The organism is Buttiauxella sp. BIGb0471, assembly GCF_024807715.1.
GTDB classification, from domain to species: domain Bacteria; phylum Pseudomonadota; class Gammaproteobacteria; order Enterobacterales; family Enterobacteriaceae; genus Buttiauxella; species Buttiauxella agrestis.
In genome coordinates, this window is the sequence record NZ_JANUEU010000001.1 from 979,937 (window position 1) to 1,037,607 (window position 57,671).

The following is a 57,671-nucleotide window of genomic DNA, read 5'->3' on the forward strand; positions in this document are numbered from 1 at the left end:
AAAGCCCATAAAGGCCAGAGACATCAAACCGGCGGTGATAAGCGCGATGGCATTGCCACGAAATGGCGCGGGCACGTCGGCAACCGCTAAACGTTCGCGAATAGCCGCAAACAACACCATCACCAGCGAGAAACCCACGGCGGCAGAAAAACCATAAAGGGCTGATTGCAGGAAGTTATGGCCGAGATTGATGTTCAACAACGCGACGCCTAGCACCGCACAGTTAGTGGTGATCAGCGGTAAAAAGATACCCAGCAGGCGATAGAGCGCCGGGCTGGTTTTGCGCACCACCATTTCGGTAAATTGCACAACGACGGCAATAACCAGAATAAACGCCAGCGTGCGCAAATAGACGAGGTCAAGAGGAATAAGGATCAACTCGTTGACCAGCCACGCACAAATAGACGCCAGGGTAAGTACAAAAGTGGTCGCCAGCCCCATGCCGATGGCCGTTTCCAATTTTTTGGAAACTCCCATAAACGGACACAGGCCAAGAAACTTCACTAATACGAAGTTATTAACCAGTACCGTACCAACAAAGAGCAGCAAATAATCTGTCATGAATGAGACCTGAAACAAAAAAAAGCCGCCTATTATCGTCTAACCGACCGATGACGACAACTGGGCGTTTATAAGGTTATTACGGCGAAACTACGGGTTGATAAATGTCTGCTTCACGCGTTGCGAACGCTTGAGGTACGGGACCAACAAAGCCGCAGCTAACAGCGGGAACATCAGCTGACGTAATGCCAGATCGTCACTCACTGGGGAAAACGCGAAGGCTTTAACCGCTAACAACACCGACAGCAATAACCAAAGAATATAATGACGGACCACATTCTTACGACGTTTAAAGAAGGCGATAGTCAACCACACGGTATAACCCCACATGGCAATTGCGCAGGCAATCGAGGTGTACCAAAACATCACCATTTTGGGGCCTTGCGCGCTCATAAGTCGATGGCTTTCTGGGGAGATGAGCATCATAAGATAAATGGCGAGGGCAATACTGCTGCTGAGTAAGGTCATCAGAAGCCAGGCGAGAGGGGCAAGAAGCCAGCCTGCAATGCGGGGTGCTCGCCCAGGAACTTGCGTTGTCGTCATGTTACCTCCCGAAAAAGAATAAGACTTTCCTTATGAGATTCATAAGGCGGGAGGATTATAAGGTTTTTTTAACGCTTTGCTACCGCAAGCTGCGCTACAGCACATATCGCCATACGGCTTTAGGCACACAACCTAAATCAAACAGGCGTCCACCAGAAACCAATTCAGCCCGACGATGATCGGCAGCACGATACATATTCATCAATTCATTATTATCGGTCAGGGTATAATTAAGATGGTCGAAGAGTTTTTCGAGGCTTTCGGACGAGCTGATTTTGCGAAATTTCATTAAATAATCTAGAGCGGTCATGAGAGGCAGTTATCCATGCAAAAGAGAAAACAGGAGCACGCGGCGTGTTTGATTTGCATGAATAATAAACGGAAATGCACGTTTTTATTGCAAGAAATAGCGTGATATTGACTTTTTAGGAGTTTTCATCGTCACATACACCATCACCTGGCCCTCCTGACACCCGCGAATTGTCTGGTGTTTGGTAAGTGTGCAACTAGCTCGCAACAATATAATTACCTGTTGTTACAATTACAGGGATGGTGTCAAATAGGGCGTCCAAAATTATGAGGAAAGCAAATGAGTGATAGCATTCGTGTCGGACTAATCGGTTACGGTTACGCCAGTAAGACTTTTCATGCGCCATTAATTGTCGGTACACCAGGCATGGTTCTGGCCGGTGTTTCCAGCAGCGATGCCACGAAAGTTCATGCTGACTGGCCAAACATGCCGGTAGTCTCTGATCCTCATCATCTGTTTAATGACCCAAATATCGATTTAATCGTCATTCCCACCCCAAACGACACCCACTTCCCGCTGGCAAAAGCGGCACTTGAAGCCGGTAAACATGTCGTTGTCGATAAACCTTTTACCGTGACGTTGTCACAAGCGCGTGAACTGGATGCACTGGCGAAAAGCTGCGGCTTATTGCTTTCTGTCTTCCACAACCGCCGTTGGGACAGCGATTTCTTAACCGTGAAAGCGCTGCTGGCTGACGGTACGCTGGGTGAAGTGGCCTATTTTGAATCTCATTTTGACCGCTATCGTCCACAGGTGCGAAACCGCTGGCGCGAGCAGGCGGGTGTTGGGAGCGGGATTTGGTATGACTTAGGCCCACATCTTATTGACCAGGCGCTGAATCTTTTTGGACTGCCTGTCAGCCTGACGGTGGATTTAGGCCAACTGCGCCCAGGCGCTCAGGCAACGGACTACTTCCATGCGGTGCTGGCTTACCCACAGCGTCGCGTTGTACTGCACGGCACTTTGCTGGCGGCAGCAGAAACAGCACGCTACACCGTGCATGGCGCGCGTGGCAGTTACATCAAATATGGCCTCGACCCACAGGAAGATCGCCTGAAAGCGGGCGAGCGTTTACCGCAGGAAGACTGGGGTTACGATATGCGTGACGGCGTCTTAACGCTGGCGCAGGGTGAGGTGATGGCGGAGCAAACGTTGCTGACTGTGCCGGGTAATTATCCGGCTTACTACGCGGGGATTCGAGATGCACTCACGGGCCACGGTGAGAACCCGGTTCCGGCCGCGCAGGCCATTCAGGTAATGGAAATGATTGAGCTGGGGATGGAATCCGCGAAACATCGCGCCACACTGAACCTGGCGTAACCGCCGCCAGACCCTGGCACCACGCTCACTTTCAGGGGGCCAGGGTTTCGGTTACTGCGCAGTCGGTTTTAAAATACTGCCCGCAGTTTTGTGCCCCGCCAGATACTGATGCTGGAAAATGCACATCCGAATTGTGTTGCGATACTCGCCATTGATAAAGAACTCGTGGATTAACTCACCTTCCACCATAAAGCCGAGCTTCTTATAGATGTGCACGGCTTTTTCATTCTCTTTATCAACAATCAAATACAGCTTGTACAGATTGAGCACCATAAATCCGTAATCCATCGCAAGCTTTGCGGCACGCGATGCCAGGCCTTTGCCCTGATAATCAGGCGAGATGATTATCTGGAATTCGGCACGGCGATGAACATGGTTGATTTCGACCAGTTCCACCAGGCCTGCTTTTTCGCCATTACATTCGATGACAAAACGACGCTCGCTCTGATCGTGAATATGTTTGTCATAAAGATCCGACAGCTCGACAAATGCCTCGTAAGGCTCTTCAAACCAATAGCGCATCACGCTGGCGTTGTTATCAAGCTGGTGAACGAAACGCAGATCTTCGCGCTCAAGCGGGCGAAGCTTAATGGGGAGTTCCTGGCTCATTTGAATTCCTTTCAAAGACATAAGGCTTCCCTTAAGAAGCCTTATTGATTAACGTCGTGCAGTTACGGAGTGACAACGCGACCGGTGCGGCGGTCAAGGCAACGCAGGGTGTTGGGTTCCCAATAAGCGTTGACGTTGGCGCTTTTCTGGCAATTGTCCTGGGCATCAAAGGCGACGTCGGTTTTGTCCCATTCTTTTTCGGCGCGTTTGTTAACTTTCTGGCGCAGAGAGCGTGTGTCATTCCATTGCTCTTTGTCCATCGCCGCATCCTGGCGAGTTTGCGCATTGTCACCCGACTCGATAATCAGTTTATTGGTCTGAGCATTCGCGGGTTGAACAAACGCAAACGCACTCAGCAATAATGCCAGCGGCATAGCCACAGACAGATATTTGCGAAGGATTGTGTTCATTGCGGTTTCCTTTAGAGTATTTTGCAGCTTATAAATATACCACGGTGCGCGGTGCGTACCAGATGGCGCACATTTGACCTCATTATCCCAGACAACGTTCAATATGATCAAAACAACCTTGTTATTTTTTGCAACGGCTCTGGCCGAAATCATTGGCTGCTTTTTACCCTGGCTGTGGTTAAAGCGCGAAGGCTCTGCTTTACTGCTGATCCCGGCAGCATTATCGCTGGCGATGTTCGTCTGGTTGTTGACGCTCCATCCGGCAGCCAGTGGGCGTGTGTATGCCGCTTACGGTGGCGTTTATGTCGTGACCGCGTTGTTGTGGTTACGCGTGGTTGATGGCATCAAATTAAGTGCCTACGACTGGATAGGGGCATCTGTTGCCTTCTGCGGCATGTTAATTATCGTCGCTGGCTGGAGCCGGGCCTGATTAATTCCTCTTTTTTCTCTAAAAATCATTCATTTCCCTTAACTCTTCTGATGTAACCCCTTGCAAGAGTCACAAAATAATTGTGACTCAGTCCGTCAAAATTCGATCCACATACTTGTATGGTAGTATTTTGAGGGTTAATTTCACACTCATTGAACACCTATTATCTGATGTGTAGTAAGGGAACCTGAATGAAAATTGTCAAAGCAGAAGTATTTGTTACTTGTCCTGGCCGGAACTTTGTCACGCTGAAAATTACAACTGACGATGGGATCACCGGACTGGGCGATGCCACCTTAAACGGCCGCGAATTGTCGGTTGCGTCCTATCTGAAAGACCACGTTTGCCCGCAACTGGTGGGGCGTGATGCGCACCGTATCGAAGATATCTGGCAGTTCTTCTACAAAGGCGCTTACTGGCGTCGCGGGCCGGTGACGATGTCGGCGATTTCTGCGGTCGACGTCGCGCTGTGGGACATTAAAGCGAAAGCTGCCAACATGCCGCTGTATCAATTGTTGGGCGGAGCCTCCCGCGAAGGCGTGATGGTTTACTGTCACACCACCGGTCATTCCATTGACGATGTGCTGGAAGATTACGCCCGTCATAAAGAGCAGGGCTTTAAAGCGATACGTGTGCAGTGCGGCGTGCCAGGCATGAAAACCACCTACGGGATGGCAAAAGGCAAAGGGCTGGCGTACGAACCCGCAACCAAAGGTGACTGGCCCGAAGAGCAGTTATGGTCAACGGAAAAATATCTCGATTTCACCCCCAAATTATTCGAGGCAGTTCGCAACAAGTTTGGCTTCGACGAACATTTGCTACACGACATGCACCATCGTCTGACGCCAATCGAAGCCGCCCGTTTTGGTAAAAGCATCGAGGATCACCGCCTGTTCTGGATGGAAGACCCGACGCCTGCCGAAAACCAGGAATGCTTCCGTCTGATTCGCCAGCACACCGTGACCCCGATTGCTGTCGGCGAAGTCTTTAATAGCATCTGGGATTGCAAACAGCTTATCGAAGAGCAGCTAATCGACTATATCCGCACCACGATTACTCACGCAGGTGGCATCACCGGCATGCGCCGCATTGCGGATTTTGCCTCGTTATACCAGGTGCGAACCGGCTCACACGGCCCGTCCGATCTCTCTCCAGTTTGTATGGCCGCCGCGCTGCATTTTGACCTCTGGGTGCCGAACTTTGGCGTGCAAGAATATATGGGCTATTCCGAGCAAATGCTGGAAGTCTTCCCGCATAACTGGACGTTTGATAATGGATTCATGCATCCAGGCGATAAGCCCGGTATTGGCATTGAGTTCGACGAAAAACTGGCCGCGAAATACCCCTACGAACCTGCGTATCTGCCGGTTGCCCGCCTTGAAGATGGCACGTTGTGGAATTGGTAATCCCCTCATTAAATTAAATTTGAATAGCCATAAGATGAACAATGGAGAAGCATCATGAGTTTCATCAACGATCGTTTCATGATTAATAATGAAGTAGGGTGTAAATTATATTCTGAAGTGGCGAAATCACTGCCAGTGATTGATTATCATTGTCACCTTGATGCTAAAGATATTTACGAAAATAAATCTTTTCCTGATATCACGCAACTTTGGCTATCAGGTGATCATTATAAATGGCGTGCAATGCGCGCTAATGGTATTCCTGAAGAAAAAATCACGGGTAACGCGAGTCCTGAAGAGAAATTTCGGGTATGGGCTGAAACTGTTGAATCCAGTTATGGTAATCCGCTCTATCATTGGACGCACCTCGAACTCCAATTTTATTTTGGCATTGAAGAAAATTTAGATTCTCATAATTGGCATGAGATAATGGACTCCTGCAATAAACTACTTTGTCAGGATGATTTTAGACCACGTCAATTAATTAGCCGCTCAAATGTTGAAGTTATTTGCACAACAGATTCACCACTGGACTCGTTGGAATACCATAGGCGATTACAAGAAGACGCGACCTTCACTACTAAAGTATTACCAACATTTCGCCCAGATGAGATTTTTGAGGAAGACTCACAGCTATTTATAAACTTCATTGATAAGTTAACCGAGTTAACATCAATTGATATTCGTGATTTTTCAAGTTTTAGCAAAGCCATTGGTAAAAGAGTTGAGTGGTTTCACGAAGTGGGATGCCGAATTTCTGATCATGGCCCAATAGATATTCGGTATTTATTCGCATCAGAAGCAGAAGTTGATATTATTTTTACACGTAAAATAAAAGGGGTGGAACTTAATCAGAAAGAATGCACTATTCTCAGTAGTGCTATATTTATCATGCTGGCGAAACTTTACAAAAAGCATGACTGGGCCATGCAAATTCATTTTGGGGCAATCCGAAGTAATAATACCCGAATGAAAAATGCATTAGGTATTAATACAGGATTTGATTCAATTAGCGATCAGTGTCACTTGGCTCAGGGGTTGAACGGTCTCTTAGACGCAATGGCTCAAAATGATTCGTTACCTAAAACTATCATCTACAACCTCAACGCAAGTTACAACGATGTTGTGGCAACGGCGATAGCTAACTTCCAGTCAGGTGAAGATGGTATTAAATCACCGATCCAGTTTGGTTCTGGTTGGTGGTTCAACGATACTCGCCGAGGTATGGAAAACCAATTGAATTGTCTAGCCGACCAAGGGCTGTTGATGAATTTCATTGGTATGTTGACCGATTCACGAAGTTTTATTTCCTATACTCGCCATGATTATTTCCGTCGCATACTCTGCAACCTTATTGGTAGTTGGGTAGAGAATGGAGAGATTCCTGACAATAAAAAAGTGCTATCAAAAATTATAAGAAATGTCTGTCACGATAATGCCAAAAACTATTTTGGATTTTGATGACTCCCTACGTAGTGAGGATAGAACATGTCTCGTACTAATAAAAAAATTACAATTCCTGTCAGTATTGGCTATGGCGTAACTGACATCATGGGAGGCGGCGCTTTTACCGTTATAGGCGCCTGGCTATTATTTTTCTATACTACATTTGTTGGCCTGTCTCCAGTGGAGGCAGCTTCAATTGTTGCTATCGCCAGGATTGTCGATGCAATTGTTAGTTTGTTTATGGGCAGTTTTACCGATCATTTTTACAAGAATTATTTAGGTAAGAAATTTGGTCGTAGACGTTTCTTCTTATTAATTGGTGCGCCATTGATGCTGGTTTACTCACTTCTGTGGGTAAACGGTATGAACTTTGGTTTTTATTTGGCTGTTTATCTAGCCTTTGAAATTATTGCGGCGATGGTTCTTATCCCATGGGAAACATTACCGTCAGAAATGACTAAAGATTTTAACTCTCGTACAAAACTATCTACCTGTCGAATGTTCTTTTCCGCATCAGGCACTTTCCTGGCGACATTTATTCCAGGGTTATTAATTAGCCACTATGGTGAGCATGATGCAAATGCTTATTTGATTAATGGTGTGGTGTTCGCAGTCTTGTTTATGTTATGCGTGTTCATCTCCTGGAAAGTGACCTGGGAACGTGATTTAACACCTGAAATGCTAGCCGAACTTGAACAACCAGGAAAAGTTACGCCTTTATCCGGAAGAATTATTGCTGTAGGGCGTTTATTCAAAGAATATGCCAGCACACTTAAAGTTAGAGCTTTCAGAAAACACCTGGCTATTTATTTACTCTCATTCACAGCAAAAGATGTTTATAACACAGTGTTTGTTTTCTTCTGCGTATATTGCCTGAATGTTTCATCTTCATTGGCTGGAACATTGCTGTCCATGAGTATCGTTGGTTTGCCTGTCACATTAGTTGCGGGGATGGCAATCATTAAATATGGCCCATCACGGCTATATGTATTCGCGTATAGCGTCATGATGTTGTGTCTGGTTGGCTTGTTTATGGTCTATCAATTCCCGACTGAAAACAAAATTACGCTGTTGGTCATACTGGCTGCGGTTTACCAGGTAGGGCGCTGTGTACTGGAATTCACTCCCTGGAATGTGTTCCCGTTTATTCCTGACATCGACGAAATGATCACTCGCCAACGTCGCGAAGGTTTATTTGCAGCGGTAATGACGTTTTCCCGTAAAACAACCGTTGCGATTGCAACCTTTATTGTCGGTGTGTTGTTGCAGTTTGGCGGTTTTGTGAAGGGCAGTCAGGTCCAGCCTGAACCGGCAGTAAACATGATTGCAACGCTGTTGTTTGCTGGCACAGCAGGACTGCTTATATTGGCTTTTTGGCAGGCGCTTACGTTCCGTTTGAATAAACGCACTCACAAGATTTTTGTTGATGAAGTTGAACGCCTTAAAGCAAATGGTGCGAAGAAAGATGTTGATCTTGAGACACGAAAAGTTGTTGAGGACTTAACGGGTTATAGCTACGAAAAGTTATGGCTTGAGTCAAAAGTTGACTCAACTAAAACAACGATGCCTGTGCCACTGATGCGATAACTCATCAATGTCATAAATGTGAGTTGTTATACACCTTTGGTTTCGTGTCATACCAAATGCACAAAAGTTTAATGCAAATCAATATGCAGACTACCATAGCAGGTAGTCTGTGGCTGTCCCCAAGTTACTACACAGCTACTAAACAGCGAGTTTCAAAATGGAAAACAAGCTCTTATCTGCAAAAGCTATTGTCCCTCAATACGACCGTAGCAAACTGGTATCACGCATCGTTCATCTTGGTTTTGGCGCCTTCCATCGCGCTCATCAGGCAGTTTACGCTGACATCCTGGCAAGCGATCACGGTAGCGACTGGGGTTACTGTGAAGTTAACCTGATTGGCGGCGAGCAGCAAATTGCTGATTTAAAACAGCAAGACAACCTTTATAGCGTGGCAGAAATGTCTGCCGACGCATGGCATTGCCGGGTCGTGGGTGTGGTGAAAAACGCCATTCACGCTCAGGTCGATGGCCTGGAAGCCGTGTTCACCGCGATGACCCAGCCTGAAGTGGCGATTGTCTCCCTGACAGTGACGGAAAAAGGCTATTGCCATACTCCGGCAACCGGCACCATCTTGCTGGATCACCCATTCATTGCGCACGACATCGCAAATCCGCAACAGCCGAAATCCGCACCGGGCGTGATTGTTGAAGCATTAGCTCGTCGTAAAGCCGCTGGTCTGCCTGCATTTAGCGTGATGTCCTGCGACAACATGCCGGAAAACGGCCACGTCACACGCAATGTTATTACCGCGTACGCGCAGGCGATTAACCCGGAACTGGCGGAGTGGATCAAAGCGAATGTGACATTCCCATCCACCATGGTTGACCGCATTGTGCCAGCCGTTACTGCTGAAACGCTGGAACAAGTCGCGCAGGCAACCGGCGTTGCTGATCCAGCAGCTGTGGCATGCGAACCGTTCCGTCAGTGGGTTATCGAAGACAACTTCGTGGCTGGTCGCCCAGAGTGGGAAAAAGCCGGTGCGGAATTGGTGAAAGACGTTCTGCCATACGAAGAAATGAAACTGCGTATGCTTAACGGCAGCCATTCATTCCTCGCATATCTCGGTTACCTGGCAGGTTATCAGCATATTTCTGAATGCATGCAGGATGAGAATTACCGTCGTACAGCACACGCATTGATGTTGCAGGAACAAGCGCCAACCCTGAAAGTGCAGGGCGTTGACCTGGCAAAATATGCCGATTCACTGATTGCGCGTTACACCAACCCGGCACTGCGTCACCGTACCTGGCAAATCGCGATGGACGGCAGCCAGAAATTGCCACAGCGTTGGTTGGACTCCATTCGTTGGCACCTGGCAAACGGCAGCGAGTTTAATCTGCTGGCGCTGGGCGTTGCAGGTTGGATGCGTTATGTCGGTGGTGTGGACGAGCAGGGCGCGGCAATCGAAGTGAGTGACCCATTATTGCCTGCAATTCAGCAAGCGGTTGCTGCCAGCAAAGAAGGGGAAACCCGCGTTAAGGCTCTGTTAGGGCTGAAAACTATCTTTGGCGAAGATCTGCCTGCTAACGCGAAATTCGTTAATCAGGTGATTGAATCTTACCTGGCGCTGCGTGAAAACGGCGCAAAAGCGACAGTCGCTAAGTTCTAAATTTGTGGTTTCGTAGGGTGGATTAGCGTAAGCGACATCCACCGTTTACGCTGTTGTTACAGATGAAAATGTCGGATGGCGCTGCGCTTATCTGACCTACGAATGCAGGTCTTCACGCGCAGTATTTCAAACTTACTCTTCAGTAAACCAGTCGCGCTTCTCGCTACGAATCAACAGAATTGACTGACTTATCTCATGCAGATGGCGATGCATCGCTTGATCCACCCCGTTTTCATCATGCTGCTTCAGGGCTTCAAAAATATCGTAATGCTGAGAGAGCAGCATTTCTGGGGGAGAGACGTGATCAAGGCTCATATAGCGCACCCTGTCCATCGTCGCTTTAATATTCTCGACCGTTTCCCACGCCAGGCGGCAATCGGCGACCAATGCTAACTGCTCATGGAATTCGTCATCTAACTGGAAAAAATCATCCAGTTGGTTACGGTCAATGGCCGTGCGTTGCTGATTGAGCAACTGTTCAAGCATATAGAGATGTTCATCCGTCGCCATACTCGCTGCACGTTTTGCCACCGCACGTTCAATCGCTTCACGCACAAAACAGCCGTTCTTCACCTGGCTGACCGAAATCTTATTCACATACGTGCCGCGCTGCGGGCGGATTTGCACCAGTCCCGTTTCAGCCAGTTTAATAAAGGCTTCACGCACCGGCTGGCGCGATACTTCAAAGCGAATCGACACTTCTTTTTCAGAAAGCGGAGTACCAGGCGGAATCAGGCAACGAACAATATCACGGCGCAAAATGCGGTAGATTTGTTGGTTTACAGGCTGAGTGGGGTTGAGCAAAGTTGACGGTAACATGGGTTTTTTTTCTTATCGTTAAAGAACCGTGCAAATTTAACATTTATTTGCACGGTCGCCCATACCTGAAAACCTCCAGATATGGGCAAGGCGATTAACCTTCGCGGTGAACGCTTAGCCCCGCAAACGATTGGCTCACAGGCATCATTTCAAGGGTGTTGATATTGACGTGTTTCGGTAACGTCGCGACCCACCAAACGGCTTCAGTCACATCTTCAGGCGTCAGCGCATTGGCATTCTCGTAGGTTTTCTCGACTTTGCCGTCGTCACCTTTGAAACGCACGTTTGAGAACTCAGTTCCGCCAACCAGACCCGGCTCAATATCCGTTACGCGAATAGCCGTCTTATGCAGATCTGCACGCAGATTCAGGCTGAACTGGCGCACAAACGCCTTGGTTGCGCCGTAAACGTTGCCGCCCGCATACGGCCAGCTTCCCGCAGTCGAACCGATATTGATAATGTGACCACGATTACGCTCCACCATACCTGGCAGCACGGCGCGAGTCATATACACCAGACCTTTATTGTTGGTGTCGATCATCGTTTCCCAGTCATCCGCGTCAGCTTTATGAGCAGGTTCCATACCCAACGCCAGGCCCGCATTATTCACCAGCACGTCAATATTGCGCCACTCGGCAGGCAGTTGTTCCATCGCTTGCTCGATAGCCGCGCGATTACGTACATCAAGTTGCAGCGTAATGATGCTATCACCCAGTTCGTCTTTCAGCTCTTGCAGGCGCTCCAGACGGCGACCGGTAGCAATCACTTTATGGCCCTGTTGGACGAAACGACGGGTAATGCTCTCACCAAATCCGGCGGTGGCGCCGGTTACCAGAATAATCATCTCACTGTTCCTCAACGCTTTTTATGTCGTAATACCTTAGCACGCGAACGCTATTTTCGATAATTGAAGTTAAGTCACGCAGACCTTGCGCAATGCTGGTGCAGCAAGGGTTTCACGCTGCACCAGCATCGCGCAGTTTTTTTCGCGATTTTCGCGATCACCGTACGTAAAGGGGAAAGGCAACCGATTGCGATAAATAGCAACCGTTTGCATGTGTTAAGTTGCGCAAATGTTGCGCAACAACCAAAAATGTAATCTAAGCTACTGTTATAAAACCGATTAAAGCCAAACGGCAACATGGCATCAACATTGCAATAGTTAACTCATTCTTCACAAACCCATTACAGGTACGGCGATGACAGTTAATTACACGCAAGCATTGCGCGGTCAGTTTTTCGACATCACCCAAACCGGAACCCGCCCGGATGAATTACTGGCAAACGCTCGTCATCACGAAGATGGGCTGTTATTTCTTAACGACGGCATTATCGTCGCGCTGTTGCCATGGGAAGAAGGGCGTCTCCATCTACGCGCGGAAAATGACTATGTCGATTATCGCGGCAAACTGATCCTGCCAGGATTCATCGATACGCATCTGCATTATCCGCAAACCGAGATGATTGGCGCATATGGCGAGCAGCTCCTTGAGTGGCTCCAGACCTACACCTTCCCGGTGGAAAGTCAGTACCAGGACAGCTCGCACGCCGCGAAAATGTCGGCATTTTTCCTCAACCAGCTACTGAGCAACGGTACCACCACGGCGTTGGTGTTTGGCACCGTGCATCCGCAATCGGTAGACGCTCTGTTCAGTGCGGCGGAGCACCTCTCAATGCGCATGATCGCCGGGAAAGTGATGATGGATCGCAACGCGCCGGACTATCTGACTGAAACACCGGAGCAAAGCTATCAGCAGACCCGCGAACTCATTCAGCGCTGGCATAAAAAAGGGCGTCTGAATTACGCATTAACCCCACGTTTTGCGCCTACCTCTTCACCTGAATTGCTCGCCGCCGTGCAAGCGCTGCGCGAGGAATTCCCCGACACCTGGCTCCACACCCATCTGAGTGAAAACAGCGCCGAAGTGGAATGGGTGAAAAGCCTGTGGCCCGAGTCGGAAAGCTATCTTGGGGTGTATCACCACTACAAATTGACCGGGAAACGCAGCGTTTTTGCTCACGCCATTCATCTGCAAGATTGCGAGTGGGATTGCCTGCACCGCACCGAATCTGCCATTGCCTTTTGCCCGACCTCAAACCTGTTTTTGGGCAGCGGTCTGTTTAACTTAAAGCAGTGCCACGAGCGGGGGATCCGCATGGGGATTGGCACTGACGTGGGCGCAGGCACCACCTTTAATATGCTGCAAACCCTGGCGGAGGCGTACAAAGTCGCGCAGCTGCAAGGCTACCGACTTTGTGCAAGCGAAGCGTTTTATCACGCCACGTTAGGCGGCGCTCACGCGTTAGATCTTGACGATAAGATTGGCAATTTCTTACCGGGCAAAGAGGCGGATTTGGTGGTGCTCGACTTAGCGGTATCGCCGCTACAGAAAATGCGCCACGCCAACAGCCGCGACATTTATGAAAAACTGTTCGTGCTGATGACGCTTGGCGATGACCGCAACATCTGGCACACCTGGGTCAACGGCAAATGCGTGTGGACGCGTGACACGCTGGAGGTCGCGGCATGATTCAATTTTTGCTCAATCAAACTTTAAAAACGCTCGACGATGTTGATCCGAATACCACGGTGTTGAACTGGTTGCGGGGGAGCGAACATCGCTGTGGCAGCAAAGAAGGGTGCGCGTCGGGCGATTGTGGCGCGTGTACCGTGGTGCTTGGGCAAGTCGATGGCGAGAAAATGCGGTATGACACGGCTAACGGCTGCATCACGCTCATCAGCCAACTGGATGGCAAGCAGTTACTGACGGTCGAAGATTTAGCGCAAGGCGAAAAACTGCATCCGGTCCAACAGGCGATGGCGGACTGCCACGCATCGCAATGTGGTTTTTGCACCCCGGGATTTGTGATGTCCGGTTTCGCGCTGCAAAAAGCCAATAGCCACTCGCAGCGCCATGACATAGAAAAACAGCTTGCTGGGAATCTGTGCCGCTGCACTGGGTATCGTCCGATTATCGAGGCGATGCAAAAGAGTGCGGGATCTCAGCAGGATCAGTTCAGCCGTGATGAGCCACAAACGTTGGCACGCCTGAAATCTCTGCAACAAGCGCAGATGGGCGAGCTACGCCAATCAAACCGCTGCCTGTTACCGAAAAGCGAGGCGCAACTGGCCGAGCTTTATCAGCAAAACCCACAGGCACGTCTGCTGGCGGGCGGCACCGATCTCGCGCTGACAATTACCCAGCAATACCAGACGTTACCGCTGATCATCGGCCTTAATCAGGTCGAAGAACTTAAAGCCATTACCGTCAGCGAAAATCAGATCCGACTGGGCGCGATGGTGACACTACAGAGGTGTGAGCAGGTCTTGCAGCCGCTGGTTCCGGCATTTGCACGGGTATTAGAACGTTTTGCCTCGCCGCAAATTCGCAACCACGCGACGCTTGCCGGGAACCTGGCGAATGCCTCGCCCATCGGCGATGGCGCGCCCATGTTACTGGCGTTGGGAGCCAGCCTCGAACTGCGCTGTGGCGAGGAGTGCCGCGTTCTACCGCTCGATGAGTTCTTCCTGAGCTATCGCAAAACTGCTTTGCGGCCAGGTGAATTTATCAGCGCGGTGGTGATTGAACGCGAAGCGATATCGCCGACGTTTAACGCATGGAAGATTTCTAAACGCATGGATGACGATATTTCGACGGTATTTGGCGCGTTTAATCTGCATGTCAAAGACGGAATTGTGGAATCCGCAAAACTGGCATTTGGGGGAATGGCGGCGATTCCTGCGCGGGCGAAAAGTGCCGAGCTGGCATTTATCGGACAACCCTTAAATGAGCGGACGGTCGGGCTGGCCCGCGAAGCGCTGGCCAATGATTTCCAACCGTTAACCGATTTCCGGGGTTCAGGCATTTATCGTCTGAAAGTTGCGCAGAATCTGTTAACACGTCTGGTTCTCCAACATAACGAACCGAGCGATGCGCTGGAGGTAAACGCTTATGTCAACTAACCCGGTGCGTCTGTCAGAGCAGGCATTAATAGAACAATTTTCCCGTGAAATGAACGGCGGCGCGGGCAAAAGCCTGAAACATGAAAGTGCGGATAAACACGTCAGCGGCAAAGCGGAATATATCGACGACAAACTCACCTTGCCGGGCATGTTGCATCTGTGCCCGGTTCTCAGCCAACACGCTCATGCGAAAATTTTAAACATCGACACGTCCGCGTGTTATTCGGTGCCGGGTGTTGAGCGAGTTTTCAGCTGGAAGGATGTCCCCGGAGAGCTGGATATCGGCCCACTGGCACCGGGCGATCCGCTGTTTGCCCGCGACCGGGTGGAATACCACGGCCAGATTGTATTAACCGTCGCGGCGCAAACACCGGAAGCCGCACGCGCAGCGGCGCTCAAGGCGGTGATTGAATATGAGGTGCTTGAACCCGTGCTGGATGTCGAAGAGGCATTGCGTCGCGAGCTGTATGTGCAAGAGCCGCATGTTCATCAACGTGGTGACGCAGACTCCGCGCTGGCAGCGGCTGCGCATCGACTTCAGGGGCAGTTTCATATCGGCGGCCAGGAGCATTTTTACCTCGAAGGGCAAATCGCTGTCGTACAGCCCGGTGAAGACGGCAGCGTGACGGTGTGGTCGTCCACTCAACATCCGACCGAAGTGCAAAAGCTGGTGGCCTCGGTACTGGGCGTCACTATGAATAAAGTCACGGTGGATATGCGCCGCATGGGCGGAGGATTCGGCGGCAAAGAAACGCAGGCTGCGGGCATCGCCTGCCATGCTGCTCTGGTGGCAGTGTTGACCGGAAAACCGGCAAAAATGCGCTTATCCAGGCGCGACGATATGCGGATTACCGGTAAACGGCATCCTTTTTTTGTCCGCTACGACGTTGGTTTTACGGATGAAGGGATGCTCAATGGCGTAGTCATCGATCTGGCGGCTAACTGTGGTTATTCGCTGGATCTCTCAGGATCGATCTGCGATCGGGCGATGTTTCACGCCGATAATGCCTATTACCTTGGTGATGCACGTGTCACAGGCTATCGCTGCCGCACAAATCTGGCGTCGAATACGGCGTATCGTGGTTTTGGCGGGCCGCAGGGTATGGTCGCCATCGAACAGATTATGGATCACATTGCCCGCGAATTGGGCTTGGACCCGCTGGAGGTGCGCAAACGCAATTACTACGGCGACACCGAACGCAACGTGACGCACTACCACCAAACTGTTGAACACAACATTATGCCGGAAATCACCCGTCAGCTTGAGGTGAGCGCGGATTACCAGAGCCGTCGTGCGCAAATCGGTGAATTTAATCGCCACAGCCCGGTACTCAAACGCGGGCTGGCGCTGACTCCGGTGAAGTTCGGCATTTCGTTTACCTCCAGTTTCCTGAATCAGGCGGGGGCGTTACTGCTGATTTACACCGATGGCACCGTGCAGCTTAACCATGGCGGCACGGAGATGGGACAAGGCCTGAACACCAAAGTGGCGCAAGTTGTCGCGCAGGTGCTGCAAATTCCTGTCGAGCAAATTCAGGTCACGGCAACCAATACGGGCAAAGTCCCTAATACTTCGCCGACTGCGGCGTCATCCGGTGCCGATCTTAACGGTAAAGCGGCGGAAATTGCGGCACTCACCATTAAAGAACGGCTGGTGGAGATGCTTTGCCGTTTACACCATTGCGAAGCGAACCACGTAGAATTTCGCAACGGCGTAGTGAAAGCAGCAGGGCGACATTTCACCTTTAACGAAATTGCTAACCTGGCGTGGCTTAATCAGGTGCCGCTTTCGGCGACGGGTTTCTACAAAGTACCGGGTATTCATTACGATCGCGCCGCCGGACGCGGACAACCGTTCTATTACTTCTCATACGGAGCGGCGTGCTCGGAAGTGATTATCGACACGCTGACCGGGGAATATCGCCTGCTGCGCACGGATATTCTGCATGACGTGGGGAGTTCGCTAAATCCGGCGCTGGATATCGGGCAAATCGAAGGCGGCTTTGTGCAAGGCGCGGGCTGGCTGACCTGCGAAGAGCTGGTGTGGGATGAAAAAGGGCGGCTGCTGACCGACAGCCCGATGAGCTATAAAATCCCGGCGATTAGCGATGTACCCTGCGATCTGCGGGTGAATCTCCTGGAAAATCACGCCAATCCGCGGCACACCGTTTATCGTTCCAAAGCCGTTGGCGAACCGCCATTTATGCTGGGAATATCGGTGTGGTGTGCATTGCAGGATGCTGTCGCCAGTGTCACGAATTACCAGAAACACCCATTATTAGACGCGCCCGCCACACCGGAACGTGTGTTCTGGGGTTGTCAGGAGGCACCATGAACGATGAATGGATCCGCATTCTGATGCAGTTGCATGAGCGCCGTGAACCGTGTGTGTTGCTGACGTTGCTGGCGGACAAAGGCTCGGTGCCGAGAAATTGCGGCACCAAAATGATCGTTGGGCGCGAAGATACTTTTCTCACCATCGGCGGCGGGCATCTCGAATACCAGTGCATCGCCATGGCCCGTGACATGCTGGAGAAGCAAAATACCGCTCCGCATACCGAACATTTTAATCTCGGCGCCAGGCTTGGGCAGTGTTGCGGTGGAATGACCACGGTGTTGTTTGAACCGCTGATTCAGCCGCAACCGCAAATTGTCGTTTTTGGCGCAGGCCACGTCGGACAGGCGCTGGTGGCATTATTATCAACCTTACCTTGTCACATCACCTGGGTTGATGAGCGTGCTGATATGTTCGCTGCCGTGCCACCGGGGGTAAAAACCTGGCAGGCAGAAGACCCGCTGGATGCGGTGAAATCCGCACCCGTGAACAGTTATTTTATTGTGATGACGCACCACCACCCGCGCGACCTGGAATTAACCGAAGCGATACTGAAACGTGGCAATTACCGCTATCTGGGGTTAATTGGCTCACAGACTAAACGCCAGCGTTTTGAGTATCGGCTGGCGGGAAAAGGCATCACGCAGCAGCAACTGAGCACCTTGCGCTGCCCGGTGGGCTTGCCCGATGTGAAAGGGAAACTCCCGGCAGAAATCGCCGTGGCTATTGCCGCAGAGATTATTGCTGTGTATCAGGCCGCCAGTTAGACTGGAAAAAAACAGGCGAATGTTGTCGGATGACGCTGCGCTTATCCGACCTACGGGCTCGGTGTTGTAGGGTGGATAAGCGCAGCGTCATCCACCAGATACAATCTCAAATTATCTTTTGCCCTCACCAGGAGTTCAGGATGCTGTCAGTTAACCCGTTTTACCGCATCAGTTTATTGCCATACCAGGCACCACATTTTGATGACATTCACGACAGCCACTATCGCCCGGCATTTGACGAAGCCAAACGCATCAAGCGCGAAGAAATCGCCGCAATTGCCAACGACACCGCCGAACCGACTTTCGAAAACACCTATATGGCGCTGGAAAAAACCGGGCAAATGTTGGGAAGGGTGACGAATGTTTTCTTCGCGATGACTTCCGCGAATATCAACGATTATCTGCAACAACTCGATGAAGAGTTTGCCGCCGAACTTGCCGAACTGGCCGATGAAATGCGCCTCAATGCCGTGCTGTTTGCGCGGTTGGATAGCGTTTACCAGCGTCGTCATACGCTAAGTCTTGATGACGAATCGCAGCGTCTGGTTGAAGTCGTCTGGCAGAGCTTTAACCTGGCAGGCGCCACGTTAAGCGAAGAAAAGAAAGCACGCCTGAAGGTACTCAACAAAGAAGCCGCGCAGCTCAGTAGCCAGTTTAATAATCGCCTGCATGCCGCTGATAAAGCCGCCGGGCTGCTGATTGACGACGTAAATCTACTGGACGGGTTAACGCTTGCGGAAATTGCCGCCGCCGCGCAACAGGCGAAAGCGAAGGGGCTTGATGGGAAGTACGTCATCGCGCTGCTTAACTTTACGCAGCAGCCAGCGCTGCAATCACTTAGTCATCGTGAGATGCGTGAAAAACTGTTTAAAGCCGGTTGGGATCGCACACAACAAAACGATGGCAACGACACGCGCGCTATTGTCGCTCGCCTGGCAACGCTGCGTGCAGAACAGGCGCAATTGCTCGGGTTCGATAACTACGCGGCTTGGAAAATTGCTGACCAGATGGCCCAAACACCGCAGGCTGCACTGCAATTTATGCGTGATATCGTGCCTGCGGCAACGGCGCGGGCACAGCGGGAACTGGCCGATATCCAGCACGTTATCGACGCACAAAATGGTGGATTTAAAGCCGAGGCCTGGGACTGGGCGTTTTATGCCGAGCAGGTACGACGCGCGAAATACGATCTCGACGAAGCGCAAATCAAACCCTATTTTGCATTGAATAATGTGCTGACCAACGGTGTTTTCTGGGCAGCCAGCCAGCTTTTCGGCCTCAGTTTCGTTGAGCGTTTCGATATTCCGGTTTATCACGATGATGTGCGGGTGTGGGAGATCTTCGATAAAGACGGTCGTGGTATGGCGCTGTTTTACGGCGATTTCTTTGCCCGTGACAGCAAAGGCGGCGGGGCGTGGATGGGCAATTTTGTTGAGCAATCCACATTGCTTGCTAACGCGCCGGTGATTTACAACGTCTGCAATTACAACAAACCGGCATCTGGCGAAGCCGCGCTCATTTCCTGGGATGATGTCGTCACGCTGTTCCATGAGTTCGGCCATACCCTTCACGGCCTGTTTGCTACCCAACATTACGCAACTTTATCCGGCACGAATACGCCGCGCGATTTCGTCGAATTCCCTTCGCAAATCAACGAGCACTGGGCGCGCGAACCGCAGGTGTTTGCTAACTATGCTCGCCATTATCAAACTGGCGAACCGATGCCAGAGGCGCTCAAAGAGAAGTTATTCCGCGCAGCGCAGTTTAATAAAGGCTACGACATGACAGAGCTGCTCGCCGCAGCGTTGCTGGATATGAACTGGCACAGTCTGCCTGCGGGAAGTGCGATTGATGACGTGGCTAAGTTTGAAGCGAACGCGCTTGAGCAAGAGCGCATCAAACTTGCAGCAGTGCCGCCGCGCTATCGCAGCAGCTATTTCGCGCATATTTTTGGTGGCGGTTATGCCGCGGGTTATTACGCTTATATCTGGACGCAAATGCTGGCCGACGATGGTTATCAATGGTTTGTGGAGCAGGGCGGGCTAACAGCAAGTAATGGTCAACGTTTCCGTGAGGCGATTTTGTCTCGCGGAAATAGCCAGGACCTTAAAGCGTTGTATAACGAATGGCGCGGGCATGCGCCATACAGCGAACCGATGCTGGAAAATCGGGGTTTAGCAGACTAAAAAAACGTTAATACCTGGCGGGTAAATGATTCAACGTGACCAGAATTCCGTCCTCAAGTTGGATATGCCCGCCTTGTTTTAACTGTGCGAGCATTTTCATCACCGTACTGCGTGACAGTCGTGTTCTCTCAAGAATGTATTTCACGGCAGAAGTTTTCTCCCGCACACTCGCTGGCTCTTGTATCAACATGATTAAGTGGAACTTCACGACTTCATAGGTCGTGGGTGCCGTCATAATAATATTGTTATTAAACAGGTTGGTAGTGACCTTCGTAATATGTTTGGCGAGCAGTTCCCAGGAGTTTGTTTCAGCTATCAGTTGTTGTGCGTGGGCAGTGGTAAGGATAGCGATATCTGCTTCGTCTTGTAACTCCAGATACACCCCGCTAGTATCAGGAATCATATCGGTGATTCCAGCGATATTAGGTGTTGGTAGAGTTGCCATCACAAACTCATCCGCATTCCGGCACACTTTGATGAGGCCAGACCGAATGATGTAACACATCTTTACCCCATCTACCGTGTAGTAAAGCCTGCGCTGTGAGGGGACCTTTTCAAATGTGACAAAAGGGCTCAGCACATCGATGAGATCGAAAGTTGCCTGAATTTGAATCGTCGTGGTGAAAATATCGTCAGAAGAATCTTTCATATCGGCACATGTCATGTCAAAACCGTTTAATAAAAATTAGCATATAAACAGATGAAATGATTATCGTTTTTGTAACAATTACTGCTTAATTAACCAATGGATATATTGTGTTCATATTGATGCGCAGCGCTTCAATATTTCAAAGGAATGTTATTGATGCCGAGCAAGCATCCTCGTTCAGTTACGATGTAACCACCTGCCTTTAACTGCGCCAGGATTTTCATAATGCTGCTGCGCGATAAAAACGTTCGGCTTTGTATATAGTTAGCAATGCTGACACTCTTTCTGATTTCCTCCGTCTCACTTATCAACTCATAGAGTTGATAACGAATAATGTCGTACGAAGAAAGGGACGAGATCTTAGTGCAATGGTCATAAACCCTTGAGACGGTATAAATTAACGAACGTGCCAGACACTCCCACAAATTGTTCTTTGAAATAATTTCGTTGGCTAACTGAAGCGGCAACCAGCTGATTTCAGCCTCGTCATGAGTTCGGATATAAAGATATTCTTGCACGGTCAGTTGTGTGCTCATACCAAATACAAAGGGAGCTGACTCTGTATTTAATACCATTCCATCAATACTGCGATAAAGCGAAACACTTCCTTTATGCAAAAGGAAGCACTTGCGCTCTTCATCTTCAATATAGTTAATAATTTGGCGTGATTTTGTTTCTAATTTGTTAGAAAGAGGGTTGAGGTGTGAGATCAATACCTCAATTTCAGACGTCGGCTTTTTGTTTAAGATGTTTATTTCATCTGTAAAAAACGGGTTTTGTTGTTCAGATACAGACATTTACATTATCTCTCTGGTGACCAGGAACATTCCTGGCTTTGCTATTTACGGCTGCATTATGGTTAATAAGATTTATTAAGTGAATAAATGTTACGGTGTAAAATTACACCGAAAAACACCTTGAGTTTGATCCGGTATTTGATGAAAATTGATTCAAGCAGGGAAATGATGTGAAACTTAAAAGTTGATTCTTAATATAGATTCGGTTTTTATGGATAACGCCAAAATATCGAGTTGAGTATTAGTGAAGTAACTCAACTTTACTTCTCGTATCACATTTCTCTGTACATATAACATGATGATGCATGGAAAACCTGACGATATATTTTTCATTATTTCTCAATAATGAAATGGGCCTGTTTTGCCTGGATATAGAGTCATATATATAAAGGAAAATGTAATGAACAAGAATTTAATCGCTGTTGTAGTCGCTGCTATCTCCGCTGTATCTGCTTCAAATGCAATGGCAACTGCGGGCACCGTGAATTTCACCGGTACTATTCTGGATGCAGCGTGTACTGTTGACGTGGCTTCTCAGAACCAGACAGTTCCATTGGGTTCATACAATAAGTCTGAATTCACTGCCCAGGGTGCTGTGACAGCGGCTAAGCAATTCTCTATCGTTCTTAAGAACTGCCCTGCAGCTTTAACCCAGGCTCACGTACGTTTTGACGGCCAGCCAGACCTGACTGACTCTACACTGTTAGCAATTGACAATGTTAGTGGTTCAGCAACGGGTGTTGCAATCAACCTGATGTCTGCTGACAAACTTCAGCTGCCAATGCATGGCGAAAACGGCTATAGCTACGCACTGTCTAGTACTGTTGACAACACTCTGGATTTCTACGCTCAGTATAAATCAACTGCACTTGCAGTGACGGCTGGTCCAGCTAACGCTTCAACCACCTTCTCTGTTGTTTATAACTAATATCCGCACAGACATGACAAGGGGGGCCGGATTTCCCGGCCCTTTTTTACAGAGGTATCAAATGAATTTTGTGAGTAAAACGTTAATTGCCCTGGTTATAGCCGGTACGGCTATTTCTGCAGCCAATGCCGGCGTTGTGATTGGTGGAACCCGGGTAATATATGACGGCGGAAAAAAGGAAGCTTCACTGAGCGTCAATAATCCCGATTCTGTGCCATATCTTATTCAGTCATGGATTGACACCCAATCAGGTGGCGCTGAGAAAGCTCCCTTTATTATCACGCCGCCGCTGTTTCGTTTAGATCACGGTCAACAGAATATATTGCGCGTCGTGCGTGCGGGAAATTTGCCAGATAATAAAGAATCAATGTTCTGGTTAAGTATAAAATCGATCCCTTCAGCGCCTAAAGCGGAAAATTCACTCCAGGTGGCGGTGAAAACACGCATTAAATTGATTTATCGCCCGGAAGCGTTAAAGAAAGAGGTACCAGAACAATTAGCCGGACAATTGACCTGGCAGAAAGTCGGTAACCAGGTGCAGGTGACTAACCCAACCAATTATTACATGAATTTCAACCAGATTACGGTGGGCGGTAAAGCTGTGCCGGAGGTGACCTTTGTGGCTCCGGGCGGTACAGCACGCTTTAACTTACCCGCAGGTGTTTCATCTGGGCCGCTGAGTTTTAAAATTATCGGTGATTTTGGCGGCATCGGCGAAGTTCATAACGCGTCAATTTAATAACAAGAATAAATACTTCCCGATCGTACAGGGCAGTACGGACCAGAATTATTTAGCCTGATATATACAGGCAGGAAGTTAATGATGAAAGCAAACAATCGTCTTCAATTACGATCGACTCATCTCGCCTGGTGTATTGCTCTGGCCTGTTCAGGAATGAGCGAAATGGCGCAGTCACGCGATTATTTTAACCCGGCTTTGCTCGAGCTGAATAACCCCTCTTCACAAGGTGCCGATCTTGCTGCTTTTGAAGAGGGAGTACAAGCTCCCGGTATTTATCGTGTTGACATTGTTCTTAATAATCAAATTGTCGACACCAGGGATATTGCTTTCAAATTAGTCAAAGAAGGTAATGGAGAGGCAAAACTTCAACCTTGTTTGTCTGCCGGTGTTTTACAAAGTTACGGCGTGAAAACAGCGTTGTTCCCGGAAATAAAAGCCGATGCGGAATGTGCCAATCTTGCCGCTATTCCTCTCGCGTCAACGGAGTTTATATTTTCTTCCCAACAATTGTTGTTGAGTATTCCTCAGGCAGCACTTTCCGCGCAGGCGCGCGGCTATGTCGCGCCCGAACTGTGGGATGAAGGGATTAACGCGTTGCTGTTTAACTACAGCGTAAACGGTAATAACACTTTTGTGCGTAATGGCCAGAACTCGAACAGCCAGTATGCCAACCTGCGGCCGGGCATCAACTACGGTGCATGGCGCCTGCGCAACTACACCACATGGAATCGTGACAGTAACGGTAAAGACAAATGGGACACGGTTTACACCTACGCGCAGCGTGATGTGGTCGCTTTGAAAAGCCAGATGACGCTGGGTGATAGCTCAACACCTTCCGATGTATTCGACAGTATTCCGTTCCGTGGCGGCCAGCTTGCCTCTGACGACGATATGTTACCGGACAGCCTGAAAGGGTACGCTCCTGTGGTACGTGGAATTGCGCGTTCCAATGCGCAGGTGATTATTCGCCAGAGCGGTTACGTTATTTATCAAAGCTATGTGGCACCGGGTGCGTTTGAAATTACCGATATGTACCCGACCGGCGGCTCCGGTGATCTGTATGTCACCATAAAAGAAGCCGATGGCAGCGAACAATACCTGGTGGTGCCCTTCGCGTCGGTGCCGGTTTTGCAGCGTGAAGGGCGGTTTAAATACAGCCTGACGGGGGGAGAATATCGCTCATACAACAGCAGCGTGGAAAAAACGCCGCTGGCGCAAGGCACGGCAATTTACGGCCTGCCGCATGGTTTTACGGTTTATGGTGGTTTGCAGGAGTCAAGCCGCTACCAGTCACTAGCGCTGGGATTGGGTAAAAACCTCGGTGATTTTGGCGCGGTTTCTACGGACGTGACACAAGGCTGGTCAAGGCCAAAAGACGGTCTGAAGACCGACGGGCAGTCATGGCGTGTCCGCTATAGCAAGAACTTTGCCGAATCCGGCACCAACTTTGCGATTGCCGGATATCGTTATTCAACTTCTGGCTTCTATAGCATGCAGGAAGTGCTCGACTCCTACAGCGACTCGGACTTAATTATCGACCGTCGTCGTAATCGCGCAGAAATGACCCTGAGTCAGACACTGGGTAAATCCATGGGGGCCATGACGTTATCGGCTATCCGTGAAGATTACTGGAATTTGAATAAAACCATGGAGTCGTATGGCGCGAGCTATAACAACTACTGGAACAGTGTGAGTTACAGTCTGGGTTACACATGGAGTAAAAACTCAACGGCAAGCGGCGGCAGCAACGGGAAAATTTATACCAACGATCAGATAGTGTCCCTGAATATCAGCGTACCGTTATCAAGCTTGTTGCCGAATGCCTGGGCCAACTACAGCATGACGTCCAGTAAGCAGAGTGGCACCACGAATAATGTCGGTATCAATGGTGTTGCGTTACCAGGTAACGCGCTGAGCTGGAATGTGCAGCAGGGCTACGGCACGGACGATGTTGGCTACACCGGGAATATGAACGCTGATTACCGTGGCACTTATGGTGAAGTCAGCGGGGGATACAGCTACGATCAGCATTCCCAGCGCGTGAACTACGGTATATCGGGTGGTGTGCTTGCTCACCGCGACGGCATTACCCTGGCGCAGCCTTTCGGTGAAACCATCGCGTTAGTTAAAGCGCCTGGTGCTGCCGGTGTTGGCGTGTTGAACCAGACCGGAGTGAAAACGGATTATCGCGGCTACACCGTGGTGAGCAATATGATGCCATTCCGTAAAAATGACATCAGTTTCGATACCGCCAGCATGCCAGATAACGTTGAGCTGGAATTGACCACGCAAACGGTGATTCCTACACGTGGTGCCGTAGTGCGTGCGGTTTATCAAGCGAGTATTGGGCAAAGAGCTCTTATCACTCTAAAAAGAACTGATGGTAAACCCGTTCCATTTGGCGCCGTTGTTTCGATGAATAGTAAAGACACCGCTAACCAAGGTTTTATTGTTGGTGATAACGGACAGGTATATTTAACCGGCCAGAGTAATAAGCTCGATCTCACGGTGAAATGGGGTGAGGACACAACACAAATTTGCCGGGTTAACACCGTATTACCTGAGCCGAAAAATGATGCCTCCATTACGCAGCTTGATGCCGTGTGTCATTAAGGAATTCGCTATGAAATATTTTGCTTTAATTATGACGTTATTATTTTCTGGTATGGCCGGTGCTGCATGCCAGACATTGAATAACTGGCTATCTGTTGTTAGTGCAGGAAATATCGTTGTTCAGCGTGATACGCCTGTAGGTGCGCTAATTGCCACTGTACCTACACAAGCTGCCGAAGTTCTGGAGGCGACTTGTGTCACTGCCCTGGGAGGCAAAGCAATCGGTCAGTTTGATTATATGGGCGGGCTGCCAACATTTATTCCCAATGTGTATTCCACCAATATTCCAGGCGTAGGATTAAGTATTGTCGGTTTGACGGGCGGTCAATCGACAATGCAGAGTCCACCGAAAACGTATGATATAGCTATGAGTTCCGGGACTATAACGAATCTTTGGTCGGGAAATCCTCAGGTTCTCAAGTTTTATAAAGTGGGTAATATTAGCTCAGGTAACTTAGTACCAGGTAGAGTTGGCCATCAATCGCTTGTAGATGATGGTGGTACTATACGTGAAATCCAATTGGCGGGCGGTTCCGTTACGCAGGTAGCCTGTTCAATAAATACACCTAATTTAGTTTTTCCATTAGGTGAGGTTCCGCTTTCAACATTTGGTAATACCATCGGCTTTACGCCAGACATGAGTTCAACCCAAAACCTGGGCCTGCAATGTGATGCGGGTGCCAATATAAATGTCTCGCTAAATGGTATTCAAAACCCGGACGGTTCTGATCCCAGCGTATTAGCACTTAATAACCAGGGGGGGGATGATGTTGCAAGTGGTATAGGGATTCAGCTTCTTTATAACGACGTGCCTTTATTATTGAATAATAACATTGTACTGAAAAATTCAACGGGCGGTGTGGAATCCTTCCCTCTGAAAGCACGATACATTCAGACCAAAACAGCGGTAACGGCTGGTGATGCGAGTACCAGTGCCACGCTGCAATTAACCTATCAATAAGGGCGGTCATTAACATGAATAAGACCATTACTGCTTTGATATTCTCGGGAGCAGCATTGTGTTATGCCGGTATAGCCAGCGCCGCTGACCTGGTTAATATCAACGTCACAGGGCGAGTAGTGGCTACACCGTGTGTGGTGGATACTGATACCGTCTCGAAACAAGTTGATTTAGGGCAACCTATTGCAAACAGCCTTAATCAACCCGGCGGGAACCCCATCTGGAAGGATTTCCAGCTGCTATTAACCCAGTGTCCGACAGCTATTCAATCAGCAACGGCAACGTTTACCGGCGCGGTTCATAATACCGACCCGACCGCATTTAAAAATCTGGGAACGGCATTAAATAGCGCCTTGCAGATGACTAATACAGACCACTCGGTTATTTACGGAAAAAACAGCCAAATGACAGTGGCAGTTGATAATTCAACGCGGCAGGCAATATTCCCGCTTTCTGCGAGAATATTCAGCCCTGCTGCGAGAGCGACAGGTGGAACATTTAGTGCGGCGGTCAGCGTTGAATTTACGTATCAGTAAGATTTTATTTTGGCTTAAATCGTATTCTGAGAAAGGACAAGATGTTAAATATTGCCATTGATGACAAGGACGCACTTTACCGGAACGGAATGCAAATGTTTCTCGAAGAGGTATTTCTTGAGGAACAAAATGAACCGGTACATTTTAATTATCTCACTAAAAAAAATGCTATTCAGGCTGATGTTATTGTGAAAAGTTTTGTGGCTGGCGCGGAGTACATTTGCCAGCCCATGCTCAAATATCGTAGCAAACCTGGGCTGATTATTGGTATTTATAGTGGCGACAAGTCTCCTTATCACGACGGATTGCCGCTGTGTATTAAAAATATTGTATTTATAAATCGCTCCGAGCCATTAAGCACAGCGCGGGAACAGGTTGTGCAAGCGTGGAAAGATAACATTGAAAACCCTGAAGTATTGCCGTGTAAAAAATGCCTGAAATGCAAATATCGTTCGTTAACGCCACAGCAAATGATGATTGCAAAGTATCTACTGCAGGGTAATGATATTATTGATATAGCAGAGTTGTTAGAAATTAATGTCAAAACAGTCAGCGCCCATAAGCGCTTGATGATGAGTAAATTTAATCTTAGTTCGGATTGCGAGTTGTTACATTTTCTTAGTAACCTGAAAAAGCATAATCCGCCAGTACATTTATTTCCCTGATTTTTTAAATCGCAACCGGGTGAAAGCCCGGTTTTTTATGTGCAAATATAGGACGCAAAATCATCTAGTATTAATATTTTGCCGGCAAATGGCGAATTTCCTTCAGTATCCCATCCTCTATCACAATATACTCCCCGGCTTTTAGCGCAGAAAGAATACGCATCACGCCACTGCGCGAGAGATGCGTTTTAATCCGAATATACTTTTCAGCGGTGATAGACTCCCTGAGAGATTCAGGTTCGTTTAACAGCGCGATTAACTGTTTGCAAATGATTTCGTAGGCAGTGGGAGCATTAATCAAACTTGCATAATGCAGCAACCTGTCGGAAACAAACTCCATATGTATCGAGAGAAGCTGCCATAAATTGTTCTTCTCTATAATGTCAAAAATTTCTTCACGGCTTACTATCGCAACTTCACTAGGCTCATTACTTTTGAAGTAGAGGGTTGCAGCTACTTCGAATCTACCAAAACCGATAAAGCATGGGGAATGCCATCCACCAATCAAGACATCGCCAGCGCGATAAAACGACACGCTGCCTGTACGAACCAGGTAGCAATTGCGTACTCCGTTATGCTCGAAGGGGAAGCTGTGCCCTGGAGGATAGAGCTGAAATGTCACGAAGGGACTCACTTTATTAATGAATTCCTCTGTATACGGTGAGAACTCTTCACTCTTTCTCATATTGCTCCCTCATTAGGCACTGAATCACAGCATAAGTGATGCCATGGTATTGCTAGAATATAGCATAGCTCATTCTAACTTGACTCTAATAGAGTTGACATAGATGTTTTCCGGTTATTTCTATATTGTTCAATATGTTAGTATTTTAAGGGCAGGTGATTAATTCCGTGTAATATTCCTTTCTCAATGATGATGTAATTACCTGATCTTAACTCAGCAAGGATTCGCATCGTGCCACTGCGCGACAGAAATGTACGGCTAATAATGTAATTAGCCGCAGTCGTATTATCGCGAATTTCTGGGCTCTCATTCATCAACTCAAGGAGTTGATAACGAATAATTTCATAGGCAGAAAGTTGTGAAATTTTAGCGCAATGTGCATAGACGCGCGCAATGGTATAAATCAACAATTTTGCGAGGCTTTCCCAAAGTTTATTTTCACCTATTAAATGATGGGCCTCTTTTAGTGAGAGCGTGCCGATCAGGCAAGGCTCCTGAGTACGCAAGAAGAGGTATTCTGGTGAGGTGCTTTGCTGGCTCATTCCAAAAATAAAAGGTGCTGATTCTGAATTAAGAATCATGTTGTCATGCTTACGATAAAGCGAAATGCTGCCTTCAAGCAGAATGAAAATGGTATTCTCGTCCCGATCACTATAGTTAAAAATTTGTTTATTATTTGTTTCAAATATTTCCGCGTAAGGCTTAAAGCAATCAATCAAATTCTGTATGTGAGAATTAGGTTTATCTTGTCTGTTTGTGCAATCTGCTGAAATTACTGATTTTTGTATTGTACGCATAGGTGCTAACTCCGCCATGAATGGATTGTTCCTGGTGATGGTTTGATATTTGAGTCAGCATTATGGCAAGTCAGCTCGTAATTATAGTATTGCTTTCTCGGTCTAAATGTAGACCGAGAAATACCTTGAGTTTAATGTGTGATTTGATGAAAATTGATTCAGACAGCGAAATGATATGAAATTCAAAAGTTGATTATTAATATAGATTCGGTTTTTATGGTTAACACCAGGTACATCGAGTCAGATATTAATCAAGTAATTCAACTTTACTTCATGTGTGACATATCATATTTCGCTGTACATATAACATGATGATGCATGGAAAACCTGACGATATATTTTCATTATCTCTCGATAATGAATAGGGCTTGTTTTGCCTGAATAAAACGTCAAATAAATATATAAAGGAAAACGTAATGAAAAAGAATTTAATCGCTGTTGTTGTTGCTGCTATCTCTGCTGTATCCGCTTCTAATGCGCTGGCTACTGCAGGCTCAGTTAATTTCACCGGTGAAATTCTGGATGCAGCGTGTACTGTTGACGTGGCTTCTCTGAACCAGACTGTTGCACTGGGTGCATACAATAAGTCTGAATTCACTTCTCAGGGTGCTGTAACTGCGGCTAAGAAATTCTCTATCGTACTGAAAAACTGCCCTTCAACAGTAAACCAGGCACACGTGCGTTTCGACGGTCAACCAGAAGTGAGCGATTCTACTCTGCTGGCTATCGACAGCACCACGCCGGGCGCTGCAACGGGTGTTGCAATCAACCTGATGTCTGCTGACAAAGTTCAGTTGCCAATGCATGGCGAAAACAGCTATCGCTACGGACTGTCTAGTACTGTTGACAACACTCTGGATTTCTACGCTCAGTATAAATCAACTGCAGCAACAGTGACGGCTGGCCCGGCTAACTCTGTAGCCAGCTTCTCTGTTGTTTATAACTAATATCCGCACAGACATGATAAGGGGGCCGGATTTCCCGGCCCTTTTTTAATGAGGTATCAAATGAATTTTGTGAGTAAAACGTTAATTGCCCTGGTGATAGCCAGCACGGCTATTTCTGCAGCCAATGCCGGCGTTGTGATTGGTGGAACCCGGGTAATTTATGACGGCGGAAAAAAGGAAGCTTCACTGAGCGTCAATAATCCCGATTCTGTGCCATATCTTATTCAGTCATGGATTGACACCCAATCAGGTGGCGCTGAGAAAGCTCCCTTTATTATCACGCCGCCTCTGTTTCGTTTAGATAACGGCCAACAGAATATATTGCGCGTCGTGCGTGCGGGTAATTTGCCGGATAATAAAGAATCAATGTTCTGGCTAAATATAAAATCGATCCCTTCTGCACCTAAAAAGGAAAATACCCTCCAGGTGGCGGTGAAAACGCGCATTAAATTAATTTATCGCCCGGAATCGTTAAAGAAAGAGATACCGGAAAAATTAGCCGGACAATTGACCTGGCAGAAAGTCGGTAACCAGGTGCAGGTGACTAACCCAACCAATTATTACATGAATTTCAACCAGATTACGGTGGGCGGTAAAGCTGTGCCGGAGGTGACATTTGTCGCACCTGGCAGTTCTGCCCGTTTTAATTTACCCGCTGGAGTTTCATCTGGCGCGTTAAGTTTTAAATTAATCAGTGATTATGGCGGCACCGGCGAAGCACATAACGCCTCAATTTAATAAACCGAATAAATACTTCCCGGACGTACAGGGTAGTACGGACCAGAATTATATAGCCTGATGTATACAGGCAGGAAGTTAATGATGAAAGCAAACAATCGTCTTCAATTACGATCGACCCATCTCGCCTGGTGTGTCGCACTGGCCTGTTCAGGAATGAGTGAAACAGCGCAGTCTCGCGATTATTTTAACCCGGCATTGCTCGAGGTGAATAACCCTTCTTCACAAGGTGCCGATCTTGCTGCTTTTGAAGAGGGAGAACAAGCTCCCGGTATTTATCGCGTTGATATTGTTCTTAACAATCAAATTGTCGACACCAGGGATATTACGTTTAAATTAGTCAAAGAAGGTAATGGAGAGGCAAAACTTCAACCTTGTTTGTCTGCCGGTGTTTTACAAAGTTACGGCGTGAAAACAGCGCTGTTCCCGGAAATAAAAGCCGATGCGGAATGTGCCAATCTTGCTGCTATTCCCCTCGCGTCAGCGGAGTTTATATTTTCTTCCCAACAATTGTTGTTGAGTATTCCTCAGGCAGCACTTTCCGCGCAGGCGCGCGGCTATGTTGCGCCCGAACTGTGGGATGAAGGCATAAACGCATTGCTGCTTAACTACAGCGTCAGCGGTAATAACACATTCGTGCGCAATGGTGAGAACAGTAACAGCCAGTATGCCAACCTGCGACCGGGCATTAACTACGGTGCATGGCGCCTGCGCAACTACACCACATGGAATCGCGACAGTGACGGCAAAGACAAATGGGACACGGTTTACACCTACGCCCAGCGTGATGTGGTTGCACTGAAAAGTCAGATGACGCTGGGCGACAGCTCCACACCTGCGGATGTGTTCGACAGTATTCCGTTTCGTGGCGGTCAACTCGCCTCTGACGACGATATGTTGCCGGATAGCCTGAAAGGTTACGCCCCTGTGGTGCGCGGAATTGCGCGTACCAATGCGCAGGTCATTATTCGCCAGAGCGGTTACGTTATTTATCAAAGCTACGTCGCACCGGGTGCGTTTGAAATTACCGATATGTACCCGACCGGCGGCTCCGGTGATCTGTATGTCACCATAAAAGAAGCGGACGGAAGCGAACAATACCTGGTGGTGCCCTTCGCGTCGGTGCCAGTTTTGCAGCGTGAAGGGCGGTTTAAATACAGCCTGACGGGCGGTCAGTATCGCTCGTACAGCAGCAGCGTGGAAAAAACACCACTGGCGCAGGGCACGGCAATCTATGGTTTGCCGCATGGTTTTACGATTTATGGCGGTTTGCAGGAATCGAGCCGCTACCAGTCATTAGCGCTGGGATTGGGTAAAAACCTCGGCGATATTGGCGCGATTTCTACGGATGTGACGCAAGGCTGGTCAAGGCCAAAAGACGGTCTGAAAACAGACGGGCAGTCATGGCGTGTTCGCTATAGCAAAAACTTCTCCGATACCGGAACCAACTTTGCGATTGCGGGTTATCGTTATTCCACCTCTGGCTTCTATAGCATGCAGGAAATACTCGATACCTACAGCGATTCAGACTTTATCCAGGACCGCCGTCGCAACCGCGCGGAAATGACCCTGAGCCAGGCGCTGGGTAAAAACATGGGGGCCATGACGCTGTCGGCCATCCGTGAAGATTACTGGAATATTAATAAAACCATGGAATCGTATGGCGCGAGCTATAACAACGCCTGGAATAGTGTCAGTTACAGCCTGGGTTACACGTGGAGTAAAAACTCGACGGCCAATGGTAGTAATAGCGGGAAAATTTACACGAACGACCAACTGGTCTCCCTGAATATCAGCGTGCCGTTGTCAAGCTTCCTGCCAAACAGCTGGGCTAACTACAGCATGAATACCAGTAAGCGCGGCAATACCACCCATAATGTCGGTGTCAGTGGTCTCGCGTTACCAGGTAATGCACTGAGCTGGAATGTGCAGCAGGGCTACGGCACCAACGATGTTGGCTACACCGGGAATATGAACGCCGATTACCGGGGAACCTACGGTGAAGCGCTCGCGGGCTACAGCTACGATCAGCATTCACAGCGCGTGAACTATGGAATATCCGGTGGTGTGCTTGCTCATAGTGACGGCATCACGCTGGCGCAACCTTTCGGTGAAACCATCGCGTTAGTGAAAGCACCAGGTGCTGCTAGTGTTGGCGTGTTGAACCAGAATGGGGTGAAAACAGATTATCGTGGCTACACCGTGGTGAGCAATATGACGCCATTCCGTAAAAATGACATCAGTTTCGATACCTCCAGTATGCCGGATAACGTTGAGCTGGAATTGACCACCAAAACCGTGGTACCGACTCGTGGTGCGGTGGTGCGTGCCGTTTATCAAGCTAACGTTGGGCAAAGGGCACTTATTAATCTTAAACGCAGTAATGGCGAACCTGTTCCATTTGGCGCCATTGTTTCAATGAATAATAAAGACGCTGATAACCATGGCTTTATTGTCGGTGATAACGGGCAGGTTTATTTAACCGGCCAGAGCAACAACCTCGATTTCACTGTGAAATGGGGTGAGGACGCAACGCAAATTTGCCGGGTTAACACCGTATTGCCTGAGTCAAAAAATGATGCATCCATTACGCAGTTTGATGCAGTGTGTCGTTGAGGATTTATTAATGAAATACTATTTGGTTTTAATTGCGTTGTTATTTTCTGGTTATACCAGTGCTGCCTGTGTAACAGGAACAAACGATATATCCACCATTTCACCGGGCAATATGATTGTTCAGCGCGATGCACCTGTGGGAACCATTATTGGTTCATTCAGAACCACGCAAATACAAGCAATAATGGCTATTTGCAGTCCGTCAGGAACAAGGTTTTCAAGTTTTGATTACCTGGGGGCGATAGCTATATCTCCGGGGATATATCAGACGAATCTTCCGGGTGTGGGTATATACCTGGAAAATGCTGATACTCATGTAAGAGTTTACAACATCCAGTCAAATACAACTACTATGGGGATGCCAGGCTTCAACGGAAACGTAAATGTTTGGCCTGGAGTGGATTATAATTTGGTTTTTGTTAAAACAGGAGAAATTACCTCAGGTTCCTTACAACCAGGAACGGTAGCACATCAAACGGTTGTTGATGATGGTGGAACAATGCGGGAAATTAATTTGGCTGGAGGAAGTGTGACTCAGGTGGCCTGTTCAATAAGAACGCCTAATTTAGTCTTCCCGTTGGGTGATATTCCTGTTTCAGCTTTTGGTAATACCATTGGTTTTATACCTGATGTGAGCACCACGCAAAATCTGGGTTTAGACTGTGATGCGGGCGCAAATATTAATGTTTCGCTAAATGGCACGCAAAATCCAGACAGTTCAGATGCCAGCGTATTAGCCCTTAATAACCAGGGCGGGAGCGATGTTGCCAGCGGTGTAGGAATTCAGCTTCTTTATAACGATGTGCCTTTAGTACTGAACGACGCAATTGTGCTGAAAAACTCGCTTGGTGGTGTGGAAACTTTCCCTCTGAAGGCGCGGTATATTCAGACTAAAACTACGGTAACAGCTGGCGATGCAAGTACTAATGCCACGTTGCAATTAACCTATCAATAAGGGCGGTAATTATCATGAAAAAGACCATTGCTGCTCTGATGTTAACGGGAATATCACTGCTTTGTTCGTCCGAGGCGAGTGCTGCTGACCCGGTTAACATCAGCGTCACCGGGCGCGTGGTGGCCTCACCGTGCGTGGTGGACACCGACACTGTTTCGAAACAAGTGGATTTAGGGCAAGCCATTGCAAACAACCTTAATCAGCCAGGCGGGAATCCTATATGGAAAGACTTCCAGCTGTTATTAACCCAGTGTCCAGCTGCCACTCAATCAGCAACGGCAACGTTTACCGGTGTGGTTGACAGTACCGACCCGACCGCATTTAAAAATCAAGGAACGGCAGAAAATAGCGCCTTGCAGATGACCAATACCGACCATTCGGTTGTTTACGGTAATGCCAGTCAAATGACAGTGGCAGTGGATAATTCAACGCGGCGGGCAATTTTCCCGCTTTCGGCCAGAATATTCAGCCCTTCTGAAAATGCTACGGGTGGAACGTTTAGTGCTGCGGTCAGCGTTGTATTTACATATCAGTAAGATCTTATTTTTGGTCAAATAGCATTCTGAGAAAGGAAAAGATGTTAAATATTGCCATCGATGACAAGGACGCACTGTATCGGAACGGAATGGAAATATTTCTCGAAGAGATATTTCTTGAAGAACAAAAAGAGTCGGTGCAGTTTAATTTTCTTACTAAAGCAAATGCTATTCAGGCTGATGTTATTGTGAAAAGCTTTGTGGCTGGCGCGGAGTATATCTGCCAGCCCATGCTAAAGTATCGTAGTAAACCCGGGTTGATTATTGGCATCTACAACGGCGATAAGTCTCCTTATCATGAAAAGTTGCCGCTGTGTATTAAAAATATTGTATTTGTAAACCGTTCCGAACCTTTAAACACAGCGCGGAAACAGGTTGTGCAAGGGTGGAAAGATAATATTGAAAACCCTGAGCTATTGCCGTGTAAAAAATGCCTGAAATGCAAATATCGCACGCTAACCCCGCAGCAAATGACGATCGCAAAATATTTGCTACGGGGTAATGACATTATTGATATTGCATATTTATTAGGGATTCATGTCAAAACAGTCAGCGCCCATAAGCGCTTGATGATGAGTAAGTTTAATCTTAGTTCGGATTGCGATTTATTGCATTTTCTTAATAATCTGGAAAAGCATAGTCCACCGGTACATTTATTTATGGATTAATATTAATCACTCCCCCAATGCGCGTTCAGGCGCATTGGGGGTTGATAGCATTAGCGAGGAATAGGGCGCGGTTTGCCCTCTGTATCAACAGCGACATAGATAAATACAGCCTCGGTGGCTTTATAACGCTGCCCAATTGGCTCGGATGAAACCTTTTTCACCCAGACTTCGATGTTCACTGTAATGGAACTGTTCCCACGTTTTATACAGTTCGCGTAGCAGCACACCACATCTCCAACGGCGACAGGTTTGAGAAACGTCATCCCATCGACCCGAACCGTTACCACTCGACCCTGAGCGATTTCTTTCGCCATTATCGCGCCGCCCATATCCATCTGCGCCATTAGCCAGCCGCCAAAAATATCGCCATTCGCGTTGGTGTCGGCGGGCATTGCCAGGGTGCGTAAAACCAGTTCTCCGGCAGGAGCGTCTTGCTGGGTCATTTGTCTTCCTGAAATAATAATTGAAATTCTTTAACTTAAGTTTAATACGACCAGGGCGTTCGCGTCACTAAGTAGCATTAATGTCTAAAGGGGTTTTGGCGGGGACTGGCAGAATCAGGCTCACTTTGAATCGACACTGTAACCAATATGAAGAAATACTTACTTATCTTTGTCAGCTTGCTTGCGTTATCCAGCCAGTCCAGTTTTGCCGGGACGAAAACGCTGGTGGAATATGGTGTGGTGCAACAAGCGCAAATCATCACCAGCCAAACCCGTTCCCATCCGCTGCGCACCGTCGCCGCAGGGGCTGCAGGGGCCGCCATTGGCAACCAATTTGGTGGCGGTTCAGGGAAAACCATCATGACGGCGACGGGTGCCGTTGCAGGCGCTCAGGTTTCACGTAACCGCCAGAGCCAACAGCAAAACGCCCAGCAGGTGGATTTGACGATCAAAACCGATGCGGGGCAGATTATCCAGGTTACGCAGAGTTACGATGGACGCATCACGTTTAATAAGGGAGATAAAGTGCGCATTCTCACCTCTGGCAACAACACCAGCGTGGATAAATCCTCGTAATAAAATGTTCGAGCATAAAAAAACCCGCCGGAGCGGGTTTTTGCATTTCTGGAGGGGGACTACTTCTCTTCTTGCGGCATGTGCTTATAGATGTAGACGCCGCTCAGCAGGGTGAAGACCAATGTCGCAGCGGTCAGACCGAACACTTTAAAGTTCACCCAAACGCTCTGTGGAAGCCAGAACGCCACGTAAATATTCAGCGCGCCACAGGCAATGAAGAACAGCGCCCAGGCAATGTTCAGACGGGACCACACCGTTTGCGGCAGTGAAATCTCTTTCCCAAGCATGCGTTGAATCAATGGTTTGTTCATCACCCACTGGCTAATCAGCAAGGCAGCGGCGAACAGGCCATAAATCACGGTGACTTTCCATTTGATAAATTCATCGTTATGGAAGAACAACGTCAGGCCGCCAAATACGGCAACCATCAGGAAAGTGATCAGCGCCATTTTTTCCAGTTTGCGGAATTTGTACCAGCTGTAGACCAGCGCAAAACCGGTGGCGACGATAAGCGCCCCAGACGCCACATAGATGTCGTACATTTTATAAAATGCGAAGAAAACAATCAGCGGCAGGAAGTCGAGAAACTGCTTCATAATCTGTTCCGTAAAATGACTCCTGAGCGTTAATTTGCCGCTCAGGAGCAGGTGAATGTTATTGGCGAACCAGCATATACAAGCGGAATAAATAGATGAGCAACACAGCAGAAATAAGGTTGCTTATCGTGTTTGCAATCACCCCGCCAACCGCGGGTGAGAGCGCCGCAAATGAAGATGCAAGCATCAAAAGGGCCGTTTTCGCCAGTAACCAGCTAATAACCGCCGGGGCGACAAGACGCATGTTTCCCCAGGCCAGGCGCATACTGCTGCGCAGTGACTGGAAAATCCCAATTTTATCCTGAACAACCATCACCGGTGCAAAAGAGAGCAGAATCGCAAATATCACCCCCGGCACTACCACCAACATGATTCCGATTTGCACAACAAAAGTGGTCAGGAACATCAGAACAAAGATTTTAGGCAACACGGGAGCCGATGTGCCAATGGCACGAAGGGCGCTGACGCGCTGCCCGGCGCTCACCATCTGGATGAGAACCAAAATGCTACCCGCGAGAATAGCGTTACCAATCAAACCTGCAAACGTTGATGCCGCAGAGGCTTTAAGAAGCATCTGCTGCTGTTCAGGTGTCATGTTTTGCACAAGGTCAAATAGCCCAACGCTATTCGATAAATTATCCCCTTCACTAAGGATAGACATTTGCTCATCGCTAGGTGAAAAAGCGTGACCGATAACAACCGAAATAAAGGCACAAAGCAAGGCAATCAGTAAAACAGTAACGAACTGATTGCGTAGAAAATTCCCCGTGTCACGGTACACAGAACCCGCCGTGATAGACATGCACTCTCCTTGATGTTGCTCGGTTAAAAATCAGCGGGAATTGTACACCGGATGACGGACGCTGGCACCGACAAGATGCGTGGTGAAAGTAAGTTACTGTCAATGTGAAAAATTGATCTGGAGTGGGTAAGTCGATATTTACACAAAATGCCGAAAAATTAATCCAGATCATTAAATGTTAAATTAGCCAGCGAAGTGTGATCGTGGTTAGATCACTTTGTACCCAAAAGTGAGTATATTCAGCCCGCTTATAAAACCATAACAAGGAGAGGGCTATGAAAAAGTTATCTGTGGCGTTACTTGCATTAAGCTGTTTGTCGGGCGAGGTGTTGGCGCACCAACAAGGTGAGTTCTTCATGCGTGCGGGTTCTGCCACCGTGCGTCCTACGGAAGGTTCTGACAGTGTGCTTGGCATGGGCGGCTTTAATATCAGTAACAATACTCAACTGGGACTGACATTCGATTATATGGTGACGGATAACATCGGTATCGAGCTATTGGCTGCGACACCGTTCCGTCATCACGTAGGTTTAGGCCCAACAGGAAACCTGGCAACGGTGAGCCAACTGCCACCGACATTAATGGCGCAGTGGTACTTTGGTAATTCGAAAAGCAAAGTGCGCCCGTATGTTGGCGTGGGGATTAACTACACCACTTTCTTTGATACCGATTTTAATCAGACCGGTAAAAATGCAGGTTTAACCGATCTCAGCGTGAAAGATTCATGGGGTGCGGCAGGTCAGGTGGGTCTGGATTATATGATTAACCCAAACTGGCTGTTGAATATGTCGGTCTGGTACATGGATATCGACACTGAAGTGAAGTTTAAAGCCGCTGGCGAGCAGCAGAACATTAATACGCGTATCGATCCGTGGGTGTTTATGTTCTCGGCGGGTTATCGCTTCTAAATGTCCTTCACAAAAGCTGGTCATTACTCGGCCAGCTTTTGCATCTTTTACTCCGCACATCGCTGTTTATATGACCTTGTCAGCCTGACTGACAAACGGGTTTTGTAGGGTGGATAAGCGTAAGCGTCATCCACCATTTACATCAGAGGTGTCGGATGACGCTGCGCTTATCCGACCTACGAACAGGTTCGCCAATCACTGAACACCACGATATCCATCAAGATAGGTTTCGCGTAACTCTTCTGCCCATAACTTTGCATCCTTAGCTTCACCAGGTTCGATGCTAGAAGCGGCCTGTGGCGCATTAGAGAAGGACTTTTTCTGCGTAGCTCCCAGGTTCGCAGTTTTGATCAGTTCCGCCTTTTGCAGTGCGGTTTCTTCGCTGATGCCTGCGGCTCGATCGACTTTGCCGGAATTATACAGTTCTTCGAAAACATGGAGATTCAGACGAGCTGTCGCATCAGGTCTGCTGACCAGGTTGCCGTTAAGCTCAGAGGATTGATGCGTGGCGTAGTGGTAGGAATGACGCATAGGGACAGTTTTAGCACACCCAACAAGCGTGGTTGCAATAGCTATCAGAATCAGTGTTTTACGCATAAAAATAATCCAGGGAATGAAAAGAGCCCCAGATTAGATTCAGGTGCGCTTACAAAGATTGATCTAAATCTATCTAACTTTACATTTGTACGATGAATGTATTTTCTTGAAATTATTTCATGGTGGGATGAATTGTGAAGAAAAGGCCGGAATTGCTCCGGCCTTATGGGACTTACGCGGCCAGAGTCGCGGCTTTCAAACTCTGCACAAACGCTTTTAGCTCACTGAGCATCACATCGGGTTTATCCAGGTTTTTCTCAATAATCTTCACGATCGCGGAGCCAGAAATTGCGCCCGCAGCACCGGCGTCAATTGCATCCTTAACCTGCGAAGGTTCGGAAATCCCAAAGCCTTGCAGTGAAGGTGCGGCACCAAACTCAGTCAGCTTTTCCACCAGGTGGTGAAGCGGTAACTGCGCACGGGTTTCAGCACCGGTCACGCCTGCACGAGAAAGCAGGTAAGTGTAACCACGGCCATGTGTCGCGATTTCACGCAGCAGCGCATCATCAGCATTTGGCGGGCAGATGAAAATAGGCGCGACGTTGTGGCGCATTGCAGCCTGGCGGAATGGCGCAGACTCTTCGATTGGCACATCCGCAATCAATACCGAATCGACACCCACTTTGGCACACAACGCGTAAAACTCATCAATACCGCGGCTAAACACCAGGTTGGCATACATCAGCAGACCGATTGGAATCGTCGGGTGCTTCTGGCGAATCACGGCCAGCATTTCAAAGCATTGCGTTGGCGTTACCCCTGCGGCAAATGCACGCAGTGCCGCATTCTGAATGGTTGGGCCATCGGCCAACGGGTCAGAGAATGGGATGCCTAATTCCAGCGCATCGGCCCCGGCTTCAATCAGCGTGTCGATAATTTTCAGCGACTGCTCAGGTGACGGATCGCCCAGCGTGACGAAGGGAACAAAAGCGCCTTCTTTACGTGCCTGTAACTGCTCAAAAGCGTGTTGATAACGTTCCATTAGATTTCCCCTCGTGCTTTCAAAATGTCGTGAACGGTGAAGATGTCTTTGTCACCACGGCCAGAGAGGTTCACCACCAACAGTTGTTCTTTTTCCGGATTCTCTTTGATCATTTTCAGTGCGTGAGCCAGCGCGTGGGAAGACTCCAGCGCCGGGATAATCCCTTCGCTACGGCACAGCGTTTTGAAGGCTTCGAGTGCTTCGTCATCGGTAATTGAAACATAATCGGCACGACCGATACTGTTCAGGTGCGCGTGTTGCGGCCCGACAGAAGGGAAGTCCAGACCGGCAGAAATTGAATAAGATTCTTCAATCTGACCTTCGTCGGTTTGCATCATCGGGGATTTCATACCGAAATAGATGCCCACACGACCATGCTTAAGTGGCGCGCCGTGTTCACCGCTTTCAATACCGTGTCCGGCAGGCTCCACGCCAATCAGACCGACTTTAGCGTCATTGATGAAATCAGCAAACATACCAATGGCGTTTGAACCACCGCCGACACAGGCGATAACCGCATCAGGGAGACGGCCTTCTTTTTCAAGGATCTGCGCTTTGGTTTCTTCACCGATCATGCGCTGGAATTCACGCACGATAGTCGGGAACGGGTGCGGACCTGCCGCGGTGCCGAGCATGTAGTGCGCGGTGTCGTAGCTGCCAGACCAGTCGCGCAACGCTTCGTTACAGGCATCTTTCAGCGTCGCAGAACCGCTGTGTACCGGAATGACTTCCGCACCCATCAGACGCATACGGAACACGTTCGGCGACTGGCGCTCAACGTCTTTAGCACCCATGTAAATACGGCATTTCAGGCCAAGCAGGGCGCTGGCTAAGGCAGAAGCCACACCATGTTGACCAGCACCGGTTTCGGCGATGATTTCAGTCTTGCCCATTTTCTTAGCAAGCAGCGCCTGGCCGAGAACCTGGTTAGTTTTGTGCGCGCCACCGTGCAGCAAATCTTCACGCTTTAAATACAGCGTGGTTTTGGTGCCAGCCGTCAGGTTGCGACATTTAGTCAGCGCCGTTGGGCGGCCCGCGTAGTTCTTCAGTAAATCGTTAAATTCAGCCTGAAATTCTGCATCACTTTGCGCAGCAACAAAGGCTTCTTCCAGCTGACGCAGTGCTGGCATCAGGATTTGCGGCACGTACATGCCACCGAACTCACCAAAATAGGGATTAAGTAAAGTCATGATATTTTCCTTAGTAAGCCCGCAGCGTCTGGAAGACGGCAGCCAGCTTGTTAGCATCTTTAATACCCGGCGCGCTTTCGACACCTGAGTTGAAATCTAAACCGATGCAGCCCGTTTTCGCTGCTTCAATGCAATTATCCGCACCCAGTCCGCCAGCCAGAATCACGTTGTCCAGATTCTGTCCTGCAAGGAGTGACCAATCAAACCGTTGCCCGCTGCCGCCCTGGCCGTTGTCGAACAGGTAGTTATCGACGTGGTTTAAATCACGAGCTGGCAAAGTGTCTTTCACGCTCAGCGCTTTCCAGATTTGTACATTTTCAGGAAGGGCAACGCGCAGTTCGTCGATATAGGCCTGGTTTTCATCGCCATGCAGTTGTACGGCATTGAGCGAGAACTTCTCCACTTTTTGCAGCACTTCCGAAAGCGGCGTATCGCGGAAAACCCCTGCGTATTTCAGCGGTGCAGCGGCGATAACCGTTGCAGCGGTTTCATCGCTGACAAAGCGGGGTGACGAAGGAACAAAAATCAGACCGCCATAAATGGCACCGGCTTCATAGGCGGCGCGGGAATCTTGCGCCCGCGTCAGTCCACAGACTTTATTGTTCCCTAAGGTGACGCGACGAACTGCAGCATTGAGATCGTCTTCGCCCATTAAGGCGGAGCCAATCAGGAAGCCGTTGGCAAAATGGCTCAGTTCACGAATCTGCCCGTAGTTGCTGATGCCTGACTCGCTAATCACCGTCACGCCGTGACCTAAACGCGGCGCTAACTGGCGCGTACGGTTCAAATCAATCGACAAGTCACGCAGGTCGCGGTTATTGATGCCGACGACTTTTGCACCCAGAACGATGGCTCGCTCCAGCTCTTCTTCATTACTCACTTCAGTCAACACGCCCATATTCAGGCTGTGCGCGACCGCCGCGAGCTGGCGATATTGCTCATCATCAAGCACAGAAAGCATCAGCAGACAGGCATCGGCCTGGTAAAAACGCGCCAGATGAATCTGATACGAGTCGATAATAAAGTCTTTGCACAGCACCGGTTGCGTGACAATGTCACTTACGATCGGCAGGAAATCAAAACTACCCTGAAAATACTTTTCATCGGTTAAGACTGAAATCGCAGAAGCGTAGTGTTTATAAACGTTTGCAATACGCGCCGGGTCAAAATCATCACGAATCACGCCTTTGGATGGAGAGGCTTTTTTGCACTCCAGAATGAAAGCGGTTCGGGCACCTTGCAGTGCGTGATAAAAATTACGTGTCGCCGGTACAATGTTGTTCTGGAAACTTGCCAGGGGTTGTTGTTGCTTGCGTGCTTCAACCCATATCGCCTTATCAATGACGATCTTCTTTAATACGGTTTCCTGCATGACTTATCCTCTTCCTGCCAGTGCTGTGACGCGGTCATACGCAGCACCGCTGCGCAGTACTTCCAGCACTCGTTGTGCGTTTGCTTTGAGATCTTCTTGCCCGTGAAGACGCATTAACATCGCGACGTTTGCCGCTACCGCAGACTCATGAGCCGTCTCTCCTTTACCTTGTAACAGGCGGGTGAGAATGTCACGGTTTTCTTCCGGTGTGCCGCCTGCAAGCTGATCCTGATGGTAAGCGGGCAGGCCGAAGTCGGTGGCTTCAAGCTGGTAACTTTTAATCTCGCCTTCGTTCAGTTCCGCCACTTGGGTGGTGGCATGCAGAGACACTTCATCCATTCCGCCGCTATGCACCACCGCCGCACGTTTGTAACCCAGTACGCGCAGGGTTTCGGCAATTGGCAGCACCAGTTCCGCGCTATAAACACCAATCAGCGCCATTTGCGGATGTGCCGGGTTAATCAGCGGCCCGAGTACGTTAAACAACGTGCGTGTTTTTAACTGCTGGCGCACAGGCATCGCGTGGCGGAAACCGGTGTGATATTTCGGTGCGAACAGGAAACAGACACCCAAATCATCCAGCGCTTTGCGCGACGCATCAGCACTCATTTCCAGGTTAATACCAAAAGCGGCCAGTAAGTCGGAAGAACCGGATTTACTGGAAACGCTGCGGTTACCGTGTTTCGCTACTTTCATGCCCACGGCTGCGGCAACGAACGCGCTGGCGGTCGAGATGTTGATGCTGTTGCTGCCATCGCCGCCGGTGCCAACGATATCGGCAAACGGGTAGTCCGGGCTTGGGAATGGCGCTGCCGCTTCGAGCATCGCGGTTGCCGCCCCGGCAATTTCGTTTGGATGCTCGCCGCGCACTTTCATGCTCACCAGCGCAGCGGCCAGTTGTTCTGGCTTCAGCTCGCCGCGCACAATCGCAGCAAATAGCTGGTGGCTTTCTTCACGGCTCAGGGTTTGCGCTTTATACAGCTTGTCGAGAATTGGTTGCAGCGTGTTGGCCTGTTTTAACTTCAGCAACGCCCAGTCGAGCGTTTGTTCCAACAGACGCGCACCGTGCGTGGTCAGAATAGATTCAGGGTGGAACTGGAAACCACATACGCGGTCAGCGTCGTGACGAACCGCCATCACCATGCCATCGAAATGGGCGTTAATCGTCAAACCTGCTGGAATGTTGCTGCCAACCAGAGAATGATAACGGGCAACTGGCAGCGGATTCGGCAGACCGGCAAACATCGCTTCGCCATCATGAGAAATAATCGACGCTTTGCCATGCAGGATTTCACCCGCCTGGCCAACATACCCGCCGTAGGCTTCAACAATCGCCTGGTGGCCGAGGCAGATACCGATAATCGGCAATTTGCCGCGCAGGCGAGTCAGTAACTCTGGCATACAGCCTGCTTCACTTGGCGCGCCAGGGCCAGGGGAAAGCATCAGCACCGGGTTGTCCATGGTTTCCAGGCGTTCAATTAAGGTTTGCGCCGGAACATGGTTGCGATAGATAACGACATTGTGTCCGTTGGCACGCAGCTGATCGGCCAGGTTATAAGTGAACGAGTCGATGTTATCGAGCAGCAGAATGTCAGCCATCAGAAAATCTCCTGTGCGTGATGCGCGGTGGCAATGGCGCGCAGTACAGCGCGGGCTTTATTGCGGGTTTCATCGGCTTCGGACTGCGGGACGGAGTCCAGCACCACGCCAGCGCCTGCCTGAACGGTAGCAATACCGTTTTCAACATAGGCAGAGCGGATAACGATGCAGGTGTCTAAATCACCGTGCGCGGTGAAGTAACCGACCGCACCGCCGTAACTGCCACGGCGCACGCCTTCGGCTTTGGCAATCAACTGCATCGCACGAACTTTTGGCGCACCGCTTAACGTGCCCATATTCATGCAGGCGCGGTAAGCGTGCAGCACATCGAGATCTTTATGCAGCTCGCCTACAACGCGGGAAACGAGGTGCATCACAAACGAATAACGGTCGACTTTCGTCAGGTCGGCAACGTAACGGCTGCCTGGGGTGCAAATGCGTGCCAGGTCGTTACGGGCGAGATCTACCAGCATTAAATGCTCGGACATCTCTTTATGGTCAGTACGCATTTCCAGCTCTATGCGGCTGTCGAGGTCACGATCCAGCGTTCCATCTGCGCGGCGACCGCGTGGGCGAGTTCCGGCAATCGGGTAGATTTCAATCTGACGGGAATCCGCGTCGTATTTCAACGAGCTTTCAGGGGATGCGCCAAATAAGGTGAAATCATTGTCCTGCATAAAGAACATATACGGGCTTGGGTTGCTCTTTTTTAGCGTCTGGTAAGCGGCCAGTGGAGAAGGGCAAGGGAGTGAGAAGCGACGTGACGGCACGACCTGGAAAATCTCACCGATGCGGATCGCTTTTTGCATTTTGCGCACCACATCGCCAAATTCTTCATCGCTCTGGTTGCACTCGCAGGTCATGCGTTCCACTTTTTGCACCGGCAGCGCAGAAGGCTCTTGCTGCATTTGTTTGCTCAGTTGCGCCGTACGCTGAATTAAACGTTGTTTTTCAGAAGCTGACGGAGTGAACAGGCTCGCCTGGATACGGGTATTTTTTTTCTGATGGTCAATGACCAGCAGCGTTTCAGCTAAATAGAAACAGTAATCAGGGCAGTTGTTGTCTTGCTTGAGAGCAGGCAAGTCTTCAAATCCAGCGACCAGGTCGTAGGCAAACAAACCGCCGAAGAACATCGCCTCGCGTTCGTTTTCCGGCACTGCGACCAGTTCCTGCATAATGCGGAAGGCATCAAATACCGACAGCGAACACAGACGCGCATCTTCATCCAGCAGGGAACTCACCGCCGGGAAGCGCAGGACACGGCCTTGCGGAGAATGTTGGTTCTCAACTCCAGCAGGAAGTGCTGCATCAAGCAAAGGGAGTAATGAAGCACCGTTCTCAGATAGAGCTTGAATCGTGACAGTGTCACCTAAAGCGGTAATCCGCAGCGCACTGTCAACTAACAGCAGGCTTTTCAAATCATCTTTGCTGTCGATATCAGCGGATTCGAGCAACAAGGTCGCAGGGCGCGCGCCGCACAGCTGATGGAAAACCGCTGTTGGGTTATCACGATATGGCGCGTCACCGATGAGTAATTCGAGCGCTGGTTTTTGTGTTTGCATTTTCTGCTCTCATATTTTGTTCAAAAAAAAGCCCGCTCTGGGCGGGCCTGGTATCTGGGCTGAATTTCAGCCATAGCGATTACACTGCCCGTTATCAGGAAGTACGCCACCAGCTATGCATGAGGATGTTCGCTTTCATTTTCAGATACCTTTATCGTGTGAACTTGCGTACTAGTTAACTAGTTCAATGAATCAAAGTCAATAGCGATTTTTAGTTATTGCCCAATATCGCTATTATGAGCGGCGTTTTCTTTTTATTAACACACCCGGAGCCATTTTGAGCGAACCCACACTAGCGGTGATTTACGACTTACATAGCCATACCACCGCGTCAGATGGCTTGTTAACGCCCGAAGCGCTGGTGAAGCGTGCAGTAGAAATGCGAGTGGGTATTCTGGCAATCACTGACCATGACACAGTAGCCGGAATTGGCGCTGCAAGGGAAGCGGTATCACGCCTGCAACTGCCCCTGCGTGTGATCAGTGGTGTGGAGATTTCCACCGTCTGGGAAAATCATGAAATCCATATCGTTGGATTGGGTGTTGATGAACATCATCCCGTTCTGACGGAATTTTTAGCGCAGCAAAGCGAACGCCGTGTTCAACGTGCGGCCTTGATTGCAGAACGGCTTGAAAAAGCCCATATCCCTGGTGCGCTGGAAGGCGCAATGCGCCATGCCAACGGTGGAGAAGTCACCCGTGGGCATTTCGCGCGTTATCTGGTGGAGTGCGGGAAAGCCAACACCATGGCCGATGTGTTTAAGAAATATCTTGCAAAAGGGAAAACCGGTTACGTTCCGCCACAGTGGTGTACAATAGAACAAGCTATTGATGTCATTCATCATTCTGGCGGACAAGCGGTTCTGGCACATCCAGGCCGTTATGACCTTACCGCTAAATGGCTGAAAAGATTGCTGGCGCAGTTTGCCGAAAGTGGTGGCGATGCCATGGAAGTCGCCCAGTGTCAGCAAGCCCCCAATGAGCGCACCCAACTTGCGAGTTACGCACAGCAATTTAATTTGCTGGCGTCGCAAGGCTCAGATTTCCATATGCCATGTGCGTGGATTGAGCTTGGGCGCAAGCTCTGGCTGCCCGGAGGCGTCGAGCCGGTCTGGCAGAATTGGGAGAAAAGTTATAGCGAAAAAGAGAGGGTACTATGAGTCAATTTTTCTATATTCATCCAGATAACCCGCAACAGCGCCTGATTAACCAGGCGGTAGAAATTGTTCGCAAGGGCGGCGTCATTGTTTATCCCACCGATTCGGGTTATGCGCTGGGGTGTAAACTGGAAGATAAGTCGGCGATGGAGCGCATTTGCCGTATTCGCCAGTTACCTGACGGGCACAACTTCACCCTGATGTGTCGCGACCTGTCGGAGCTTTCGACCTACGCATTTGTCGATAACGTGGCGTTTCGCTTAATCAAAAATAATACGCCGGGCAATTACACCTTTATTCTCAAAGGCACGAAAGAAGTCCCGCGCCGTTTGTTGCAGGAAAAGCGCAAAACGATTGGTTTGCGCGTGCCTTCTAACCCGATTGCGCTGGCTCTGCTCGAAGTGCTGAACGAGCCGATGCTATCGACGTCGCTGATGCTGCCAGGAAGTGAATTTACCGAGTCTGACCCGGAAGAGATTAAAGACAGACTCGAGAAAGTCGTCGATTTAGTGATACACGGCGGTTACCTGGGCCAGCAACCGACAACTGTGGTGGATTTGACCGACGATTCACCGGTTGTTATCCGCGAAGGTGCGGGCGATGCAAAACCTTTCTTATAAGTTCGTCTGCGGCTATACTGTCCGGCCTAAAATGGGGCTATCAGGTCCCATTACCCCAATTCGACGCCTGTGAAGGCGACACCCGAGGAAGCTCAATGAGCGATAAGAGCGAAAAGTTACAAAAAGTTTTAGCCCGTGCTGGTCATGGTTCCCGTCGTGAGATTGAAACAATTATCTCCGCAGGCCGTGTCAGTGTGGACGGCAAAATTGCCAAATTAGGTGACCGTGTTGAAGTGACACATGCGCTGAAAATCCGTATTGATGGTCACCTGATTTCTATTAAAGAATCTGCTGAACAAATTTGCCGCGTGTTGGCTTACTACAAGCCAGAAGGCGAATTATGTACGCGTAATGACCCTGAAGGGCGTCCAACCGTATTTGACCGTTTACCAAAACTGCGCGGCGCGCGCTGGATTGCGGTTGGTCGTCTGGATGTGAACACCTGTGGTTTACTGCTTTTCACCACTGATGGTGAGTTGGCAAACCGCCTGATGCACCCAAGCCGTGAAGTTGAGCGTGAATATGCGGTGCGTGTATTTGGCGAAATTGACGACGACAAAGTGAAACAACTGGGTCGTGGCGTGCAGCTTGAAGATGGTCCTGCGGCATTCAAAACCATCAAATTTACCGGTGGTGAAGGTATTAACCAGTGGTACAACGTGACCCTGACCGAAGGCCGCAACCGCGAAGTGCGTCGCCTGTGGGAAGCAGTTGGTGTGCAGGTTAGCCGTCTGATTCGTGTGCGTTACGGTGACATTCAGTTGCCGAAAGGCCTGCCACGTGGCGGTTATACCGAACTCGATCTGGGGCAAACTAACTACCTGCGTAAATTGGTAGAGTTGCCAGAAGAGACAGAAAGCAAAGTGGCGGTTGAAAAAGATCGTCGTCGTATGAAAGCGAATCAGATTCGCCGTGCGGTTAAACGCCATACGCAAACCACGGGCGGCGGCGGTCGTCGCGGTGGTCGCAGCAGCTAAAATAAAAACCCCTCAGTTGAGGGGTTTTTTAATGCTTAATAATCGATACCGATTTGCGCTTTAACACCCGCATCAAACGCGTGCTTCACTGGCCGTAACTCGCTGACTGTATCTGCGATTTCAAGAATATCCCGATGACATCCACGTCCGGTAATAATCACCGTCTGGCTCTCTGGACGCTGTGTCAGCGCCGTCAGCACCTCTTCCAGCGGCAAATAGTCATAGGCCACCATATAGGTGATTTCGTCGAGAATAACCATATCCAGCGAGCTGTCTGCCAGCATACGCTTTGCATGCTCCCACACTTCCACACAGGCTGCGGTATCCGTTTCGCGGTTTTGTGTATCCCAGGTAAAACCGGTCGCCATCACCTGAAATTCCACGCCTAATGGCTCCAGTAAATTGCGTTCCCCGTTCGGCCACTGGCCTTTGATAAACTGGATAACGCCGACTTTTTTGCCGTGCCCAACTGCGCGTGTGGCGGTGCCGAAAGCGGCTGTCGTTTTACCTTTACCGTTTCCGGTAAAGACAATCACAATCCCGCGTTCTTCTTGCGCGGCTGCGACGCGGGCATCCACTTTTTCTTTCTGGCGCTGTTGGCGCTGCTGGTAACGATCTTCACTCATTCGGAAATTCCTGGTTTACGGTTGGGTTGAGCATCAAAGCTCATGCCTGTTTTGCGGCGGCTGTCATCGCCCATTAGCCAAAGATAGAGCGGCATTAAATCACGTGGCGTTTTCAGTTTGTCGGGGTCTTCGGTCGGGAATGCACTTGCGCGCATAGCAGTTCGCGTTCCGCCAGGGTTGATACAATTAATGCGTAAATTATGCTGTTTATACTCTTCTGCGAGCACCTGCATCATGCCCTCAGTCGCGAATTTTGATACCGCATAGGCACCCCAGCCCGCGCGGCCCTGACGACCGACACTCGAACTGGTGAACACCAGTGAGCCTGAGTCTGATTTGAGTAATAAAGGAAGCAAAGCCTGTGTCAGGAAGAAAGTCACATTCACATTGACCTGCATCACAGCCTGCCACGTTTGCGGATCTTGCTCGTCCATTGGCCGAATATCGCCGAGGATCCCGGCATTATGCAGGACGCCATCCAGGCGGGGAATCAACCCTGAAAGCTTGTGCGCCAGACTCTGGCAGTCATCAGGTGTCGCCGTGGCAAAATCGAGAATAAACCAGTGGGGAAGGCTGCCGTAGCGGGTCTGTAGTTCATGGGCAACGCTGCGCAGTTTTTCTTCGTTACGACCCAGTAATATGACGCTGGCACCGTATCTGGCGTAGGTTAGTGCGGCTTCTCGACCGATTCCATCGCTGGCCCCGGTGACTAAAATGATGCGGTTTTGCAGTAAGTCGGTCTTCGGTTGATAGTGCAAATTCAACTCCTCGCGTGATGTGTCGCTCACGTCTTGATTCTCAGAAATACTTGGGTATGCATGGGCTTTACGCTTTATGCCTGAAAGGGCTTGTTATTTCAATCAGGCAACAGGAGACAATACCTTTGATTAACATTTTGCAAAAGTTTCATTTTATTAAAAACGTTCAGGAAGCAGGCTCGCAGCATTTATAGTTGCTTGCAGACGCGGAATCACCGCTCGGTTACACTGAGCAGAAGATATTTAATGTCCTGAATGGAAGGCGGAAAGCGTGGATTTGATTGCAAACTATGGGCTTTTTTTGGCGAAAATCGTCACGGTCGTTGCGGCTATTGGCATTCTTGTCACAATAATCGTGAATGTTGCCGGGCGTAAAAGACACCAACGCGGGGAATTACATCTCACCAATTTGAGTGAACAATACCAGGAAATGCAGGAAGAAATGCAGGTCGCAAGACTTGATGGTCATCAGCAGAAACTCTGGCATAAAACCCAAAAGAAAAAACATAAGCTGGAGGCTAAACAAGCCAAAGCGCGTGCTAAACGTGGCGAAACGGTTATTTCTGACAAACCGACGCTTTATGTTCTGGATTTTAAAGGAAGTATGGATGCGCATGAAGTCACTTCCTTACGTGAAGAGATCACAGCCGTGCTGGCGGTAGTCAAACCCGAAGATGAGGTTTTACTCCGTCTGGAAAGCCCTGGCGGTGTAGTGCATGGTTATGGGCTGGCGGCATCACAGTTGCAGCGTTTGCGTGAGAGCAAAGTGCGCCTGACGGTTGCTGTCGATAAAGTCGCGGCTAGCGGCGGTTATATGATGGCGTGCGTGGCAGATAAAATTGTTGCCGCTCCGTTTTCTATTATTGGTTCAATTGGCGTGGTGGCTCAGGTGCCTAACTTCCACCGCTTGCTGAAACGCAATGATATTGATGTCGAACTGCATACTGCTGGTCAGTACAAACGTACTCTGACTTTGTTTGGTGAAAACACCGAGCAGGGGCGTGAAAAATTCCGTGAAGACCTGAATGAAACACATCTGCTATTTAAGCAGTTTGTGCATGACATGCGTCCATCACTGGATATTGATTCTGTTGCAACGGGCGAGCACTGGTATGGCACGCAGGCATTGGAAAAAGGTTTGATTGATGCGGTAAGCACCAGCGACGACTTGCTGATTGGCCTGATGAAAAATCACGATGTGATTAATGTGCACTACACGCGCCGCAAAAAAATGATGGATCGTTTCACCGGTAGCGCGGCTAACAGTTTAGATAATCTGTTGTTGCGTTGGTGGCAGCGTGGTGAAAAACCACTGTTGTAATCGGATTTGAAGTGAAAGTAGAAACGAGGCCATTTGGCCTCGTTTTTTTACTTAGTCTTGCAGGTGATATTTCTCTGCAAATACATGCGCAAGATGCTTAAACATATTAAATACTGCGGTGCTTTTCCCGGTAGGTAAGCCTTGCTCATCAAGGAAGTATTCACCTTTGAACACCAGCACCCCGTTTTTTTGCTCAACGTCCGTTGCTTCCATTCCATGCATGAAATCTTCATGAGCACGGATCACTTTATTGGCTTCAACGAGTAGCGACTGTTTATCGATAGGTTGAGTGGTTGGTTGCATGATTTCCTCCTTTAAAAACTGGCGCTAGTGTACTTCCGCTATACTGCAAAGGGCAATATCTCCCTGTAAACCTAAGGTGATTTAATCAGTTTACTGTGCTGGCAGGAATCCGGGTTGCATGCTAATAAAGTTGCGTAACTCATTTTATCAGGTAGAGTGTGACGCTTTCGCAAATCTGGCAACGGAATTGCTTGACATTCAACCAAAGTTCCGTCGTGCTATGTCACCGGTGCGAAAGACTCGTTATCTCAATCACCTGCGAATGTTCGCTAATCAGCCGGTGGATGAAAAAAGAGTTGATATCCATTGACGCTGCCGCAATATAAATAAGCGCGTCGCCAGTGGAAGGTGTGATTAGTGTGCGACGTCTCCTGGAAGAATTACATTAGGTAAAGGTGAATATGGGTAAAGCTCTCGTCATCGTTGAGTCCCCGGCAAAAGCCAAAACGATCAACAAATATCTCGGTAATGACTACGTGGTTAAGTCCAGCGTCGGTCATATCCGTGATTTGCCGACCAGTGGATCAACCACCAAGAAGAGCGCTGACTCCGCCTCCACCAAAGGGACCAAAAAGGTCAAAAAGGATGAACGCGGCGCGCTCGTAAATCGTATGGGTGTCGATCCATGGCACAACTGGGAAGCACAGTACGAAGTGCTGCCTGGTAAGGAGAAAGTGGTTTCAGAACTGAAGTCACTGGCTGAAAAAGCAGACCATATCTATCTCGCAACCGACCTTGACCGCGAAGGGGAAGCCATTGCATGGCACCTGCGGGAAGTTATCGGTGGTGATGAAACGCGTTACAGCCGCGTTGTGTTTAACGAGATTACAAAAAATGCAATTCAACAGGCTTTCGAAAAGCCGGGCGAATTGAATATTGACCGTGTTAACGCACAGCAGGCGCGTCGTTTTATGGACCGCGTTGTGGGCTACATGGTTTCTCCGCTGCTGTGGAAAAAAATTGCCCGAGGTCTTTCTGCTGGCCGCGTACAGTCCGTTGCTGTGCGTCTGGTTGTTGACCGTGAACGTGAAATTAAAGCGTTCGTACCGGAAGAATACTGGGAAGTTGACGCGAACCTGACAACGCCGAAAGGCGATAGTTTGCCGGTTCAGGTCAGCCACCATAAAGACAAGCCGTTCCGCCCGGTTAACCGCGAGCAGACAATGTCTGCGGTTAGCGAGTTGGAAAAAGCGCGTTACACCGTGCTTGAGCGTGAAGATAAACCGACCAGCAGCAAACCTGGTGCGCCGTTTATCACCTCCACGTTGCAACAGGCTGCAAGCACCCGTCTTGGTTTTGGTGTGAAGAAAACCATGATGATGGCGCAGCGTCTGTATGAAGCGGGTCATATCACTTACATGCGTACTGACTCAACCAACTTGAGCCAGGATGCAGTGAGTATGGTTCGTGGGTATATCGAAGAGAGTTTTGGTAAGAAATATCTCCCGGAAGCCGCGAATCAGTACTCCAGCAAAGAAAACTCTCAGGAAGCGCACGAAGCGATTCGTCCTTCTGATGTGAGTGTCGTTGCTGAGTCGCTTAAAGATATGGAAGCTGACGCGCAGAAACTTTACCAGTTGATCTGGCGCCAGTTTGTGGCGTGTCAGATGACACCAGCGCAATACGATTCCACCACTTTGACGGTGCAAGCAGGTGACTTCCGCCTTAAAACGCGTGGCCGTACGCTGCGTTTTGATGGCTGGACTAAAGTCATGCCTGCACTGCGCAAAGGCGATGAAGACCGTACTTTACCCGCCGTTGAACAGGGTGATGAGCTCGCGCTGGTTGAAGTTATTCCTGGGCAGCACTTTACTAAACCACCGGCTCGTTTTAGCGAAGCTTCGTTGGTTAAAGAGTTGGAAAAGCGTGGCATTGGCCGTCCGTCTACTTACGCGTCAATCATTTCCACCATCCAGGATCGTGGCTATGTGCGTGTAGAGAACCGCCGCTTCTACGCTGAAAAAATGGGTGAAATTGTTACTGACCGCCTGGAAGAAAACTTCCGCGAGCTGATGAACTACGATTTCACCGCGCAGATGGAAAGCAGCCTTGACCAGGTGGCCAATAATCAGGCCGAGTGGAAAGGGGTGCTGGATAACTTCTTTAGCGATTTCAGCGAACAGCTTGGTAAAGCTGAACTGGATCCGGAAGAAGGCGGTATGCGTCCAAACCAGATGGTTCTGACCAGTATTGATTGCCCGACCTGTGGTCGTGAAATGGGTATCCGTACTGCCAGCACTGGTGTATTCCTGGGCTGTTCGGGTTATGCATTGCCGCCGAAAGAGCGCTGCAAAACCACCATCAACCTGGTGCCGGAAAACGAAGTTCTCAACGTGCTGGAAGGTGATGACGCGGAAACTAACGCCCTGCGTGCGAAGCGTCGTTGCGTGAAGTGTGGCACTGCGATGGACAGCTACCTCATCGATCCAAAACGTAAACTTCACGTCTGTGGTAATAACCCGACGTGTGATGGTTACGAAATCGAAGAGGGCGAATTCCGCATCAAGGGTTATGACGGCCCAATCGTTGAGTGTGAGAAATGTGGTTCTGAAATGCACCTGAAAATGGGCCGTTTCGGTAAGTACATGGCTTGTACCAATGACGATTGCAAAAATACGCGTAAGATCCTGCGTAATGGCGAAGTGGCACCTCCGAAGGAAGATCCGGTTCCATTGCCTGAGTTGCCTTGCGAGAAGTCCGACGCTTACTTTGTTCTGCGTGATGGCGCGGCGGGTGTTTTCCTTGCGGCAAACACTTTCCCTAAATCGCGTGAAACACGTGCGCCGCTGGTCGAAGAGCTTTATCGCTTCCGCGACCGCCTGCCAGAAAAACTGCGTTATCTGGCCGATGCACCACAGCAAGATGCAGACGGCAACAAAGCGGTCGTTCGCTTTAGCCGTAAGACTAAGCAACAGTATGTTTCTTCTGAAAAAGAAGGCAAAGCGACTGGCTGGTCAGCATTCTTTGTTGATGGTAAGTGGGTTGAAGGTAAGAAGTAACTAACCTTATGACGAAAAAGCCGGGGCCGATGCTCCGGCTTTTTTATATCCTTTTATATAACCTGATTATTATTTTTTCTTTCTAACTATACATAGATAGTATAAGTGATATAGTGATCCAAGAGAATTTCACCTTGTCTGAATCCCTGCCACCGCACGTGTCGGGGCTGTTTTTACTGCGGATGGAACGCCATGAAACTACAGCAACTTCGTTATATCGTAGAGGTGGTAAATCACAACCTCAACGTCTCGTCGACGGCAGAAGGGCTTTACACTTCTCAGCCGGGGATCAGTAAACAAGTTCGTATGTTGGAAGACGAACTGGGGATTCAGATCTTTGCACGTAGCGGCAAACACCTGACTCAGGTAACGCCTGCGGGGCAGGAGATTATCCGTATTGCCCGCGAAGTGTTGTCAAAAGTTGAAGCCATTAAGTCCGTGGCGGGTGAGCATACCTGGCCGGACAAAGGTTCATTGTATGTCGCGACGACCCATACACAGGCGCGTTACGCGCTGCCAAATGTGATTAAAGGGTTTATCGAGCGCTATCCACGCGTTTCCCTTCACATGCATCAGGGTTCGCCTACGCAGATTGCTGAAGCGGTATCCAAGGGTAATGCGGATTTTGCTATCGCGACTGAAGCTCTGCATCTTTACGATGATTTAGTGATGCTGCCGTGTTACCACTGGAACCGTTCGATTGTGGTGACGCCGGATCACCCGCTGGCATCGAAAGAGTCGGTTTCCATCGAAGAGTTGGCTCAATATCCGTTAGTCACCTACACCTTCGGTTTCACCGGGCGTTCCGAATTAGACACCGCATTTAACCGTGCCGGTTTAACGCCGCGAATTGTCTTCACGGCAACAGATGCTGATGTGATTAAAACCTACGTGCGTTTGGGCTTAGGTGTGGGGGTTATTGCCAGTATGGCGGTTGATCCGGTTTCTGACCCGGACCTGGTGCGTATTGAAGCGCAGGGCGTTTTCAGCCACAGCACCACGAAAATAGGTTTCCGCCGCAGCACTTTCTTGCGCAGTTACATGTATGATTTTATTCAGCGTTTTGCGCCGCACCTGACGCGTGATGTTGTCGATACCGCCGTGGCTTTGCGTTCAAACGAAGATATTGAAGCCATGTTTAAAGATATTAAATTACCGGCTAAATAATATCTGAAGGTATCTTTTCGCCCTGGAAAGATACCTCTTCTCTTTGCAATAAAGAATATGATTCATCCCTTCCAGTTTTAAATATCCCTCAAATCTTTATTAACCATACTTTATAAGTGGTTAATCTGTCTCAATTAAGAGACAAACGTAGATAATAATTAACCACCCTGCAAATTTAGTGTTTCAATTATTTATTTCAGGTCAAAAGATTAAATCTTTTCCTGCATTCGGGAAGCAATTTCGCTGGCTTTTGTACTAGAGTTTCTTTAGGATTAATCCCATCAGGCGATTAATTATACCGATTGTTTAAGACTTTATGATAAGTGGTGCCGATTGTATGAGGTTAGCAATGCCTTCAGGAAGTGAAGAACCGCAGAGGGAAACAGGGCTAAAACGTAAGGCCTGGATGGCGGTGTTTTTGGTATCAGGTCTGTTCTGGCTTGTCGTGGCAGTGGCAGCCTGGCATTTTTGGGGGTAACAATGACTTCCTTTGCTCAAACACAAGCACAGAAAACGGTGCGTCAGAAAGATGACAAACCGCAACAAGAAGCGAAACCTGGAAAAGTTCAGGTGCCGGAGTCATGGCAACTGACGCAACAACAAAAAGACTTTATCGATCTGTTTTCAACAGACGAACATATTAAACAATAAATATAATTCTCATTTACCTTTATTTAACTTGCTGTCAGTCACACTTTATAATTAAGCGTGATTAAGAGCACACTCTTTAAGTAATCACTACACACAGCAATATTCAAATCGACTGATTAATTATTCAGTCACAGTGTTTACTAAAATAAAGAGAGCGACTTATGAATACTCACTGTAGCGTCAAGTACTGGTCATGGTTTACCGCATTTACTGTTTCGTTAGCCTTTTGGGCGCAAATGGTTTGGATGCTGACTCAGTAACACTTTCTTGCTTGTGCCCTGGTTCTCTGCCGGGGCGCTGATTCACTCCTCCTTTCCCTTTACACTTCTCG

Annotated in this window: 57 protein-coding genes and 1 other annotated feature (1 of these 58 cut by a window edge); of the genes, 34 read left to right on the top strand and 23 right to left on the bottom strand. The window is 49.0% G+C overall.

All coding sequences use genetic code 11. The features are described from left to right. From rsxA to ydgT, 3 genes are all read right to left on the bottom strand, one after another. Window positions 1-561, bottom strand: the 5' portion of a protein-coding gene (gene rsxA, locus M2371_RS04610) for an electron transport complex subunit RsxA (RefSeq protein ID WP_034455395.1). 21 nt of this gene lie to the left of the window's left edge; the window shows 561 of its 582 coding nt (coding positions 1-561); its start codon is at window positions 559-561; its stop codon lies beyond the left edge, outside the window. Between the two features lie 90 nt (window positions 562-651). Next, window positions 652-1,104: a DUF2569 domain-containing protein gene (locus tag M2371_RS04615; protein WP_115628402.1), complete on the bottom strand. Its 453-nt coding sequence runs from the start codon at window positions 1,102-1,104 to the stop codon at window positions 652-654. 94 nt (window positions 1,105-1,198) lie between these two features. Then, window positions 1,199-1,414: a transcription modulator YdgT gene (gene ydgT / locus M2371_RS04620; RefSeq protein WP_115628403.1), complete on the bottom strand. Its 216-nt coding sequence runs from the start codon at window positions 1,412-1,414 to the stop codon at window positions 1,199-1,201. Between the two features lie 279 nt (window positions 1,415-1,693). On the opposite strand from ydgT, the gene M2371_RS04625 reads away from it, so the two are divergent. Continuing rightward, a complete protein-coding gene (locus M2371_RS04625) occupies window positions 1,694-2,734 on the top strand; it encodes an oxidoreductase (RefSeq protein WP_259267013.1) in 1,041 nt (346 codons plus the stop codon). Window positions 2,735-2,785: 51 nt separating this feature from the next. Here M2371_RS04625 and speG read toward each other — a convergent pair whose 3' ends face one another. Both speG and M2371_RS04635 read right to left on the bottom strand, forming a co-directional pair. Then, a complete protein-coding gene (gene speG, locus M2371_RS04630; protein WP_259267014.1) occupies window positions 2,786-3,343 on the bottom strand; it encodes a spermidine N1-acetyltransferase in 558 nt (185 codons plus the stop codon). 62 nt (window positions 3,344-3,405) lie between these two features. Beyond that, the gene (locus tag M2371_RS04635) at window positions 3,406-3,753 is read right to left on the bottom strand and encodes a DUF1283 family protein (RefSeq protein ID WP_259267015.1); all 348 of its coding nucleotides are present in this window, start codon (window positions 3,751-3,753) and stop codon (window positions 3,406-3,408) included. A 103-nt stretch (window positions 3,754-3,856) separates the two neighbouring features. Between M2371_RS04635 and M2371_RS04640 the strand changes: the two genes are divergently transcribed. From M2371_RS04640 to M2371_RS04660, 5 genes are all read left to right on the top strand, one after another. Continuing rightward, on the top strand, window positions 3,857-4,183 hold the full coding sequence (locus tag M2371_RS04640; RefSeq protein WP_172894036.1) for a YnfA family protein: 327 nt from the start codon (window positions 3,857-3,859) through the stop codon (window positions 4,181-4,183). A gap of 191 nt (window positions 4,184-4,374) precedes the next feature. Next, window positions 4,375-5,589: a starvation-sensing protein RspA gene (rspA, locus tag M2371_RS04645; RefSeq protein WP_034495747.1), complete on the top strand. Its 1,215-nt coding sequence runs from the start codon at window positions 4,375-4,377 to the stop codon at window positions 5,587-5,589. 54 nt (window positions 5,590-5,643) lie between these two features. Continuing rightward, window positions 5,644-7,050 (top strand): glucuronate isomerase, encoded by a 1,407-nt coding sequence (gene uxaC / locus M2371_RS04650; RefSeq protein ID WP_259267016.1) that lies wholly within the window; start codon window positions 5,644-5,646, stop codon window positions 7,048-7,050. Window positions 7,051-7,077: 27 nt separating this feature from the next. Beyond that, on the top strand, window positions 7,078-8,622 hold the full coding sequence (locus tag M2371_RS04655) for an MFS transporter (protein WP_259267017.1): 1,545 nt from the start codon (window positions 7,078-7,080) through the stop codon (window positions 8,620-8,622). 157 nt (window positions 8,623-8,779) lie between these two features. After that, a complete protein-coding gene (locus tag M2371_RS04660) occupies window positions 8,780-10,231 on the top strand; it encodes a mannitol dehydrogenase family protein (RefSeq protein WP_115628410.1) in 1,452 nt (483 codons plus the stop codon). A 132-nt stretch (window positions 10,232-10,363) separates the two neighbouring features. Here M2371_RS04660 and M2371_RS04665 read toward each other — a convergent pair whose 3' ends face one another. Both M2371_RS04665 and ydfG read right to left on the bottom strand, forming a co-directional pair. Continuing rightward, window positions 10,364-11,050: a GntR family transcriptional regulator gene (locus tag M2371_RS04665; RefSeq protein WP_259267018.1), complete on the bottom strand. Its 687-nt coding sequence runs from the start codon at window positions 11,048-11,050 to the stop codon at window positions 10,364-10,366. A 94-nt stretch (window positions 11,051-11,144) separates the two neighbouring features. Then, entirely contained in the window at window positions 11,145-11,894 is a 750-nt protein-coding gene (gene ydfG / locus M2371_RS04670; RefSeq protein WP_034495742.1) for a bifunctional NADP-dependent 3-hydroxy acid dehydrogenase/3-hydroxypropionate dehydrogenase YdfG, read from the bottom strand. Window positions 11,895-12,249: 355 nt separating this feature from the next. Between ydfG and guaD the strand changes: the two genes are divergently transcribed. The 5 genes from guaD (at window position 12,250) to dcp (ending at window position 20,302) form a co-directional block, all read left to right on the top strand. Further along, window positions 12,250-13,581, top strand: coding sequence for a guanine deaminase (guaD, locus tag M2371_RS04675; protein ID WP_259267019.1), 1,332 nt, complete (start codon window positions 12,250-12,252; stop codon window positions 13,579-13,581). After that, on the top strand, window positions 13,578-15,014 hold the full coding sequence (xdhA, locus tag M2371_RS04680) for a xanthine dehydrogenase small subunit (RefSeq protein WP_259267020.1): 1,437 nt from the start codon (window positions 13,578-13,580) through the stop codon (window positions 15,012-15,014). Before guaD ends, xdhA begins: the two co-directional genes overlap by 4 nt. Next, window positions 15,004-17,349, top strand: a complete 2,346-nt coding sequence (xdhB, locus tag M2371_RS04685) for a xanthine dehydrogenase molybdopterin binding subunit (protein ID WP_259267021.1) — start codon at window positions 15,004-15,006, stop codon at window positions 17,347-17,349. The genes xdhA and xdhB overlap by 11 nt, the downstream gene beginning before the upstream one ends. Next, a complete protein-coding gene (xdhC, locus tag M2371_RS04690) occupies window positions 17,346-18,116 on the top strand; it encodes a xanthine dehydrogenase accessory protein XdhC (RefSeq protein WP_259267022.1) in 771 nt (256 codons plus the stop codon). Before xdhB ends, xdhC begins: the two co-directional genes overlap by 4 nt. Before the next feature lie 140 nt (window positions 18,117-18,256). Beyond that, a complete protein-coding gene (dcp, locus tag M2371_RS04695; protein WP_259267023.1) occupies window positions 18,257-20,302 on the top strand; it encodes a peptidyl-dipeptidase Dcp in 2,046 nt (681 codons plus the stop codon). A 7-nt stretch (window positions 20,303-20,309) separates the two neighbouring features. Here dcp and M2371_RS04700 read toward each other — a convergent pair whose 3' ends face one another. Together M2371_RS04700 and M2371_RS04705 are read right to left on the bottom strand one after the other, a co-directional pair. Continuing rightward, window positions 20,310-20,951, bottom strand: coding sequence for a helix-turn-helix domain-containing protein (locus M2371_RS04700; protein ID WP_172894047.1), 642 nt, complete (start codon window positions 20,949-20,951; stop codon window positions 20,310-20,312). A gap of 131 nt (window positions 20,952-21,082) precedes the next feature. Beyond that, entirely contained in the window at window positions 21,083-21,748 is a 666-nt protein-coding gene (locus tag M2371_RS04705) for a winged helix-turn-helix transcriptional regulator (protein ID WP_172894048.1), read from the bottom strand. Window positions 21,749-22,148: 400 nt separating this feature from the next. On the opposite strand from M2371_RS04705, the gene M2371_RS04710 reads away from it, so the two are divergent. The 6 genes from M2371_RS04710 (at window position 22,149) to M2371_RS04735 (ending at window position 28,193) form a co-directional block, all read left to right on the top strand. Further along, entirely contained in the window at window positions 22,149-22,676 is a 528-nt protein-coding gene (locus M2371_RS04710; RefSeq protein WP_259267024.1) for a fimbrial protein, read from the top strand. Window positions 22,677-22,737: 61 nt separating this feature from the next. Continuing rightward, complete coding sequence (locus tag M2371_RS04715) at window positions 22,738-23,415, top strand: molecular chaperone (RefSeq protein ID WP_259267272.1); 678 nt, start codon at window positions 22,738-22,740, stop codon at window positions 23,413-23,415. A gap of 81 nt (window positions 23,416-23,496) precedes the next feature. Further along, window positions 23,497-26,031 carry a fimbria/pilus outer membrane usher protein gene (locus M2371_RS04720; protein WP_259267025.1) on the top strand — a complete coding sequence of 845 codons (2,535 nt, stop codon included), beginning with the start codon at window positions 23,497-23,499 and terminating at the stop codon, window positions 26,029-26,031. A 10-nt stretch (window positions 26,032-26,041) separates the two neighbouring features. After that, entirely contained in the window at window positions 26,042-26,992 is a 951-nt protein-coding gene (locus M2371_RS04725) for a fimbrial protein (protein WP_259267026.1), read from the top strand. A 14-nt stretch (window positions 26,993-27,006) separates the two neighbouring features. Continuing rightward, window positions 27,007-27,528 (top strand): fimbrial protein, encoded by a 522-nt coding sequence (locus tag M2371_RS04730; protein ID WP_259267027.1) that lies wholly within the window; start codon window positions 27,007-27,009, stop codon window positions 27,526-27,528. 41 nt (window positions 27,529-27,569) lie between these two features. Further along, window positions 27,570-28,193, top strand: coding sequence for a LuxR C-terminal-related transcriptional regulator (locus M2371_RS04735; RefSeq protein WP_259267028.1), 624 nt, complete (start codon window positions 27,570-27,572; stop codon window positions 28,191-28,193). A 70-nt stretch (window positions 28,194-28,263) separates the two neighbouring features. Here the strand turns inward: M2371_RS04735 and M2371_RS04740 are convergent, their stop codons facing one another. Together M2371_RS04740 and M2371_RS04745 are read right to left on the bottom strand one after the other, a co-directional pair. After that, window positions 28,264-28,878, bottom strand: coding sequence for a winged helix-turn-helix transcriptional regulator (locus M2371_RS04740; RefSeq protein WP_172894054.1), 615 nt, complete (start codon window positions 28,876-28,878; stop codon window positions 28,264-28,266). 137 nt (window positions 28,879-29,015) lie between these two features. After that, window positions 29,016-29,675, bottom strand: coding sequence for a helix-turn-helix domain-containing protein (locus M2371_RS04745; protein ID WP_259267273.1), 660 nt, complete (start codon window positions 29,673-29,675; stop codon window positions 29,016-29,018). A 416-nt stretch (window positions 29,676-30,091) separates the two neighbouring features. Between M2371_RS04745 and M2371_RS04750 the strand changes: the two genes are divergently transcribed. The 6 genes from M2371_RS04750 to M2371_RS04775 all read left to right on the top strand — a co-directional run bounded on the left by M2371_RS04750 (window position 30,092) and on the right by M2371_RS04775 (window position 36,135). Then, window positions 30,092-30,622 (top strand): fimbrial protein, encoded by a 531-nt coding sequence (locus tag M2371_RS04750; RefSeq protein ID WP_259267029.1) that lies wholly within the window; start codon window positions 30,092-30,094, stop codon window positions 30,620-30,622. 60 nt (window positions 30,623-30,682) lie between these two features. Beyond that, window positions 30,683-31,360 (top strand): molecular chaperone, encoded by a 678-nt coding sequence (locus tag M2371_RS04755; RefSeq protein ID WP_259267030.1) that lies wholly within the window; start codon window positions 30,683-30,685, stop codon window positions 31,358-31,360. An 81-nt stretch (window positions 31,361-31,441) separates the two neighbouring features. Beyond that, complete coding sequence (locus tag M2371_RS04760) at window positions 31,442-33,976, top strand: fimbria/pilus outer membrane usher protein (protein WP_259267031.1); 2,535 nt, start codon at window positions 31,442-31,444, stop codon at window positions 33,974-33,976. A 10-nt stretch (window positions 33,977-33,986) separates the two neighbouring features. Beyond that, window positions 33,987-34,931 (top strand): fimbrial protein, encoded by a 945-nt coding sequence (locus M2371_RS04765; RefSeq protein WP_172894058.1) that lies wholly within the window; start codon window positions 33,987-33,989, stop codon window positions 34,929-34,931. 14 nt (window positions 34,932-34,945) lie between these two features. Continuing rightward, window positions 34,946-35,467: a fimbrial protein gene (locus tag M2371_RS04770; protein ID WP_172894059.1), complete on the top strand. Its 522-nt coding sequence runs from the start codon at window positions 34,946-34,948 to the stop codon at window positions 35,465-35,467. Window positions 35,468-35,508: 41 nt separating this feature from the next. After that, window positions 35,509-36,135, top strand: a complete 627-nt coding sequence (locus tag M2371_RS04775) for a LuxR C-terminal-related transcriptional regulator (RefSeq protein WP_259267032.1) — start codon at window positions 35,509-35,511, stop codon at window positions 36,133-36,135. Window positions 36,136-36,185: 50 nt separating this feature from the next. Here the strand turns inward: M2371_RS04775 and yciA are convergent, their stop codons facing one another. Next, window positions 36,186-36,578 (bottom strand): acyl-CoA thioester hydrolase YciA, encoded by a 393-nt coding sequence (yciA, locus tag M2371_RS04780; RefSeq protein WP_034495727.1) that lies wholly within the window; start codon window positions 36,576-36,578, stop codon window positions 36,186-36,188. A 147-nt stretch (window positions 36,579-36,725) separates the two neighbouring features. Here yciA and M2371_RS04785 point away from each other — a divergent pair, with 147 nt between their 5' ends. Beyond that, window positions 36,726-37,154 carry a glycine zipper 2TM domain-containing protein gene (locus M2371_RS04785; protein ID WP_172894061.1) on the top strand — a complete coding sequence of 143 codons (429 nt, stop codon included), beginning with the start codon at window positions 36,726-36,728 and terminating at the stop codon, window positions 37,152-37,154. Window positions 37,155-37,213: 59 nt separating this feature from the next. On the opposite strand, the gene M2371_RS04790 is transcribed toward M2371_RS04785, so the two are convergent. Beyond that, a complete protein-coding gene (locus tag M2371_RS04790; protein ID WP_034495724.1) occupies window positions 37,214-37,750 on the bottom strand; it encodes a septation protein A in 537 nt (178 codons plus the stop codon). Window positions 37,751-37,808: 58 nt separating this feature from the next. Next, window positions 37,809-38,552 carry a YciC family protein gene (locus M2371_RS04795; RefSeq protein WP_115628437.1) on the bottom strand — a complete coding sequence of 248 codons (744 nt, stop codon included), beginning with the start codon at window positions 38,550-38,552 and terminating at the stop codon, window positions 37,809-37,811. A 275-nt stretch (window positions 38,553-38,827) separates the two neighbouring features. On the opposite strand from M2371_RS04795, the gene ompW reads away from it, so the two are divergent. After that, on the top strand, window positions 38,828-39,460 hold the full coding sequence (gene ompW / locus M2371_RS04800) for an outer membrane protein OmpW (RefSeq protein WP_172894062.1): 633 nt from the start codon (window positions 38,828-38,830) through the stop codon (window positions 39,458-39,460). 195 nt (window positions 39,461-39,655) lie between these two features. Here ompW and M2371_RS04805 read toward each other — a convergent pair whose 3' ends face one another. From M2371_RS04805 to M2371_RS04830, 6 genes are all read right to left on the bottom strand, one after another. Next, entirely contained in the window at window positions 39,656-40,057 is a 402-nt protein-coding gene (locus M2371_RS04805) for an Exc2 family lipoprotein (RefSeq protein WP_172894063.1), read from the bottom strand. 172 nt (window positions 40,058-40,229) lie between these two features. Further along, window positions 40,230-41,039, bottom strand: coding sequence for a tryptophan synthase subunit alpha (gene trpA / locus M2371_RS04810; RefSeq protein WP_259267033.1), 810 nt, complete (start codon window positions 41,037-41,039; stop codon window positions 40,230-40,232). Further along, on the bottom strand, window positions 41,039-42,232 hold the full coding sequence (trpB, locus tag M2371_RS04815; RefSeq protein WP_034457050.1) for a tryptophan synthase subunit beta: 1,194 nt from the start codon (window positions 42,230-42,232) through the stop codon (window positions 41,039-41,041). The genes trpA and trpB overlap by 1 nt, the downstream gene beginning before the upstream one ends. A 7-nt stretch (window positions 42,233-42,239) precedes the next feature. Then, window positions 42,240-43,601: a bifunctional indole-3-glycerol-phosphate synthase TrpC/phosphoribosylanthranilate isomerase TrpF gene (trpCF, locus tag M2371_RS04820; protein WP_172894065.1), complete on the bottom strand. Its 1,362-nt coding sequence runs from the start codon at window positions 43,599-43,601 to the stop codon at window positions 42,240-42,242. Between the two features lie 3 nt (window positions 43,602-43,604). Further along, window positions 43,605-45,200 carry a bifunctional anthranilate synthase glutamate amidotransferase component TrpG/anthranilate phosphoribosyltransferase TrpD gene (trpD, locus tag M2371_RS04825; RefSeq protein ID WP_259267034.1) on the bottom strand — a complete coding sequence of 532 codons (1,596 nt, stop codon included), beginning with the start codon at window positions 45,198-45,200 and terminating at the stop codon, window positions 43,605-43,607. Beyond that, window positions 45,200-46,762, bottom strand: a complete 1,563-nt coding sequence (locus M2371_RS04830; protein WP_259267035.1) for an anthranilate synthase component 1 — start codon at window positions 46,760-46,762, stop codon at window positions 45,200-45,202. Before M2371_RS04830 ends, trpD begins: the two co-directional genes overlap by 1 nt. Window positions 46,763-46,784: 22 nt before the next feature. Next, window positions 46,785-46,880: a sequence feature (Trp leader region), on the bottom strand. Between the two features lie 159 nt (window positions 46,881-47,039). On the opposite strand from M2371_RS04830, the gene M2371_RS04835 reads away from it, so the two are divergent. The 3 genes from M2371_RS04835 to rluB all read left to right on the top strand — a co-directional run bounded on the left by M2371_RS04835 (window position 47,040) and on the right by rluB (window position 49,515). Next, complete coding sequence (locus M2371_RS04835; protein WP_259267036.1) at window positions 47,040-47,921, top strand: RNase RNM; 882 nt, start codon at window positions 47,040-47,042, stop codon at window positions 47,919-47,921. Beyond that, window positions 47,918-48,538, top strand: coding sequence for an L-threonylcarbamoyladenylate synthase (locus M2371_RS04840; protein ID WP_034495673.1), 621 nt, complete (start codon window positions 47,918-47,920; stop codon window positions 48,536-48,538). Before M2371_RS04835 ends, M2371_RS04840 begins: the two co-directional genes overlap by 4 nt. Window positions 48,539-48,633: 95 nt before the next feature. Continuing rightward, a complete protein-coding gene (rluB, locus tag M2371_RS04845) occupies window positions 48,634-49,515 on the top strand; it encodes a 23S rRNA pseudouridine(2605) synthase RluB (RefSeq protein WP_034495672.1) in 882 nt (293 codons plus the stop codon). 35 nt (window positions 49,516-49,550) lie between these two features. Here rluB and cobO read toward each other — a convergent pair whose 3' ends face one another. Both cobO and M2371_RS04855 read right to left on the bottom strand, forming a co-directional pair. Continuing rightward, window positions 49,551-50,141: a cob(I)yrinic acid a,c-diamide adenosyltransferase gene (cobO, locus tag M2371_RS04850; protein WP_034495671.1), complete on the bottom strand. Its 591-nt coding sequence runs from the start codon at window positions 50,139-50,141 to the stop codon at window positions 49,551-49,553. Then, entirely contained in the window at window positions 50,138-50,899 is a 762-nt protein-coding gene (locus tag M2371_RS04855) for a YciK family oxidoreductase (protein ID WP_259267274.1), read from the bottom strand. Before M2371_RS04855 ends, cobO begins: the two co-directional genes overlap by 4 nt. Window positions 50,900-51,170: 271 nt before the next feature. On the opposite strand from M2371_RS04855, the gene sohB reads away from it, so the two are divergent. Continuing rightward, complete coding sequence (gene sohB / locus M2371_RS04860) at window positions 51,171-52,220, top strand: protease SohB (RefSeq protein ID WP_172894070.1); 1,050 nt, start codon at window positions 51,171-51,173, stop codon at window positions 52,218-52,220. Window positions 52,221-52,271: 51 nt separating this feature from the next. On the opposite strand, the gene M2371_RS04865 is transcribed toward sohB, so the two are convergent. Next, window positions 52,272-52,523 (bottom strand): YciN family protein, encoded by a 252-nt coding sequence (locus tag M2371_RS04865; protein ID WP_115628447.1) that lies wholly within the window; start codon window positions 52,521-52,523, stop codon window positions 52,272-52,274. A 401-nt stretch (window positions 52,524-52,924) separates the two neighbouring features. Between M2371_RS04865 and topA the strand changes: the two genes are divergently transcribed. The 5 genes from topA (at window position 52,925) to ymiC (ending at window position 57,600) form a co-directional block, all read left to right on the top strand. Continuing rightward, window positions 52,925-55,522: a type I DNA topoisomerase gene (topA, locus tag M2371_RS04870; RefSeq protein ID WP_034495665.1), complete on the top strand. Its 2,598-nt coding sequence runs from the start codon at window positions 52,925-52,927 to the stop codon at window positions 55,520-55,522. A gap of 192 nt (window positions 55,523-55,714) precedes the next feature. Next, window positions 55,715-56,689, top strand: a complete 975-nt coding sequence (gene cysB / locus M2371_RS04875) for an HTH-type transcriptional regulator CysB (RefSeq protein WP_034495664.1) — start codon at window positions 55,715-55,717, stop codon at window positions 56,687-56,689. A gap of 349 nt (window positions 56,690-57,038) precedes the next feature. Further along, complete coding sequence (locus M2371_RS04880; protein ID WP_072011166.1) at window positions 57,039-57,167, top strand: YmiA family putative membrane protein; 129 nt, start codon at window positions 57,039-57,041, stop codon at window positions 57,165-57,167. A gap of 2 nt (window positions 57,168-57,169) precedes the next feature. Then, on the top strand, window positions 57,170-57,340 hold the full coding sequence (locus M2371_RS04885) for a hypothetical protein (RefSeq protein WP_156104875.1): 171 nt from the start codon (window positions 57,170-57,172) through the stop codon (window positions 57,338-57,340). A 161-nt stretch (window positions 57,341-57,501) separates the two neighbouring features. Then, on the top strand, window positions 57,502-57,600 hold the full coding sequence (gene ymiC / locus M2371_RS21580; protein ID WP_273693565.1) for a small membrane protein YmiC: 99 nt from the start codon (window positions 57,502-57,504) through the stop codon (window positions 57,598-57,600). The last annotated feature ends 71 nt before the right edge of the window (window positions 57,601-57,671 follow it).

Bases quoted from the DNA above. Each gene is read 5' to 3' on its own strand.
- M2371_RS04615 (WP_115628402.1), bottom strand. From the start codon at position 1,104: ATGACGACAACGCAAGTTCCTGGGCGAGCACCCCGCATTGCAGGCTGG.
- ydgT (WP_115628403.1), bottom strand. From the start codon at position 1,414: ATGACCGCTCTAGATTATTTAATGAAATTTCGCAAAATCAGCTCGTCC.
- M2371_RS04625 (WP_259267013.1), top strand. From the start codon at position 1,694: ATGAGTGATAGCATTCGTGTCGGACTAATCGGTTACGGTTACGCCAGT.
- speG (WP_259267014.1), bottom strand. From the start codon at position 3,343: ATGAGCCAGGAACTCCCCATTAAGCTTCGCCCGCTTGAGCGCGAAGAT.
- M2371_RS04635 (WP_259267015.1), bottom strand. From the start codon at position 3,753: ATGAACACAATCCTTCGCAAATATCTGTCTGTGGCTATGCCGCTGGCA.
- M2371_RS04640 (WP_172894036.1), top strand. From the start codon at position 3,857: ATGATCAAAACAACCTTGTTATTTTTTGCAACGGCTCTGGCCGAAATC.
- rspA (WP_034495747.1), top strand. From the start codon at position 4,375: ATGAAAATTGTCAAAGCAGAAGTATTTGTTACTTGTCCTGGCCGGAAC.
- uxaC (WP_259267016.1), top strand. From the start codon at position 5,644: ATGAGTTTCATCAACGATCGTTTCATGATTAATAATGAAGTAGGGTGT.
- M2371_RS04655 (WP_259267017.1), top strand. From the start codon at position 7,078: ATGTCTCGTACTAATAAAAAAATTACAATTCCTGTCAGTATTGGCTAT.
- M2371_RS04660 (WP_115628410.1), top strand. From the start codon at position 8,780: ATGGAAAACAAGCTCTTATCTGCAAAAGCTATTGTCCCTCAATACGAC.
- M2371_RS04665 (WP_259267018.1), bottom strand. From the start codon at position 11,050: ATGTTACCGTCAACTTTGCTCAACCCCACTCAGCCTGTAAACCAACAA.
- ydfG (WP_034495742.1), bottom strand. From the start codon at position 11,894: ATGATTATTCTGGTAACCGGCGCCACCGCCGGATTTGGTGAGAGCATT.
- guaD (WP_259267019.1), top strand. From the start codon at position 12,250: ATGACAGTTAATTACACGCAAGCATTGCGCGGTCAGTTTTTCGACATC.
- xdhA (WP_259267020.1), top strand. From the start codon at position 13,578: ATGATTCAATTTTTGCTCAATCAAACTTTAAAAACGCTCGACGATGTT.
- xdhB (WP_259267021.1), top strand. From the start codon at position 15,004: ATGTCAACTAACCCGGTGCGTCTGTCAGAGCAGGCATTAATAGAACAA.
- xdhC (WP_259267022.1), top strand. From the start codon at position 17,346: ATGAACGATGAATGGATCCGCATTCTGATGCAGTTGCATGAGCGCCGT.
- dcp (WP_259267023.1), top strand. From the start codon at position 18,257: ATGCTGTCAGTTAACCCGTTTTACCGCATCAGTTTATTGCCATACCAG.
- M2371_RS04700 (WP_172894047.1), bottom strand. From the start codon at position 20,951: ATGAAAGATTCTTCTGACGATATTTTCACCACGACGATTCAAATTCAG.
- M2371_RS04705 (WP_172894048.1), bottom strand. From the start codon at position 21,748: ATGTCTGTATCTGAACAACAAAACCCGTTTTTTACAGATGAAATAAAC.
- M2371_RS04710 (WP_259267024.1), top strand. From the start codon at position 22,149: ATGAACAAGAATTTAATCGCTGTTGTAGTCGCTGCTATCTCCGCTGTA.
- M2371_RS04715 (WP_259267272.1), top strand. From the start codon at position 22,738: ATGAATTTTGTGAGTAAAACGTTAATTGCCCTGGTTATAGCCGGTACG.
- M2371_RS04720 (WP_259267025.1), top strand. From the start codon at position 23,497: ATGATGAAAGCAAACAATCGTCTTCAATTACGATCGACTCATCTCGCC.
- M2371_RS04725 (WP_259267026.1), top strand. From the start codon at position 26,042: ATGAAATATTTTGCTTTAATTATGACGTTATTATTTTCTGGTATGGCC.
- M2371_RS04730 (WP_259267027.1), top strand. From the start codon at position 27,007: ATGAATAAGACCATTACTGCTTTGATATTCTCGGGAGCAGCATTGTGT.
- M2371_RS04735 (WP_259267028.1), top strand. From the start codon at position 27,570: ATGTTAAATATTGCCATTGATGACAAGGACGCACTTTACCGGAACGGA.
- M2371_RS04740 (WP_172894054.1), bottom strand. From the start codon at position 28,878: ATGAGAAAGAGTGAAGAGTTCTCACCGTATACAGAGGAATTCATTAAT.
- M2371_RS04745 (WP_259267273.1), bottom strand. From the start codon at position 29,675: ATGCGTACAATACAAAAATCAGTAATTTCAGCAGATTGCACAAACAGA.
- M2371_RS04750 (WP_259267029.1), top strand. From the start codon at position 30,092: ATGAAAAAGAATTTAATCGCTGTTGTTGTTGCTGCTATCTCTGCTGTA.
- M2371_RS04755 (WP_259267030.1), top strand. From the start codon at position 30,683: ATGAATTTTGTGAGTAAAACGTTAATTGCCCTGGTGATAGCCAGCACG.
- M2371_RS04760 (WP_259267031.1), top strand. From the start codon at position 31,442: ATGATGAAAGCAAACAATCGTCTTCAATTACGATCGACCCATCTCGCC.
- M2371_RS04765 (WP_172894058.1), top strand. From the start codon at position 33,987: ATGAAATACTATTTGGTTTTAATTGCGTTGTTATTTTCTGGTTATACC.
- M2371_RS04770 (WP_172894059.1), top strand. From the start codon at position 34,946: ATGAAAAAGACCATTGCTGCTCTGATGTTAACGGGAATATCACTGCTT.
- M2371_RS04775 (WP_259267032.1), top strand. From the start codon at position 35,509: ATGTTAAATATTGCCATCGATGACAAGGACGCACTGTATCGGAACGGA.
- yciA (WP_034495727.1), bottom strand. From the start codon at position 36,578: ATGACCCAGCAAGACGCTCCTGCCGGAGAACTGGTTTTACGCACCCTG.
- M2371_RS04785 (WP_172894061.1), top strand. From the start codon at position 36,726: ATGAAGAAATACTTACTTATCTTTGTCAGCTTGCTTGCGTTATCCAGC.
- M2371_RS04790 (WP_034495724.1), bottom strand. From the start codon at position 37,750: ATGAAGCAGTTTCTCGACTTCCTGCCGCTGATTGTTTTCTTCGCATTT.
- M2371_RS04795 (WP_115628437.1), bottom strand. From the start codon at position 38,552: ATGTCTATCACGGCGGGTTCTGTGTACCGTGACACGGGGAATTTTCTA.
- ompW (WP_172894062.1), top strand. From the start codon at position 38,828: ATGAAAAAGTTATCTGTGGCGTTACTTGCATTAAGCTGTTTGTCGGGC.
- M2371_RS04805 (WP_172894063.1), bottom strand. From the start codon at position 40,057: ATGCGTAAAACACTGATTCTGATAGCTATTGCAACCACGCTTGTTGGG.
- trpA (WP_259267033.1), bottom strand. From the start codon at position 41,039: ATGGAACGTTATCAACACGCTTTTGAGCAGTTACAGGCACGTAAAGAA.
- trpCF (WP_172894065.1), bottom strand. From the start codon at position 43,601: ATGCAGGAAACCGTATTAAAGAAGATCGTCATTGATAAGGCGATATGG.
- trpD (WP_259267034.1), bottom strand. From the start codon at position 45,200: ATGGCTGACATTCTGCTGCTCGATAACATCGACTCGTTCACTTATAAC.
- M2371_RS04830 (WP_259267035.1), bottom strand. From the start codon at position 46,762: ATGCAAACACAAAAACCAGCGCTCGAATTACTCATCGGTGACGCGCCA.
- M2371_RS04840 (WP_034495673.1), top strand. From the start codon at position 47,918: ATGAGTCAATTTTTCTATATTCATCCAGATAACCCGCAACAGCGCCTG.
- rluB (WP_034495672.1), top strand. From the start codon at position 48,634: ATGAGCGATAAGAGCGAAAAGTTACAAAAAGTTTTAGCCCGTGCTGGT.
- cobO (WP_034495671.1), bottom strand. From the start codon at position 50,141: ATGAGTGAAGATCGTTACCAGCAGCGCCAACAGCGCCAGAAAGAAAAA.
- M2371_RS04865 (WP_115628447.1), bottom strand. From the start codon at position 52,523: ATGCAACCAACCACTCAACCTATCGATAAACAGTCGCTACTCGTTGAA.
- topA (WP_034495665.1), top strand. From the start codon at position 52,925: ATGGGTAAAGCTCTCGTCATCGTTGAGTCCCCGGCAAAAGCCAAAACG.
- cysB (WP_034495664.1), top strand. From the start codon at position 55,715: ATGAAACTACAGCAACTTCGTTATATCGTAGAGGTGGTAAATCACAAC.
- M2371_RS04880 (WP_072011166.1), top strand. From the start codon at position 57,039: ATGCCTTCAGGAAGTGAAGAACCGCAGAGGGAAACAGGGCTAAAACGT.
- M2371_RS04885 (WP_156104875.1), top strand. From the start codon at position 57,170: ATGACTTCCTTTGCTCAAACACAAGCACAGAAAACGGTGCGTCAGAAA.
- ymiC (WP_273693565.1), top strand. From the start codon at position 57,502: ATGAATACTCACTGTAGCGTCAAGTACTGGTCATGGTTTACCGCATTT.